Origin of the sequence: Belnapia sp. F-4-1, assembly GCF_000802185.1 — a bacterium.
GTDB lineage: Bacteria > Pseudomonadota > Alphaproteobacteria > Acetobacterales > Acetobacteraceae > Belnapia.
The window spans coordinates 1,625,868-1,679,636 of sequence record NZ_KN676113.1 but is presented as its reverse complement, the minus strand read 5'-3'; the positions used below and the strand labels follow the sequence as shown (position 1 = coordinate 1,679,636).

The window sequence follows — 53,769 nt, the reverse complement described above, 5'->3', positions numbered from 1 at the left end:
CTGGTGGCGCTGTCGCTCGGCAAAGCGGACCACCTTGTCCTCGATGGAAGGACAGTAGCGCGGGCCGGTGCCGGCAATGCGGCCGCCATAGACGGCGCTGCGGTGCAGGTTGGCGCGGATCAGCGCATGAGTTTCGGGCGTCGTCGCGGTGATGGCGCAGGCGAGCTGGCGGTTGGTGATGCGCTTGGTCAGCCAGGAGAGGGGTTCGGGCGGGTCGTCGCCAGGCTGAGCTTCCAGCGCTGCCCAATCGATGGTCCGGCCGTCAAGCCGCGGTGGCGTGCCGGTCTTCAGTCGGGCTAGGGGCAGGCCGAGGCGGTGGAGGCTGTTCGCCAGGCCGATCGAGGGAGCTTCGCCGGTGCGGCCCGCGGGGATGCGGCGCTCACCAATATGAATCTCGCCGCGGAGGAAGGTGCCGGTGGTGATGACCACGGCCGCGGCGCCGATGCGGCGGCTGGCGGCCGTCAGCACGCCCATGACGCGGCCAGTGGGATCGAGGACGAGATCCTCAGCCGCTTCGGCCAGGAAGTCGAGGTTGGGGGTGGCGCGCAGCAGGGCCTGCATCGCCTGGCGGTATAAGCGGCGGTCGGCCTGGGCGCGGGGGCCACGGACGGCGGGGCCCTTGCTGCGGTTGAGTAGCTTGAAATGGATGCCAGCGGCGTCGGCGGCACGGGCCATGAGGCCGTCGAGGGCGTCGATCTCGCGAACCAGGTGCCCCTTTCCAATGCCCCCGATGGCCGGGTTGCAGGACATCTCGCCGATGGTCTCGAGCTTGTGGGTCAGCAGCAGGGTACGGGCGCCGCAGCGGGCGGCTGCCGCCGCGGCCTCGCAGCCGGCATGGCCGCCTCCGATCACCACCACATCGCATGTCATGTCGAACATGCGGGGCGTATAGCCCAGAATTCAGCTGGGGCCGAAGCCCAAGGCGCGGCGCCAGAGGTTCTCGGTGAATCGGGCGTCTTCCAACAGGTCGGCAGGGGCGAGGCCGCTGCGGTTCAGTACCTCGCGGATGCTGGCGAGGGTGGGATCGTCAAGCACCAAGTGAACGCCGGTGGTGATGGTGTAGCCCTGGACGCGGCCGAGCCGGGTGGCGACGAGGCTGCCGGGCTCGGCTGCTTCGGCAAGGCCTTCGTCGAGGGCCCAGACCTGGCCGCCGAGCAGCATGTCCTCCAGCAGTAGGCCGCCATCGGGGTGGGTGTCCTCGACGCGGAAGACCGAAAGCCAGGCATGGCTGAGGGCGTTGAGGACCAGCGCGGCCTCTGTGTTCAGGCGGGCATGCTGGCGGGCGATGCGGTCAATGGCGCGGCTTCGGCCGGGCGGGGCCGCATAGATGGCGAGGTCGATGGCATAGGCCAATTCTTCCTCGCCGATCTGCGCCAGTTCCCGGTCGAGTTGCAGGCCGAGGCGGCGGGCCTGTTCGGCCAACTTGGCGGGGGGGAGGGCGCGTGCGGCCAGTTCCAGGAAGCGCTGACGGGCAGCGGCGTGGCGGGTCCAAGCAGCGCGGAGATCGTCGTCCATCTTACTTTCCGATGCAGAACTCACTGAAGACAACGTCAAGCACGGCCTCGACGCCCACCCGGCCGGTGATGCGGCCGACGGCGCGGAGGGCGGCACGCAGGGCTTCGGCGCGGAGTTCGGGAAGAGGGGCCGAGGGCAGGGTGTCGAGCCAGGCAAGGGCGTCCTGCAAGGCGGCACGATGGCGAGGGCGGGTCAGCAGGGTCTCGCCAGTGGTGCCGGCTCGGGCCAGGGCTTCGGCCTCGAGGCGGGCGCGGAGGGTATCAAGGCCCGCACCGGTATGAGCGGAGACGGGAAGGCCGTCGAGACCGGAGGACGTGGAGGCGAGGTCCGATTTGCTGAGAACGAGGAGCGCATCGGGGCGCCGCCAGGCGAGGGTTTCAGCATCCGGCGCCTGGTCGGCAGCGAAAAGGAGAAGGAGGAGGTCCGCCTCCTCGGCGCAGCGGCGGGCGCGCCGGATACCCTCGGCCTCGATCTCGTCGGCGGCGTCGCGGAGGCCTGCCGTGTCAGCCAGGGTGACGGGGATGCCGGCGAGGTCGAGCCGGGCTTCCACCACGTCACGCGTCGTGCCGGCACGGGCGGAGACGATGGCCGCCTCCCGGCCGACCAGGGCATTCAGCAGGGAGGATTTGCCGGCATTGGGGGCGCCGAGGATGGCGATGTGCAGCCCCTCACGCAGCCGCTCGCCGCGGCCGCCATCAGCGAGATGGGCGGCGATCTCGCTCCGCAGCGCCATCGCGGCGGTGGCGACGGCATCGTCGAGATCAGGCGGAAGATCCTCCTCCTCGAATTCGATGAAGGCTTCCTGGCGCGCGAGCAGAGCGGTCAGGCGCGCCGTCCAGCCCGCATAAAGCGTGGCGAGGGCGCCGCCGGCCTGCCGCAAGGCCTGGCGGCGCTGGCCGGCGGTCTCGGCGGTGATGAGGTCGGCGATGCCTTCGGCGGCGGTCAGGTCGAGCCTGCCGTTGAGGAAGGCGCGGCGGGTGAACTCGCCAGGCTCGGCGGGGCGGGCGCCCAGCGCGACCAAGGCCTCGGCGACGCCGGCGAGGACGGCGGGGCCGCCATGGAGGTGCAGCTCGGCGCTGTCCTCGCCAGTGTAGCTGCCGGGGCCGGGGAACCAGAGGACCAGCGCCTCGTCCAGCAACTCGCCGCCATGGCGCAAGCGCCGGAGGGAAGCATGGCGGGGTGGCGGCAGGCGGCCGGCCAGCGCCCCCACCGTGGCGCCGGTGCCGCGCCCAGAAAGGCGTAGCACCGCCACGGCAGCCCGGCCGGCGCCGGAGGCCAGGGCGAAGATCACATCCTCATGCATAGGTCATGCTTTGGGCGGCGGGATGTCCCTGTCCGTGAGCATCAGGCGCGGAACTCGGCCGCCGGCCTGGAGATGGGCCGTGAGGATCTCGTCGATGTCCTCCCGGGTCTGCGGCTGGTACCAGATGCCTTCGGGATAAATGACCATAGCGGGGCCGAATTCGCAGCGGTCGAGGCAGCCGGCCTGATTGACGCGAACGCCCTCCAGGCCGAGTTCCTTGGTGCGGGCCTTCATGTAGTCGCGCAGCGCCTCGCTGCCGCGGGCGGCACAGGAGCCACGGCGATGCCCCTCCGGCCGGCGGTTGCAGCAGACGAAGACATGGGCGCGGAAATAGGGAGGCGGATCGGTAAGTTCAGCCATGGGCGGGAGGCTTCCTGACAGTCTTCCCCCATGTAGCGATGGCACCCCCCTGCGGCCAGGGCCGCGCTTGACGACGTCCCGGCCGCGGTGTGGCATGCTCTCCATCATGCCGCACCTGACCCTGCATACGCCCCTCGGCGAGATCACCGTCTTCGAGGAGGGCGGCGCCATCCTGGCCCTCGACTGGGGCCGGGCCTATGGCATCGACAACCCGGCCCCGACGCCGGTGCTGCGCGAGGCGGCGGCGCAGCTGCACGACTACTTCGACGGCAAGCGGGTTCGGTTCGACCTGCCGCTGGCGCCACAGGGCAGCACCTTCCGCCAGAGCGTCTGGGCGGCGCTTTGCCGCATCCCACCGGGCCAGACGCGGAGTTACATCGACATCGCGCGGGAGATCGGTTGCGGCTCGCCACGGGCCATCGGCCAGGCGAATGGCGCGAACCCCATCCCGATCATCATCCCCTGCCATCGCGTCGTCGCGGCCGGCGGCGGAATTGGCGGCTATTCGGGGGAAGGTGGGATCGCGACCAAGCGCTTCCTCCTGGCCCTTGAAGCGCGCGGGGTTTCGCGCGAGGAAGCGGCAACACTTCCGCTGTTCCGCACTTCCCCCCAAAGGCCGACGGCGCCGCAAGGAACCCAGCCATGAACCATGCCATCCGCGTCCATGACCACGGCGGTCCCGAAAAGCTGATCTGGGAAGAGGTGCCCCTGCCCGACCCGAAACCGGGCGAGGTGCTGGTGCGCCACCGTGCGGTGGGGCTGAACTATATCGACGTCTATTTCCGTACGGGCCTCTACAAGGCGCCTTCCATGCCGGTGACAGTCGGCATGGAGGGTGCTGGCGTGGTCGAGGCGGTGGGCGATGGCGTGACCGAGCTGAAGATCGGCGACCGCGTGGCCTATGCCGGTGCGCTCGGCGCCTATGCGGAGGCGCGCTGCGCCCCGGCCGACCGCTTGGTGAAGATCCCCGATGGGATCGACTTCACCCAGGCCGCGGCGATGATGCTGCAGGGCATGACCGCGCAGTTCCTCATCAAGCGTACCTATGCGGTGAAGGCGGGTGACACCATCCTGGTGCATGCCGCAGCCGGCGGCGTCGGCAGCATTCTCGTGCAGTGGGCAAAGCATCTCGGCGCCACGGTGATCGGCGTGGTTTCGACGCCGGAGAAGGCGCAGCTCATCACCTCGCTCGGCGCCGACCATGCGCTGCTGACCAGCGAAAACATCCCTGCGCGGGTCCGGGAGATCACCGGCGGTGCGATGCTGCCCGTGGTCTACGACAGCGTCGGCAAGGATACCTTTACCACCTCGCTCGACTGCCTTCGCCCCTTCGGGCTGATGATCAGCTATGGCAATGCCTCGGGCCCGGTCACGACCGACCTTGGCGTGCTGGCGGCCAAGGGCTCGCTCTACGTCACGCGGCCGACGCTCAACACCTACACCGCCAAGCGCGATGACCTGGTGGCGACGGCGAACGACCTGTTCGAGGTGGTGAAGTCGGGCGGCGTGAAGATCGCCATCAACCAGACCTTCGCCCTGAAGGATGCGGCCGAGGCGCACCGTGCCCTTGAGAGCCGGAAGACGACCGGCAGCACGGTCTTCACGGTCTAGCCTTTCCCAGCGGAGCACGTTTCTGCCGAAATGATTTCGGCAGGAATTTTTCCGGCCCATGGACAAGCTTCAGCAGCTCTCGGTCTTCCGGCGCGTGGTGGAAACCGGGAACATCACCCGCGCCGCCCGCGACCTGGCGATGAGCCAGCCGAGCGTCTCCCGCATCATCGGCGAACTGGAAGGGCGGCTTGGCGTGCCTCTGCTGCTGCGCTCGCCGCGCGGCCTCTCGGCGACCGAGGCGGGGCAGGCCTTCCATGCCGAGGCCGTTCGCATCCTCGAGCAGCTCGACGAGGCGGAGGCGACGGTGCGCGGCGCCCAGGCCTCGCTTGCCGGGCTGGTGCGCATCGCTTGCGTGGCGACCTTCTTCAACCAGGTCGTGCTGCCCTGGCTGCAGGACTTCCTGCTCGCCCATCCCGGCATCCAGATCGATGCGCGACTGGATCCGCGACCGGTTGACCTGATCGGCGAGGGCATCGACCTCGCCGTCCGCTTCGGTCCGATCCGCGAGCAGTCGTTGATCGTGCGCCGGCTCGGGCGGATCGACTTCTCGCTCTTCGCCTCGCCGGCCTACCTGCAGCGGGCCGGAATGCCGGAGACGCCGGAGGCGCTGGCGGAGCATGAGTTCTGCCGCCTGACCATAGGGCGGGCCAACAGCCTGCTGACCCTCGACGGGCCGGACGGGCGGACGGTGACGCTCGAGACCCATGGGCATTTCAGCGCGGATAGCGTCGACAGCACCCATGCGGCGGCCCGTGCCGGGCTCGGCATCGCCCTGTTGGCCCCCTGGGGAGTGATGGAAGAAGTGGAAGCGGGGATGCTCGTTCCCGTGCTGCCGGGCTGGCGAGCGGAGCCGCGCGATGTCCATGCCGTCTGGCCAGGCAGCCGCGGCCTGCCCCGGCGGGTACGGGCGGTGGTCGACATCCTGGTGGAGAAGGCAAGGGCCGAGCCGCGGCTCAGGGCACGGTGACGGGTTTGGTCCGGTAGCGGTAGCGATAGGCCTCCGTCAGCCCGACGCGGCGTTGCAGGGCGAGGGAAGCGGCGTTGGTGCTCGCCACCTGCGCCCAAAGGCGGGTGGCACCAAGGCCGGCCGCCCAATGGGCGGCGGCGCGGACCAACCGGTCGCCCAGGCCGCGGCGGCGGAACTCAGGGCGCGTCGCCAGGTCGAAGATGCCGCAATACGGTCCATCCGCCACGGCAAAGAGGCAGGCGGCCTCCACCCCCCCCTCCCGCAGCACGAACCAGCCACCGGGGGCGGCCAGCAACTCCGGTAACTGCAGCTTCTCGGCGCGACGTGCTTCGGTCTGGTATTCGGCCGTCGCCACCACCGCCATCCAGCCCGGCTCGGGGCCGTCGAAGCGACGGACGGCGGCGTCGGCTCCGTGGGGAGGAAGGGGGCCGGCATGGACGATGGTTTCGTCGCCCTCGGCATAGCCGCACGCCGCGAGCAGCGGCTCGAGCCCGGGCGGGTCGAGCGGCGTCAGGCGGAAGCGGCAGGCCAGGCCGTGGCGGGCATAGAGCGCCTCGATCCGGGCGATGCGGCTGGCGAGCGCCGGATCGGGCGCCGGGTCGAGCGAGCTCGCCGCATTGGCGCGGCCGGTACCGCCGAGAAAAAGCTTCGCCACGAAATTCCCGTCGAAGGCTTGGCGCGGCGCCGGCAGGGCCGTGAGGCAGGCGCGTTCCAGCGCTGTGGTCTCGTCCCCCATCAGCCGGCGGTCAGGTTGAGCCGCCGGATCAGCGCCTCTTCCCGCGCGACGGTCTCGCGCAGGCTGACGGCGTAGCCGGCGCTGTCGCGGTACTCGTCCGGCATGTCGTAGCGGGCGAGGATGGCGCGGAACTCCTCCGATTTCTGCGCGGCAGCAAAGGCATCGTGCAGGATGCGCGTCACCGCCGGGTCCAGGCCGGCCGGGGCCACGATGCCGAAGGGCGTGGTCACCGCCATGTCGTAGCCGAGTTCCTTCAGCGTCGGCGCCGTGGGCCAGCGGGTAAGGCGTTCCGCCGTCCAGACATTGAGGATCGTCGCCTGCCCGCCATCGGCGAGCGCGCCGAGGCCGGAGCCGCCGGCCATGACGTCGATATGCCCGCCGAGCAGCGCCTGGGAGCCATCGGCATCGCCGCGGAAGGGAGCGTGGATCACCTCCACCCCCTCCTTCGCCGCCAGCTCCGCCATGGTGACATGCGGAGAGCCGTTGGCGCCGGTGGAACCGAAGGCAAGCTGGCCGGGGCGGCGGCGGGCCTCGGCGATGAAGTCGGCCCAGCCATTGGGGAAGCGGCCGGCCTTGGCGACGACCACATAGGAATAGCCGGTGACGCTGAGGATGGGTGTGAAGTCGCGCAGCGTGTCATAGGGCAGCTTCTGCAGGAGCTGCACGCGGATGGCGGAAGCGGGAAGCTGGGTGAGGAGGTAGCCATCCGGCCTGGCGCGGGCAACGGCGGCGGCGCCAAGGGTATTCGCCGCGCCCGGCTTGTTGTCGATGACGATCGGCTGCGGCAGATGGCGGGAGGCGCCTTCCGCCAGGGCACGCAGCACGACATCGGTGGTGCCGCCGGGCGGGAAAGGAATGATCAGCGAGACCGGGCGGTTGGGGAAGGCCGGCTGGGCCCTCGCCAGTACGGGGGTGGCGAGCAGGCCACCGAGCAGGGTGCGACGGGGCAGGGCCAAGAGAGCCTGGTGGGACATTCGGAACTCCCGGGACAAAAGGGGGCGCACCATGACGCCTCACGCATTCCTGCGCCAGACCACGATCCAGGGCCAGCCGATCGCGCTGTCGCCTAAAACATTGTTCTTCCGTGGGATTTCGCGCCTTCGGCCCTTTCGGTGCTCAACGATCATGCTTCGGACGCCGGGCAGCTATCGGCACTGTCATCGACTGGAGACTCACAATCGGCCGCCGGACGTGCCATGTTCTGACCACGGGACGCCGGTTGAGCAGTCCCGGGCCGCTCCCCCCCTCCATGCGGCCCGGGATCAGACCCCCCCAAGCCGGCCGGCGTCCCGAATACTTCCCCCTCAGGCTTCCTCCGCTAGGCGCGTCACCGCGTGGCGATAGGTCTCGTCAAAGAGTACGTCGAGGGCCGGGTTGACGCCCTTGGCGCCGGCGGCGACGCGGCCGGCCCAGCCCACATATTCGAGGCGACGGGCATGATCCCAGCCGATGGGCGGGCTGCTCCGCATGGTGCGAAGATTGGCGATCTTGTCGGCCAGCTTCACCTGCTTCGCCGCCTCCGAGGCGCCGGCGGCGTGACGGATCTGCAGACCCTTGCGAACCTCCTTCGGCAGCGACTTGTCGTCCGAGACCTCAGCGACGATACCGGCGACCTCGGCGCCGAAGGCAGCGTCGAGATCGGCAAGCGTGGTCGGGACGGGGTCGGCATCGCTGTCCTCGACGGTGTCGTGCAGCAGGCCGGCGACGATGGCGGCGGGCGGGGCGCCGGCGGCGGCAAGGATCTCCGCCACCTCCAGCACATGGTTCACATAGGGCTCGGCGGCGGCGCCCTTTCGGCGGTGCGTGGCATGGACGCGGGCGGCGAAGCTGGCGGCGCGGAGAATGGTGGCGAGGGCGGGCTCCGCTGGGGCCTGCCCGGCGAGGGACACTATCGGGGCGACGGTCATGGCATCCGGGTTCGGCACAGTTTAGGTTCCATCAGGCGGCTCACTCATTTCATGCCGCCCCGGGAAGGGCTGAAGTATGTCAGGAAGTATTGCCGCATTGCGCGCCTCGTTGTTCGGCGTCGTTGATTATGTCTGCGGCGGGCATGGCGCACGCTGGCCAACGGACGGGACCTTTACCGTGCCGGCTGGGGTGACCATCCTGTTCTACGTGCCCGACGGCGTTTCACTGCCCAATACCATTGGCCAGAAGGTGGACCAGGTGCTGGCCGGCGGCACCGCGCCGACGCCGACCGAGACCGTCACCGCGGGCTCGCCGTGCCGGAACTATCGGCTGTTCAGCAGCAAGGCCGGCGGCTACCTCAACCTGGCGATGTCCTCGACGGCGAACGACCGCTACATCACCACGACGGACAAGGATGTGGGCATCCATCTGGAGGACATCGTGAAGATGGTGATCGCGAAGTCCCCAAATGCCCGCATCCATTGGAGCGCCTGCCGCTCGCTCGAAAGCGGCACCGACGTCTTCTCCTGGAGCAAGCCGACCTATAGCGGCGCCTTGGGGGTCCTGGCCACGAAGAGGCCCTGACCGATCCGGCTCGGAAGCCGGATCGAGGCGTTCAACGCGTCGCGCCGGACAGGCGCGCAGGGAAATGACTCGATGCTATGAACACCGGTCAGGTGTTCATAGCATCGAAGAAGTCCTGGTTGGTCTTGCTGTACTTCAGCTTGTCCAACAGGAACTCCATCGAGTCCTGGGTGCCCATCGGGTTCAGGATGCGGCGCAGGACCCACATCTTGGCGAGCGTGGCGCGATCCACCAGCAACTCCTCCTTGCGGGTGCCGGACTTGGTGATGTCGATCGCCGGGAAGGTGCGCTTGTCGGAGAGCTTGCGGTCGAGGACGAGCTCGGAGTTGCCCGTGCCCTTGAACTCCTCGAAGATCACCTCGTCCATGCGCGAGCCGGTGTCGATCAGCGCCGTGGCGATGATTGTCAGCGATCCGCCTTCCTCGATGTTGCGCGCCGCGCCGAAGAAGCGCTTCGGCCGCTGCAGGGCGTTGGCGTCCACGCCGCCGGTCAGCACCTTGCCGCTCGACGGCACGACGCTGTTGTAGGCGCGGCCGAGGCGGGTGATGCTATCCAGCAGGATCACCACGTCGCGCTTGTGCTCGACCAGGCGCTTGGCCTTCTCGAGCACCATCTCCGTCACCTGGACGTGGCGCGTCGCCGGCTCGTCGAAGGTGGAGGCGACGACCTCGCCGCGCACGGTGCGGGCCATGTCGGTGACTTCCTCCGGCCGCTCGTCAATGAGCAGAACCATGAGGAAGACCTCGGGGTGGTTGGCAGTGATCGACTTGGCGATGTTCTGCAGCATCACCGTCTTGCCGGTGCGCGGCGGCGCAACGACGAGCGCGCGCTGGCCCATGCCGATCGGCGCGATCAGGTCGATGACGCGGTGGGTGTAGTCCTTGGACGGGCCCTTGGCGACCGCCTCCGCGTCCGGGTTCTCCATCTTGAGGCGGCGGTTGGGGTAGAGCGGCGTCAGGTTGTCGAAATTGATCCGGTGGCGGAGCGCCTCCGGCGGCTCGAAATTGATGGCGTTGACCTTGAGGAGGGCGAAGTAGCGCTCGCCGTCCTTCGGCGCGCGGATCTGGCCCTCGACCGTGTCGCCCGTGCGGAGGCCGAAGCGGCGCACCTGGGCGGGCGAGATGTAGATGTCGTCCGGCCCGGGGAGGAAGTTCGCCTGCGGGCTGCGGAGGAAGCCGAAGCCGTCGGGCAGGATCTCGAGCGTGCCTTCGCCGAAGATTGCCTGGTCGTTCTCGGCGAGCTGCTTGAGGATGGCGAACATCATGTCCTGCTTGCGCAGGGACGAGGCGTTCTCGACCTGAAGCTCCTCGGCGAAGGAGAGGAGTTCGGCGGGGCTCTTGGCCTTGAGTTCGGAAAGATGCATGGCGCGGTGCGTCCGGATGCGAGGGGACAGGACGGTCCCAATGAGGCCGGGGATCGCGGCGCGTGGCGCGCCATAAGTCCGGCCCTTCCGCCTGTGCCATGAACACGGACCCTGGATAGGGGCCGGGGCCAGTGGCCGGCGATGTCCCAAGGAAGGAAGGAGGGAGAGAGGCAGCGGGCGCGTGAACGAGCCTTATGCCCCGAGGAAGCGGAGCGGACCCTAAAGGACCGAATCGCTGGCCGTCAACGATTGAGATGGGGTATTTCCCCCTCAAGGTCAAGTCTCGCAGGGGGCGGGCGGGCTGGTAAGCTTCCGCCATGGCCGTCCTCAAGATCGCCCGCATGGGCCACCCCGTCCTGCTCGAGCCTTGCCGGCCGGTCGCCGACCCCGGCGCGCCCGAGATCCGTCGCTTGGTGCGGGACATGTTCGACACCATGGAAGATGCGCCGGGGGCCGGGCTCGCGGCGCCGCAGGTGCATGTGCCGCTTCGGCTTTTCGTCTTCCGGGTGCAGCCGCATCGCTCGACTGGGGCGGAGGGGGATGCGGTGGCCGGCAACACCGTCGTCATCAACCCGGTGATCGAGCCGGTGGGCGAGGAGCGGCAGATGCGGTGGGAGGGGTGCCTCTCCATCCCCGGCCTGCGGGCCGCGGTGCCGCGCTTCGCCCGCATCCGCTATTCGGGCGTCGATTGCGACGGCCGGCCGGTCTCGGCCGAGGTGACGGGCTTCCATGCCGGCGTCGTCCAGCACGAGTACGACCACCTGGACGGCATCCTCTACCCGATGCGCATGGCGGATTTCCGGCCGATGGGCTTCACCGAGGAGATCGGCCGGACAGAGGAGCTGGCGGCGCGGATGGCGGAGATCCGCGCGGAGTGGGCGGGGTTCGCCGGCTAGAACGGCTTCACGATGACCATGATGATGATGATCGCCATCAGCACCGCCGGCACCTCGTTCACCACGCGCCAGTAGCGTTCGGTCTTCGGCCGCTCGTCGGCGGCGAAGCGGCGGCGGGCGGCGGAGAGGTGGCCGTGGACGCCGCTCATCAGCAGCACCGAGAGCAGCTTGGTGTGCCACCAGCCGGCCCGCCAGTCGATGACGCCGGGCGTCAGCACCAGGGTGATCCCCAGCAGCCAGACGGCGATCATCGCCGGGTTCATGATGCCGCGCATCAGGCGGCGCTCCATGGTCTGGAACAAGTCGCTCTGCGCGCCGCCGACCGGCACTTGGCTGTGGTAGACGAAGAGCCGCGGCAGGTAGAGCAGCCCGGCCATCCAGGCGATGACCGCGATCAGGTGCAGCGCCTTGGTCCAGGGATAAAGCGGCGCAAGGGCGTCGATGGTCACGAGATCAGGTATCCTGCCCGGCGCAGCTCTCGACCGGACGGGTGAAGGCGACCCAGTTGTCGCCTTGCTGCAGGCAGCCATTCACCCAGTCGCCCTGGAAGACGCGGCCCTGCACGCTGAGCCGCCCTGGGCCCTGCGGGTGGCCGGCACGAAGCGTCCCCTCGAATTCGATGCCAAGGCGGGGCAGGGCAAGGCGGCCCTCCACCAGCCGGTCGTCGCGGAAGACGCCCTCCTCCTCGCTCACCACCCGGCCGCCCTCGGTGATGGTGAGCTTGCCGCGGCCCTCGTTCTTCCCGCGGAGGATGTCGCCCTGGTAGTCCATGCGGCGGGTCTCGCCGCGGCTCTGCCAAGTGACGATGGCGCGGCCAGGGCCCTCGGCGGGGCCTTCGGGGCAGGCGCCGTTCCAGTCGGCGACGATGTCGCTCGCGCCGGGCTCGATGCCGCCGGCCCAGAGCCAGCAGCCGCTCCTTGGGTCGGCCACCCAGCCGGCGCGGCCGCCGGGGATCATCCGCTCCGCCTCGGGCGGCTCGCCGGCGGCCATCAGCAGCAGCGCCGCCGCGGCGGCCAGTATTCCGCGTCCGATCATGGGCTACTCCTCGATTCCCAGCAGGGCCGGCAGCTCCGCCATGCTGGCGAAGGGCCGGGCGCCGACCGCGGCCAGCACGGCCGCTTCCGTGTCCCGCGTGAAGCCCAACACGCGGCAGCCCGCGGCGATCCCGGCGCGGGCGCCGAGCAGGCTGTCTTCCACCACGATGCAGTCGGCCGGGGCGGCACCGCAGGCGGCGGCGGCGGCGCGGTAGATGTCGGGCGCGGGCTTCGGCCGGGGCACGTCCTCGAAGGTGAAGACGCGCGCGCCGAAATACCGGGCGAGGTCGAGCCGGGCGAGCTTCGCCCGCAGCTCGCCGCGGGTGGAGTTGGAGGCGACGGCGAGCGGCAGCCCGGCGGCCGCAGCGGCGGCGACGGCAGCCGGGGCGCCGGGGATGGCCTCCACCTCTTCGGTCAGGGCGGCCATGATGCGGCGGGTCAGCGCCTCGCCCCAATCCCCCGGCAGCGCGCCGCAGCGGGCCTCGATGACGGGCAGCATCTCCGGCAGGGCCATGCCGAGAAAGGTCTCGCGCGCCTGCTCGGCGGAAAGGCGCCAGCCCTGGGCGCTGATCGCCTCGGCGACCAGGCGGTTCACCAGCCCCTCGCTGTCCGCCAGCACGCCGTCGCAGTCGAAGAGGACGGCGGCGGGGCGCATCAGGCGAGCTCCGGGGCGCGGGTGCGGGCCCTGGCATGCGGGCAGTCGCCGAAGGGCTTCGGGCATTGCCGGCCGCCGGCGAAGCTGCACAGCGGGCGCTCATCGGCCTCGGCACGGCGGACCAGGTCGCGCAGCGCCCGGATGAAGGCTGGGTCGCTGTTCTGGGCCGGGACGCGGTAATAGCCGGGAACGCCGAGGCGCTCCGCTTCCTCACGGTACTCCACGTCGAGCTCCACCAGCGTCTCCGAATGCTCGGAAACGAAGGCGATGGGGCAGATCAGCACCGCCACCTTGTCATGCGCCGCGCGCTCCAGCTCCAGCTCGGTGCTTGGGCCGATCCATTTCTGCGGGGTGACGCGGGACTGGTAGCAGATGGAGTGGTCCAGCCCCTCGATCCCCAGGCGCTCGACCACGGCGGCGACGCTCCGCTCCACCTGCCACTGATAGGGGTCGCCGCGCTTGACGATGCTTTCCGGCAATCCGTGGGCGGAGAACAGGATGCGCAGCGGAACCCCCGGCGCCAGGGCGGCGCGGGCGGAGTCGTAAGCCGTGCGGACGGCGGCCGCCGTCGCCGCGGCGAAGGCCGGGTCGGAATGGTAGCAGCAGAGTGTCTTGGTCGGCACGGCGAGCCCGGCGCGGGCAGCAGCCTCGTCCCAGGCGGTGACGCTGCTGCCGGTCGTCGTCGTCGAGTATTGCGGGTAGAGGGGCAGCAGCAGCACCCGGTCCGGGCCCCAGCCGCGCACGGCGCGGGCGGTGGCGTCGCTCATCGGGTGCCAATAGCGCATGGCGATGAAGCAGCGATACTCCGCCCCGCCGGCCGCATTCAGCTCCGCCTGGAGGTCGTGGGCCTGCGCCTCGGTCAGCTCCAGCAGGGGCGACCGGCCGCCGAGGATGGCGTAGTTCTCGGACGCCGCCGGGGTGCGCCGCTTGGCGATGAAGCGGCCGAGCCAGGGGCGAATGAAGCCGGGCACCCGCAGGATGGCCGGGTCGGTGAAGAGGTTCTCGAGGAACGGGCGTACGCTGTCCGGCGCGTCCGGCCCCCCGAGATTGAACAGCACCACCGCCACCCGCTGCATCGGAACTCCCCGAGCCATGATCCAGGCCCGCAGATTTGGCCGCTTCGCCAGCGGGTCAAGCTGCGGGTTAGAGCAAAGCGGGGGCGGGGGGAATTACCCCGGCGGGCAATTCGAGGCATTGAGGAGGGCGCTGCCCTCCTCAAGCTCCTCCTGCCAAGGGCCGGAGGGCCCTTGGAACCCCTGAGTCAGCCGGTGCGGACCAGGCGGACCAAGGCCGAGACGTTATCGGGAGACGTCACCTTCTCGATGCCGTGGCCGAGGTTGAAGATGAAGGGGCGGCCGCGCATGGCACCCAGGATGGAACGGGCCTCCGTCTCCAGGGCCATGCCGCCGGTGACGAGGGAAAGCGGGTCGAGGTTGCCCTGGAGGCACATCGAGGGCGGCACCGCCGAGGCGGCCCAGCGCAGGTCCATCGAGGTGTCGATGCCGAGGCACTGAACCCCGGTGCGCTGCGCGTATTCCGCCAGCATCGGCCCGGCAAGGCGGGGGAAGCCGATCAGCGGGATGGTCGGGTGGCGCTTGCGGATGGCACGGACCAGGCTCGCCGTCGGCTCGATCACCCAGCGGCGGAACTGGCTCGGCGCCAGCAGCCCGGCCCAGCTGTCGAACAGCATCAGCACCTCCGCCCCGGCATCGGCCTGGGCGCACAGATAGTCGGCGCTGGCATCGATCAGGATGCGGATGAGCCGGCCGAACAGCGCCGGGTCGCCATAGGCCATGCCGCGGGCGGCGGCGAAGTCGCGGCTGCCATGGCCCTCCACCATGTAGCAGGCGACGGTGAAGGGGCTGCCGGCGAAGCCGATCAGCGTCGTCCGCGGCGCCTCCTCGGCCAGCCCGGCGCGGACCAGGCGCACCGTCTCGATGATCGGCGCGGCATTGGCGGCGCAGACGGTCGGATCGAGTCGGTTGATCGCCGCGGCGTCGCGCACCGGCTCCAGCACCGGCCCCTCGCCCTCGGCGAAGCGGAGCGACTGGCCCATCGCCCAGGGCACCATGAGGATGTCGGAGAAGAGGATGGCCCCGTCCATGCCGTAGCGGCGGATCGGCTGGAGCGTGACCTCGGCCGCCATCGCCGGCGCGGTGCAGAGGGCGATGAAGTCGCCGGCCTGGGCGCGGATCTCCCGGTACTCGGGCAGGTAGCGGCCGGCCTGGCGCATCAGCCACATCGGCGGCGGCCAGACCGCCTCGCCGGCCAGGGCGCGGAGCAGGGGCTTCTGACTCGGACTTTCGCTCACACCTGGCATCTCTTCCTCCCTGGAGCCCTACCCTTCGCAAGAAAACAAGAGTCTTGAAAGGATGAGGTAGTGATAGGGCCTGTGGATGCTGTGGAGGCAATTACTCCGGATTCCATCCACAGGCCTGTCCACGATCGACTGAGTCGGCGACTCGCTGACTCCGTTGGGTGAATCCTCCGCCGTCCCGGAGTCGGCCGACTCAGGCGGGATTCCCCTCCCGCCTGTGCGGGACATACTGAGTCGTCCCCTCCATCCACCGCGGGCGGCGTTTGCCTCGGAGTTTTCCACTTCGTCCCCAGCGGCCTGCGCTATTCTCCCGGGATGCCCCACAGAACAGTCAACCTGCACCTGGTCTCCGACAGCACGGGCGAAACGCTCAATTCGATCGCCCGGGCGACCCTGGCGCGGTTCGAGGACCACCACGTGGTGCATCATCGCTGGAGCCTCATCCGCTCCCGCCTGCAGCTCGACCGGGTGCTGGAGGGGCTCGACCACGAGCCGGGGCCGGTGCTCTTCACCCTGGTGGACAAGAGCCTGCGGCTGGCGCTGGAGGAGGCCTGCATGCGCCTCGGCGTGCCCTGCCTCTCGGTGCTCGACCAAGTGGTGGACCTGCTGCAGGGGCAGCTCGGGGCGCGGGCCAGGGAGAAGCGGGCGGCGCAGCATGTGATGGATGCCGACTACTTCCGCCGGATCGACGCCATGCATTACGTGCTGGCGCATGACGACGGGCAGGGGGCAGCAGGCATCCACGAGGCGGATGTCTGCCTCGTCGGCGTCTCGCGCAGCAGCAAGACGCCGACCTGCTTCTACCTGGCGAACCGTGGGATCAAGGCGGCCAACGTCCCGATCGTGCCCAATTCGGAACTGCCGCCGGAGCTGGCGGATTCGCCCTGCCCGGTGGTGGGGCTGACCATCGAGACAAAGGCGCTGATCGAGATCCGCCGGCACCGGCTGCGGCTCATCGGCGCCGACGGCGTGCGGCAGGACACCAACGACTATATCGATCATGACAGCGTGAAGGCCGAGATCCTCGCTGCCAGGCGGCTCTGCAACCAGCATGGCTGGCCGGTGATCGACGTGACGCGGCGGAGCATCGAGGAAACGGCGGCGACCGTTCTTCAGCTCATGGACGCCTGGCATGCCCGCCGAGGGGCAGCGGGGGGCCATGCGCCGGCCGATCCGGCGGCGGTGGTGCTCGGCGGAGGCGCGGCATGATCCAGCGGGAGGCACCGGCCCTCATCCTCGCCACCGCCTCGGCGGCCCGGCGGGCGGTGCTGGCGGCGGCGGGGCTGCGCTTCACGGCCGAGGCGGCGGCGGTGGACGAGGCGGCGATCAAGGAAAGCGCCCGCGCCGAGGGCATCCCACCCGGCGAGGCGGCGATGCTGCTGGCCGAGGCCAAGGCGCAGCGCATCGCCCGGCGGCATCCGGAGGCGCTGGTGATCGGCGCCGACCAGCTGCTGGTCTGCGACGGGCGCTGGTTCGACAAGCCGCCGGACATGGCGGCGGCGCGGGCGCAGCTGCTGGCGCTGCGCGGCCGGCCGCATGAGCTGATGACGGCGATGGTCTGCTGGCGCGGCGGCCAGCGGGTCTGGCAACACCTTGCGAGGCCCCGGCTGACGATGCGCGACTTTTCCGAGGAATTCCTCGGTGCCTATCTCGCGGCGGAAGGGGAGGCGGTGCTTGGCTCGGTCGGGGCCTATCGGCTGGAGGGGATCGGGGTGCAGCTGTTCGATGCGGTGGAGGGGGAGCACAGCGCCATCCTCGGCCTGCCGCTGCTGCCGCTGCTCGGCTTCCTCCGGCAGCATGGCGTGCTGATCAGGTAAGGGTTCCCAGCAATCGTATATTGACGACAAGGTGAATAAACACGATCTTGTGAGCATCCTGGGCGCCATCCCGCGTCCGGCTGCTTGCGGGATCGCGCGATGGCAGATCGTCAGGATGGGCGTCTTACGGAGGCCGGGCCGGTGGCCGACTCCGCCCTCGCCGAGCGCCCGACTGGGCTGCGCAGCCATGACGAGCTGATGGAGGAGAATGGCGGGCTGGTGCCATGGTGCGGGCCGGCGACGCTGGCCCTGGCGAGTGGGCTGCCCTACCGGGCGGCGGGCACGCTGCTGCGGGGGGTCGCGCCGGACTGGTACCCTGGCACCGGGCCGGTGGTGACGGCCTATTGGCGGGACATCCTCGGGGCGCTGGAGCAGCTGGGCGTGGCGCATGCGCCGGTGGAGCTGCCGGAGCGGCGGCCGAGCCTGCTCGGGCTGGTGCGCGGGGGGCTGGCGCCGGGGTGGTATCTGCTGCGGGTGACGGACCACTTCCTGCTGCTGAACAACCAGGGCTTCGGCCTGGCCGCGGTGCATGACAACCGGCTGACCGCGGCCGTGCTGACCGCCAAGACGCATGGCCGCCGCCGCGTCACGCATGCCGCGCAGCTGGTCTCTGGCCCCCGCCTGCGCTTCTGACGCCTACTTGTGGCGGGGTCCGGGGCCAAGCTTTGGCCCCGGCGGGGGCATGGGGGGGGGGGGGGGGCGCCCCCCCCATCCAGCGTTTGAAGCAAGGCCCTGATGGTGTCCGGCGACAGCTTGCGGATATCCCGCGCCAGCCGGTTGGCCAGCGCCGTCGCCTCCGGGCTCAGCCCCGCCGTATCCAGCACCACCCGCGGATGGGAAAGGCGAGCGAGACGCGCCATCTCCTCCGCATCGTCCCAGATCAGCCCGAAGAACTCGTTCACCTGATGGATGAGTCCCGGCGAGGGCCGGCCGCGATGGCCATGCTCCAGCGCCGAAAGGTAGGCGGGGGAGACGTGCAGCGCCTGGGCGAGAGCGGCCTGGCTGACGCCATGGGCCTCGCGGAGGGCGCGGAGGCGCTGGCCGAAGGGGGTCACCGGCGCCTGCGAAGCAGCAGGTGGACGGCGCCGGGATTGCTGGCATGCGGGTGGGCGGCGCCGAGGAGGAGGGGCCGCATCTCGGCCGCGTTCAGCCAGAAGGGCAGCTCGCGGCGGAGCACGCCGCCTTCGGCGCTCGATCCTTTGCCGGTGACGATGGCGACGCAGCGGAGGCCGTCGGCCTGAGCCTCCTGGAGAAAGCGGCGGACGGCGGCATGCGCGTCCTGGGCGCGGCGGCCATGCAGGTCGAGGGTGCGCTCCGGCTTGGTGCGTCCGCGGCGGAGCTCGCGCCATCGCTTGCCGTCGAGGCCAGGGGGCGGAGTGCCGACCTGAAGCTCCGGGGCAGGGCGCAAGACGGCGGGCCGCGGCGGCGGAACGGCAAGGGGAGCGGCAGGCGCGGGGCCCGGCAGCGTCGGCTCCGGCGGCGGCGGTGGCAGGGCCTTGCCGGGCATGGGCGCCACATGGGCATGGGCCGTATAGGCCTGCCAGAGACGGCGATCGAGCTCGGTCAGGCCCCGGCGCCGCCGGGCGGGCGGGCTCAATCCCCCGGGGCGGCGGGACCGCCCGGGACGGCGACCGGCGGCGGGGCCGTGGCCTCGCCCATCGGCAGGGCGGCGGGGTCGTCGTCGATCAGGATAACGTGGAGGCGCCGCGGGCCATGGGCGCCGAGCTCCAGCGTCTGCTCGATATCGGCACTGCGCGAGGGGCCGGTAACGAACATGATGTTGCGCGGCATGAATCCCCCGCTTCGCTCGTCATGGCTCTCGGCGCGGAGGCGGTCCCAGGCCTCCTCATAGGCGCCGACGATGCGGCTGGCGCGGAGCACCACCATCTCGGTCTCGGCGAGGAGGTTGAGGGTTGTCGGGCGCTCCGGCGCGGAGGGGAGCATCAGCGTCCCCGTCTCGGCGATGCCGGCATAGCCGTGCTGCAGGCTGACCTGATCGGTGGCCTCCGCGCGGCGCTGCTCCACCTCCAGCAGCGGGCGGCTGGACCAGGGGATCGCCTGCAGCTCCGGGTGCGGCGCCATGGGAAAGCGGGGCGACAGGTTCTGCGCCGCCAGGTAGTCGGCGATGGCGGCAGGCACGGCCTCGGCGTTCGGGACGCGCTCGACGGTGCCGAATTCCTTCTCCACGTTGCGGATGAAGAGGGCGACCTGGTCCGGCCGCGGCAGGCGCGAGCGGGCGGGGATGAGGTGGCGGGGATGCGTCGCCAGCCGCCCGCCCAGCATGGCCTGCTGGTCGGCCGGCAGCGGCCCGCGCTTCAGGCCGCGGCGGATGGCGCCGAGGATGGCCTCCTTGGTCATCGGCGGCGCTGCTCCTTCGCATAGCGGGCCATGAAGGTGCCGCCCTCGGGCACGGGGAGGTCCCGCCCGGCCGTCCAGCCGCCCGCCAGCGGCAAGGAGCGGAAGGCGCCCTTGCCGCGGCCGAGCAGGCTGAGGGCGGCGTTCGCCGCGCGGGTGGCGGCCCGGTAAAGCGTTGGGCGGCGGGCGAACCAGGCCCAGAGGGCAAGGTTGCTGCGCTGGGTGGCGGGCGTCAGGTGGCGCTCGAATTCCCGCTCGCGCCAGTGGCGCATCATCTTCGGCAGCGGGATCTTCACCGGGCAAACGCTCTCGCACTTGCCGCAGAATGTGGAGGCGTTGGGCAGCATCCCGGTCTTCTCGATGCCGACGAGCGAGGGGGTGAGGACGGAGCCCATCGGCCCGGGATAGACCCAGCCATAGGCATGGCCGCCGATCGCGCCATAGACCGGGCAGTGGTTCATGCAGGCGGCGCAGCGGATGCAGCGCAGCATCTCCTGGAACTCGGTGCCGAGCATGTTGGAGCGGCCGTTGTCGATCAGGACGACGTGGTACTCCTCCGGCCCGTCCAGGTCGGCCGGGCGGCGGGCGCCGGTGGAAAAGGTGGTGTAGACCGAGAAGTCCTGGCCGGTGGCGGAGCGGGCGAGCAGGCGGAGCAGGCTGGTGGCGTCCTCCAGCGTCGGGACGACCTTCTCGATGCTGGCGAGCGCGATATGGACCCGCGGCAGGGTCTGGGTCAGGTCGCCATTGCCCTCGTTGGTGACGATGACGCTGCTGCCGGTCTCGGCGACGAGGAAATTGGCCCCCGTGATGCCGACATCGGCCTGGAGGAATTTCTCCCGCAGCTTGGTGCGGGCCTCGGCCAGGATGTCGCGCCGCTCGGCGAAGACGCGGTCGCGCGGCAGGTCGGTGTGCAGGCGGCGGAAATCGGCCTCCCAGTCCTCGCGGTTCAGGTGGAAGGCGGGGGCGATGATGTGGCTCGGATGCTCCTGGCGGAGCTGGAGGATGTACTCGCCGAGATCGGTCTCGACCGGGCGGATGCCGTGCGCTTCCAGGTGGGCGTTGATCCCGAGCTCCTCGGAGATCATCGACTTGCCCTTGGTGACGGTGCGGGCATTGGCGCGGCGGCAGATCTCCAGCACGGTGGCGCGGGCGTCGTCGGCGGTCGAGCACCAGTGGACCTGGCCGCCGGCGGCCTTCACCTTGGCCTCATAGGCCTCGAGGTAGAAGTCGAGGTTCGCCAGCGTATGGTTCTTGATGTTCCGGCCGATGTCCCGGAGCTGCTCGAATTCCGGCAGGTTGGCGACGGCCTGGGCGCGGCGCTGGAGGAAGGCGCCCTTCGCCGTGCCGAGCGCCTTCTGCAAACCGGGGTCTGCGAGCGCGGTCCGGGCATTCTCCTTGAAGGCGGGCGAGGTGATGGCGACCACGGGCAAGCTCCTGCTGGTCGCCAGATATAGAGCCTGACGCGGCGGAGGTCAGGGGGGGTCGCCGTCCAGTACGTCGGCGAGCCAGCCGGCCAGCAGCTCCGGCCGGTCGAAATCGCCGATGAACCAGCGGCGGCGGCCATTGGCGGCGGTGAGGGCGAGGCTCGGCGTCGCCAGCAGCCCGGCCTCCAGCGCCCGGGCCGGGTCGCGCAGCACGTCGATCAGCTCGATGCGGAAGGTGCCCTCGGGCCGGCCGGTGGCGGCGATGGCGGCGGTGAGGTTGCGCAAAGCTGCCGCAGAGCGCGGGGCGCCGCCGGCGACGAAGAGGGCGACGGCGGCCGAGCTCATGCTGCCGACCCTCCCTCCGATCCCCCCTCCGCCGGCGCATCGGCGGAACGGCTGGTGGCGATGCGGAGGAGGCGGTCGGCCCGGGCCGCGCGGCGCGCGGCCTCGGCCGTCTCCAGCAGGGCGAGCTCGGCCCGCGCCGCCTCGGATTGCAGGCCGGACTGGCGCTGGCGTATCTCGGCCTCGGTGAGCTGGGCCTGGAGCTCGCGCAGGTGGCGCTGGTGGTCGAGGCTGGCGAGGGCCTCGAGGCGGCGCTCCTCCGCCTCCCGCTCCATCCGGGCGGTGCCGAGCAGCACCGTGCCGCCGGCGGTGTAGACATCCGCCAGGGTGCAGCCCTCGGCGGTCATGATGAGTTCGCGCGTCTGGTTGGAATGAGCGCTGCCGCGCGCCTTGACGATGGAGAGGGTGCGGTTGCGCTCGCCACCCCGCTCGGCATAGCCGAGGGCGATCCAGGCATCGGCGATGGTGGAGACGGCGCTGAGCGTGCTGGTGGACGGATCGTCCCCCACCTCGACCAGGGAGGTGAGCAGGGCGGTCATGCCGCGGGCGCGGGCTTCCTCCACCAGGCGGCGGATGGCGGACTGGCCGAGATCGGCGACGCCGCCGCGCATCAGCGAGGAGACGGGGTCGACCACCAGGGCGGTGGCGTCCTGCGTCTCGACCGCGGCGAGGATCTCGGAAAGCAGCTGCTCCGGCCCGTCGCGGCCGGGCTGGAGGCCGATCAGGTGGAGGGCACCGCTGGCGCGGTGGGCGGCGAGGTCGATGCCGACCGAGCGCATGTTGCGGATGGCCTGCTCCGGCCCCTCGTCGAAGAAGATGTGCACGGCGCGGCCGCCGGCGGCGCAGACGGAGGCGGTGAAGAGCGCCGCGAGGGTTGACTTGCCGGTGCCGGGCGGGCCGGAGAGCAGCGCCGTGCTGCCCCGCAGGTAGCCGCCGCCGAGCAGCACGTCGAACCGCGCCATGCCGGAGCCGACCCGCTCCCGCGAGGCAGGCGATGGGTCGCCGCCCGGCCACATTAGTGGCTCTAGCCCGTGGCGGGAGACGAACAGCGGATGGGCGCTGCTGCTGTGGCCGCTGCCGCGGGACTTGGTGATGCGGAGCGCGCGGAGGGTGCCGCCGCTCTCCTCCCGCTGCTCCAGCGCCACCACGAGGGAGACGGCGAATTCCAGCGGGCCGAGCGCATCGACCGGGCCACCATGGCGCTCCGCCTTGGCGGTGATGATGGCGCTGAGACCCTCCTCCTCCAGCCAGCGGCCGATGCGGGTGAGTTCCGCGCTGCGCCGGGCTGGGCTGGCGAGCCAGCCGAGCACGGTGTCCAGCCCGTCGAACACCACCAGCTCCGCCCCGGTCTGCCGTGCCTTGGCGGAAAGGGTGGCGAGCATGCCGCGCAGGTCGAAATCCCCGGCGAAGACCATGTCCGGGTCCGGCCGCAGGTCGAGCGCGTGGAACTGCCGTCCGGCCAACGCCGCAAGGTCCCAGGTGAAGCCGGAGGCGTTGCGGATGATGTCGGACGGCGGCTCCTCCAGCGCGGCGAAGACGACGCCGGCGCCGGAGAGCCGCGCCCGGGTGGCGGCGATCTGGCAGGAGAGCAGCGTCTTGCCGGCGCCGGCCTGGCCGAGCAGCACGGTCAGCCGCCGGGTCGGAATGCCGCCCTGGGTCAGCCGGTCGAACCAGGCGATGCCGGTCGGGAGGCGGGGCATCGGGCCGCCGCTCATGCCGCCGCCACCGGCAGGACCGCGTGCTTCTCCAGCAGCCAGATGAGATCCTCCTTGGCGAGCGGCAGGCTGAACAGGTAGCCCTGCGCCACCGGGCAGCCGAGCACCATCAGACGCTGCCGCTCCGCCTCCGTCTCCACGCCTTCACAGGTGGCGGTGATGCCGAGGGCGCGGGCGACGCCGAGCACGCCGGTGACGATGGCGGACTGCACCGGGTCCGCATGCAGGTTGCGGACGAAGCTGCGGTCGAGCTTCACCTCGGTGAAGGGCAGGCTGCGGAGCTGGTCGAGCGAGGCGAAGCCGGTGCCGAAATCATCCATGGCGAGGCCGATGCCCATCTCGCGCAGCGCCTGGGAGCAGGCGAGGGTGCGCGCGCTGCCATCGGCGAGCACCGTCTCGGTCAGCTCGATCGAGATCCATCCCGGCTCCGCCCCGGTCTCGGCCAGGATGCGGCGGAACAGGCCAGGGACGTCGTCGCGGTGGAACTGCACCGGCGAGACGTTGACGGCGACCTGCACGGCATGGCCGCCGCGATGTAGCGCCGCGGCGGTGCGGGCGGCCTCGGCCAGGGCCCAGGCGCCGATCTCGACGATGAGCCCGCTCTGCTCGGCGACGGGAAGGAAGCGGTCGGGCGATTGCAGGCCGAAGATCGGATTGTTCCAGCGCAGCAGCGCTTCGACGGCGAGGATGCGGCCGGTGGCGAGCTCCACCTTCGGCTGGTAGTGCAGCACGAATTCCCGGTTGGCGAGGGCGCTGCGAAGGTCGGCGGTCATGCGCAGGCGTCGGCGGGCCTCGCGCTCCACCGCAGGGTCGAAGGCGCGGCGCTCGCCACGGCCGGCGGCCTTGGCGGCATAGAGCGCGGCCTCCGCCTCGATCAGCAGCGGCTCGCCCTGGGAAGCGGTCCAGACACCCTTGGCCCAGCCGAGGGTGATGGTGAGCGCGACGGTGGCGCCGGGCAGGATGAAGGGCTGGCGCAGCATGCCGTGCAGCGCAGCGACCATCGCCTCGGCCGCCTCGGGGCGTCGCAGCGCGGCGGCGAATTGCCCGGCGCCGAGCCGGCTGCCGGCGATCAGGCCGGGCACCGCCTCCAGCCGTCGCCCCAGCTCGAGCAGCAGCAGGTCGCCGGCGGAGCGGCCATAGGTCGCGTTGACGTCGCGCAGCTGATCGACGTCGCAGCAGAGCATCAGCAACGGCTCGTCCGCCCCCAGCAGGGCCAGCCGGTCGAGCAGGCCGCGGCGGGTCAGCAGGCCGGTGACCTCGTCAAAGGTGGCGGCGCGGGCGAGCCGCTCGTTGACGTCACGGAATTCGGTCACGTCCCGCGTGGTACCGAGATAGTGGGTGACGCGGCCCTCGGCGTCGCGCAGCGGGCGCAGGCGCACCTCGCTCCAGAAGGGGGTGCCGTCGCGGCGGAAATTGCGCAGGACGACGGTGCTGTCGCGCCCCTCGGCGATGGCGCTGGCCATTTCCCGGACCGCGGGCTGGGTGCGCTCGGTGCCTTGCAGGAAGCGGCAGTTGCGGCCGAGCAGCTCTTCCCGCCGGTAACCGCTGATGCGCTCGAAGGCGCTGTTGACGTAGACTAGCGGGTGGTCCTGCAAGGCGAGGTCGGCGATGGCGATGCCGTCCGAGAAGCCTTCCAGCGTCCGCTCGTTCAGGGCGAGCCTGAGGCCGGTGGCGTCGGTGCGGCCGATGGTTCGTTCGAAGAAGCGATTCCGAGGTGACCGCCGCTGGCGACCTGTCGGAACATCGCGCCGGGGTGATACGAAAGGTGGCCGTGGCCCGGCGAATCATGCGCGATAGCCGGCGCCGGGAAGAAGCATGATGTCTGGTCCGAACTTTATTGCAGCGGATCACCGGAAGCTGCTCGCGCAGAACATGCACGGATAAGACAGTATGCAACCTCTCGTTTGTGGCGTCAACGAGTGCCTACCCGGCCCGTGGCCGGCCACCCCCCGGCGGCACCTCGCCGCTTGACCCCCGGCCGCTTCTTCGCCATGCGGTGAACAGGCCTTTACCTCCAACCGGACCGGTGAACCGTGCTCGCTCTCCGCGTCATCCCCTGCCTCGACGTGAAGGACGGCCGCGTCGTCAAGGGCGTCAATTTCGTCGCACTCCGCGATGCCGGCGACCCGGTGGAGCAGGCGCGCACCTATGACCGCGAGGGCGCCGACGAGGTCACCTTCCTCGACATCGCGGCGAGCCACGAGAACCGCGACACCATCCTCGACGTCGTCTCGCGCACCGCGGCGCAGGTCTTCATCCCGCTGACCGTGGGCGGCGGCGTGCGCTCGGTCGAGGACATCCGCCGGCTGCTGCTGGCCGGCGCCGACAAGGCGAGCATCAACAGCGCCGCCGTCGCCGAGCCCGAGCTCGTCTCGCGCGCGGCGGAGGCCTTCGGCAGCCAGGCGATCGTCGTCGCCGTCGATGCGCGCAAGGTGGGCGAGGGCCGGTGGGAGGTCTTCACCCATGGCGGGCGCAAGCCGACCGGCATCGAGGTCGTCGGCTGGGCACGGCGCATGGCGGAGGCCGGCGCGGGCGAGATCCTGCTGACCAGCATGGACCGCGACGGCACCAAGTCCGGCTTCGACCTCGAGCTGCTGCGGGCGGTGCGCGCCGCGGTGCCGGTGCCGATCGTCGCCTCGGGCGGCGTGGGCACGATGGAGCATTTCGTCGAGGGGGCGCGGGTCGGGGCGACCGGCCTGCTCGCCGCCAGCGTCTTCCATTACGGCGAATTCCGTATCGCCGATGCCAAGGCGGCGCTGGCCCGGGCCGGCCTGCCGGTCCGCCCCCTGCCCGAGACGGAGGCCGCCTGACGCATGGCGAAGGACACCAAGAGGAAGCCGGCCGCGAAGGCCGGGAAGAAGCGTGCGGCGGCGGTGCCGGTGCCGGAGGGCGTGCCGGCCGTGCCGGCGAAGCCGAAGAAGGCGGTGCGCCGGGTGGAGGCCCGTCACCTCACCCCGCTGGAAGGGCCACGGGACGGCGATGCCGCGGTGCTCGACCGGCTCTGGGACACGGTGGAGAGCCGGCGCTTGGCGGGCGATGCCGCGACCTCGCATTCCGCCCGGCTGATGGCCCGCGGCACGGCGAAGGTGGCGCAGAAGCTCGGCGAGGAGGCGGTGGAATGCGTCATCGAGGCGACGCTCGGCCACCGCACCGAGACGGTGCTGGAATCCGCCGACCTGCTCTACCATCTCGTCGTCGTCTGGGTGGATGCCGGCATCCGCCCGGAGGAGGTCTGGGCGGAGCTCCGGCGGCGCGAAGGCATCAGCGGCATCGCCGAGAAGGCAGCGCGGCCCAAGAGCATCGTCCGCGCCGCGCGCACCACCAAGCTCGCCTGACAGGTTGGAGGATCGCCATGTCCGTCTCCGGCAAGCCGCCCTATGACCCTGGCAACATCTTCGCCCGCATCCTGCGCGGGGAGATTCCCTGCAAGAAGGTCAGCGAGGACGAGCATGCGCTCGCCTTCCACGACATCGCCCCGCAGGCGCCGGTGCATGTGCTGGTGATCCCGAAGGGCCCTTACGTCAGCGCCGCCGACTTCCATGCCGAGGCTCCGGCCGAGGCCATCACCGGCTTCTGGCGCGCGGTCGGGCGGATAGCGCGGGAACTCGGGCTGGAGGAGCATGGTTATCGGCTTCTCTCCAACATGGGCGAGTATGCCGGCCAGGAGGTCGGGCATTTCCACGTCCATCTCTTCGGCGGCCGCCGCCTCGGCCGGATGGTGCCGCAGCCGCGGGAGTAGTGCATGGCCTTGAGCCCTGAGGATGAGGCACGCGCCGCCCTCGCCGCCGCCGGGCAGTTGCCGGATGCCGAGATCGAGCTGGCCGCCGTCGCGCTGCAATTCGCGCGGATCGATGCGCCGGAGGCGGATTGGCGCGCGGCCTCCGCCCTGCTGTCGGAGCTGGCGCAGGCGGCCGTCGCCGCCGCCGCGGCCGACCCCGCGGCCGATGCGGGCGATGCGGAGCGGCGCCGCGCCGTGCTGGCCGAAGTGATCCATGGCCGCTTCGGCTTCGGGGGCGATACCGAGGATTACGAGAACCTCGACAACGCCAACCTCATCCGCGTCGCCGAGCGGCGGCGGGGGCTGCCGGTCGCCCTCGGCATCCTCTGGCTGCATGCGGCGGAGGCGGCGGGCTGGGCGGCGCATGGCGTCGATTTCCCCGGCCATTTCCTGCTGGCCGTCGAGGGTGGGCGAGGCCAGGCGCTGGTCGATGTCTTCGCGGGCGGCGCGGGGCTGCAGGCGCCGGACCTGCGCGCGCTCATCAAGCGGATCGAGGGCGAGCGGGCGGAGCTGCGGCCGGGCCTCGTCCGACTGATGGACAAGCGGGCGGTGCTGCTGCGCCTGCAGAACAATATCAAGCTGCGGCGCCTCCGCGCACAGGACCTGGCCGGGGCGCTCGCCTGCTCCGAGGACATGCTGCGCCTCGCCCCGGACCAGGCGCTGCTCTGGCGCGAGGCCGGGCTGATGAACCAGCGGCTGGACCGCATCGCCGCCGCGCTCGGCTGCCTCGAGCGCTCGCTGGAGCTGGAGCCGGAGGGGCCGGCGGCCAGCCGGACGCGGCTGGTGGTCGAGGAGCTGCGGCACCGCCTCAACTGAGGCCCGGCCCGATGGCCAGGACGGCGCGGGGCGCGGGGGCTGAATCCGGCCGGCTTTAGCGCTGGCCTTTTCCCGCGGTTCGGGGCACGGAATCGCTCCGAACCAAGTGGAGACGACCATGGCGCGCGCCCTCCGGGTGGCGGTCCAGATGGACCCGATCGCCGGCATCAACATCGACGCCGACAGCACCTTCGCCCTGATGCTGGAGGCGCAGGCCCGCGGCCACCGGCTCTGGCACTACCATGTGCGGGACCTGGCCCTCGTCGGCGGGCGGCTGCTGGCCCAGGGCGAGCCCGTCACCGTCGAGCGCAAGCAGGGTGCGCACTACGCCTTCGGCCCGCGGGAGGAGATCGACCTCGCCACCATGGACGTCGTGCTGATGCGGCAGGACCCGCCCTTCGACATGGCCTACATCACCGCGACGCATCTGCTGGAGCACATCCACCCGAAGACGCTGGTGGTGAACGACCCGGCGAGCGTACGCAACGCGCCCGAGAAGCTCTTCGTCCTGCAGTTCCAGGACCTGATGCCGGAGACGCTGGTGACGGCGAGCCGGGCGCAGATCCAGGCCTTCCGCGAGAAGCACCAGGACATCATCGTCAAGCCGCTCTTCGGCAATGGCGGGGCGGGCGTGTTCCACATCAAGCCGGGCGATTCCAACCTCAACAGCCTGGTCGAGATGTTCACCGAGCGCTCGCGCGAGCCGCTGATGGTGCAGCGCTACGTCCCCGAGGTGCGGCAGGGCGACAAGCGCATCATCCTTGTCGACGGCGTGCCGATGGGCGCCATCAACCGCGTGCCGGCCGCGGGCGAGGCGCGCAGCAACATGCATGTCGGCGGGCGGCCGGAGAAGACGACGCTGACCGCGCGCGAGCAGGAGATCTGCGCCCGCATCGGGCCGGCGCTGCGCGAGCGCGGGATGATCTTCGTCGGCATCGACGTCATCGGCGACTACCTCACCGAGATCAACGTCACCTCGCCGACCGGCCTGCAGGAGATCGCGCGCTTCGACGGCGTGCATCTGGAGCGGGCGATCTGGGACGCCATCGAGGCGAAACGTTGACCTCACGCTGGCGTTCGGGTTGACGGTGCCGTCTCCGGCGTCCGCTTCCCCAGGAGGTTCCATGGAACGGCTCTTCCTGCTCGCGGCGCGGTCGCGCGGCCTGCCCGTCTGGATGCGCTACGGCGCGACGACGCTGCTGGTGGTGATCTGTCTCGGCCTGCGGCTCTGGATCTTCGGCAACAAGCCGGGGCTGCCCTTCCTGCTGTTCTTCCCGGCGGTGATCGTCGCCGGGCTGGCCTTCGACCGCGGCACCGGCATCTACGCCGCCTTGCTGAGCGGGGCGTTCGCGGTCTGGTTCCTGCTCGAGCCGGGTGGCCTGCTGCGCATCACCGATGCCTCGGACCTGCTGGCGTTGATGATCTTCCTCGCCATCGCGCTCTTCACCGCCTTCCTGATGGAGGCGCTGCACGTCGCGCTGCGCCGGCTGGCGCAGGAGCGGGCGGGCCTCGCCCTCGCCAATGCCGAGCTGGCGCGGATGGCCGAGTCGCGCGGCACGCTGCTGAGCGAGGCGGTGCACCGCGCCCGGAACGACCTGCAGCGGCTGGCGGCGACGCTGCACCTGCAGGCCGGGGCGGCGGCGGAGCCGGAGGCACGCCGAGCCTTGCAGGATGCCTCCGGCCGGATCATGGCGTTGGCGCGGATCAATGCCCGGCTCGACCGGCACCGGGATGACGGCCAGGCGGTGGTCAGCAGCCGCGGCTTCATCGAGGGGCTGGTGCAGGACCTGCGGGAGGTTGCCGTCGACATGCGCCCGATCGCCATGATGGTGCAGGCGGAGGACCACCCGCTGCCGATGGCGCGCGCCGTGCCGGTCGGGCTGACGGTGAACGAGCTGGTGGGCAATGCGCTGAAATACGCCTTCCCCGGAGAGATGGAGGGGCGGATACGGGTAAGCTTCCGGCAGGATGAGGCGGAGTTCGTGCTTGCCGTCGAGGATAACGGCATTGGCTTCGACCCCGGCGCGCCGCCGCAGGGGAGCGGCCTCGGCACCCGGATCGGCCGGGCGCTGGCGGGGCAGCTCGGCGGCAGCCTGGATGCCTCGGCGTTGAGCCCTGGGAGCAACCGGCCGGGGCTGCGCTGGGTCATGCGGTTTTCCGCACCCTGATCCTGCGCCGCGCCATCTGCATGAGTTTTCCTTGGACCTTCCGCCGTTGCTGTGGCTTGTTCGGTGGAGGCGCGTCCGCCTACTGCAACGAGGGGATACCGACAGGATGAGAGGCCCCGCCTATCGCAGGCTTCGCATCCTGGTGGCCGAGGACGAGGCCCTGATCGGCCTGGCGGTGGAGCAGGAGCTGGAAGAGCGTGGCCACGCCGTCACCATGGCGAGCGACGGCCAGGCGGCGCTGGAGCTGGAGGCGCGGCTCGGCCCCTTCGACGTGGTGGTGACCGACATGCAGATGCCCCGTATGCGGGGCGACGAGCTGGTGCAGGCCTTGCGCCGCCGCTGGCCGGGCCTGCCGGTGGTGGTGATGTCGGCCAATCACGTGCCGGAGGCGTCGGCGGCGCTGCGGGCGCTCGGCGGGCCGATCACCATCCTGACCAAACCGACCCCGTTCGGCCACCTGGCCGATGAGGTGGAGCGGCTGGAGCGCGAGGCGTAGGGCGGTTCACCGCTTGGCGGCGGCCAGCCCCTCCTCCACCCGGGCCAGGGCCTCGCCGAGCGCAGCGGAGAGCGCCGCCGCCGCCTCCGGCCCCGGGGCACGCGGGTCGAGGCCCGGCGGAAGGGACGCGCTGCCCCCGGCCGTGAACTGGGCGAGGATACGGGCCTCGCCGGGGCCGGACGGCGGCTCCGCCAGCAGCAGGATGGACAGCGCGGCCACCGCGCGGCCGGCGGCCGGTTCGGCCTGGAGGCGAATCAGCTCGCCCTCCAGCACCAGGCTGGCGCGCAGGCGGGAGCCGGGCTGGGTGACGGCGGCAAAGCGCCCGCTCGCCAGCAGCCAGCGGCGCAGCGCCTCCTCCGCCGCATCGGCGGGGGGTGCCACCCATTCCTGCCAGTAGGCGGTGGCGACCTGGCCATCGGCGGTGAGGCTGCGCAGCCCGCGTCCCTCCAGCCCCGGCGCGGCGCGCAGGCTGCGGACCAGCAGCACCGGCGCGTTGCGCGGCGGCGTGGCGCGCGCGGGGCGCTCGGGCGAAAGGCTGAAGCGCTGCGTCTCCTGGTAGGGCCGGTTGGGCAGCACGCTGCACCCGGCCAGCAGCGGCAGCAGCAGGACGGTGCGGCGGGTGGTCATCGGCGGGGCTCCGGCGCCGGCGGCGGCGCGCCGAGGATGGCCTGGGAGGGGTAGCGGCGCAGCTGCTCCGTCGTCTCGCGGAGATTGGCGATGGCGACGCGCAGGTCGCGCAGGATCGGGCCCAGCTCCGCCTGGAGGTCGGTGGTGGCGCCGCGGACATTGCGCAGGCTGCCGTCGAGCGTGGCGACGGTGTTCGGCAGGCGGGCGACGACCGTCCGCAGCTCCGCCATGGCGGCGGCGGCATTGGCCAGTGTCTGCTGCGCCTCGCGCCCGTTGACCAGGGCGCGGGCATCGGCGGCGGCGCCGCGCAGCTCCGTGGCCAGCCCCGGCAGGTCGGCGCCCTCGGCCTGGGCGCGGAGGCTGCGGAGCAGGCTGGCCGCCTCGCGCAGCGCCACGGCCGCATCGCCGTCGCGCAGCTGGGCGCGCAGCTCGGCGACCAGTCCGATGCCATTGTCGAGCAGCCCGGCGAGATCGACGGTCTGCAGCTTCTGCAACAGGTCCTCCGCCGCGTTCCGCACCTGGGCGACGGTGGAGGGCACCGCCGGCACATAGGGGTAGTGCGGCTCCCAGGGCACCTCGCGGGGCGGGAAGCGGCCGGGGTCGAGGAAGTCCATCTCCAGGTAGTTCACGCCGGTGATGCCCTGCGCGGCGATGCGGACGCGGAGCCCGAGGCGCACCGCCTCGTCGACCGCGGGCACCTCGCCCGCCCTGGAGATGTCCACGGCGAAGCGCACATAGACGAGCTGGAAGACGGCGCCGAAGGCGGTGCGGTCCGGCACCCGGTACTCGGCGGTGACGAGGCCGATCTCGGTGACGCGGCCGATGGCGACGCCGCGGTAGCGCACCGCCGAGCCGACATCGAGCCCCTGCACGGATTCCCGAAGGTAGGTTTCATAGATGGCGGCGCCGCGGCCGAAGCGGCTGGCGGTGAAGAACAGGACGAAGCCGATCGTCAGCGCAAGCCCGGCCAGCACCAGCGCGCCGACACGGAAATAGAGGCCACGGCTCTGCGGCATCAGTCCAGCACCTCGCGGCGGAAGAAGGCCCGGACCACCGGGTTGTCGCTCTCCTCGCGCAGGCGGCGCGGGTCGCCCTCGGCGATCATCCCGCGCGCCGCCTTGTCGAGCATGATGCAGCGGTCGCCGATGGCGAGGATCGATTGCAGCTCGTGCGTCACCACGACGAAGGTGGTGCCGAGGTCGCGGGCCAACTGCTTGATCAGCGCATCGAGCCCGGCGGAGGTGATCGGGTCGAGCCCGGCCGAGGGCTCGTCGAGGAAGAGGATGGGCGGGTCGAGCGCCATGGCGCGCGCGATGCCCGCCCGCTTCGCCATGCCGCCGGAGATCTCGGCCGGCAGCCGCCCGGCGGCGTCCGCCAGGCCAACGAGGCCGAGCTTCGCCCGCGCCACCAGCGCCCGCGCCTCGGGCGGCAGGTCCGTGTGCCGCTCGAGCGGCACCTCGACATTCTCGGCCAGGGTGAGCGAGCCGAACAGCGCGCCCGACTGCCACATCACCCCGATCCGCCGCAGCAGGGCGTTGCGCGCCTCGCCGGAGAGCCCCTCCATCGCCTCGCCAAGGATTTCGACGCGCCCCTCGGCCGGCGGGTAGAGGCCGATGATGTGCTTCAGCAGCGTCGACTTGCCGGAGCCGGAGCCGCCGAGGATGACGAAGACCTCGCCGCGGCGGACCTCGAAGGAGACGTGCTCGAAGATGGTCCGCCCGTCGAAGCGCGCGGCCAGGTCTTCGACGCGAAGGACGGCCTCGGCCATCACCAGCCGAGCCGGAAGAACAGGATGGAGAAGACGCCGTCCAGCATCACGATGGAGACGATGCCGCCGACCACGGCCATGGTCGCCGCATCGCCCACCGCCCGCGGCCCGCGCCCGGCCGAAAGCCCCGCGCGGCAGCCGACGAGGCCGATGGAGAGGCCGAAGACGGCGGCCTTGAACAGCCCGCCGAGCAGGTCGTGCAGGCCGATGGCCCGACGCAGCTGGTTGACGACGCTGACGGGCGGGAAGCCGAGCGAGGCCATCACCCCGGCCATGCCGACGAGCCCGGCGAGGTCCATCAGCAGGGCGAGCACGGGCATGACGAGGATCGCCGCCAGCAGCCGCGGCAGCACCAGCCAGGCCACCGGGTCGATGCCCATGATGCGCAGCGCGTCGATCTCCTCGTTCACCACCATGGTGCCGAGCTCCGCGGCGAAGGCGGAGCCGGTGCGGCCGGCGAGGATGACGGCGGCCATCAGCGGGCCGAGCTCCCGCAGCAGGGAGATGCCGACGAGGTTGGGGATGAAGATCTCCGCCCCGAAGCGCCGCATCGGGATGGAGGACTGGAAGGCGAGGATCACCCCGATCAGCACGCCGAGCAGCAGCGTCAGGCCGAAGGCGCGCAGCCCCGCCTCGTCCAGGTGGCGCAGCACCTCGCCGAGGCGGAGGCGCCAGGGCCGGCGCAGCGTGCCCATCCCGGCGACCACCGCCTCGCCGAGGAAGGCGACCTGGCCGAGCATGTCCTGCCCGCGCCGGACCGTCGTCTGGCCGAGGAGGGCAAGCGGCGGCAGGCGTGGCGCCTCGGCAGGCGCGGGGGCGGCCAGCGCCTGGCGGGTGCGGTCCAGCACCGCCTGGAGCGGGCCGGTGGGCAGGCCGCGCCAGGCCGTCTCGCCCGCCATGCGCTCCAGCCGCAGCAGCAGCACGGCGCCGGCGGTATCCAGACCAGTGAGGCCGGCGAGGTCGAGGGTGAGGGCGCGCACGCCCTGCATCCGCCGCATCGCCTCCGGCCAGAGCCGGGCGGTGGCGGCGGCATCGAGGCTGCCGGCGAAGGCGAGGGGGGCGGCCGAGCCGTCCGCCGTGGCGGCGAGCGTCGCCGGCATGCTCAGCGGCGGGGCCGGGGGCGTTGCGGCGCGGGGGCCGGTGACGGTCCGCCGAGCGCATGGAACAGCACGGCGGCGGCGGCCGAGACGTTGAGGCTCTCGACCGGCCCGGCGGCGGCCAGCGTCACCCGCGCCGGGCAGGCCTCCAGCACGGGCGTGGAGGGCCCCTGCTCCTCATTGCCGAGGACGAGGGCAACGGGCCGGTCGCGCGGCAGCGCTTCGGGAGCGTGGCCGCCGGTGGCGGTGGCGGCGACGACGAGGAAGTCGCGCTGCATCGCCCGCAGCAGCGCAGGCAGGTCGCGCGCGCGCAGCACCCGCAGCAACTCCAGCCCGCCCTCGGCGGTGCGGAAGGCGGCGTCGGAGAGATCGGCTTGACGCCCATCCTCCGACAGCAGCAGGGCGCGGCAGCCGAAGAAGGCGGCGGAGCGGGCGATGGCGCCCAGGTTGTGCGGGTTGCCGATGCCGTCCAGCACCGGCAGCAGCGGCGCACGGGGCAGGTCGGCGGGGAGGACGGGACCCTGCAGCCGCTCGGCGTAGCGCACCTGGGCGATGGCGCAGATGCCGCCATGGTGTGGCGTGCCGGCGATGCGCGCCAGCTCCTCCGGCGGGACCTCGCGGTAGGGCCGCCGGGTGCGGGCGAGATGGGCACAGAGCGGCCCGGCCATCCGCCGCATCGCCTCGGTATAGAAGAGGCGCAGCACCGCCTCGGGGCGGCGGATGAAGAGGGCTCGCACCGGGGCGGCGCCGCAGATGCGGTGCGGCTCCGGCGGGCGGGGAATGGGAGCAGGTTCGGGCAGCACGCGGTTCAGTCCATCGCCAGGGCGACCAGCACCCGGGCGGCGATGAGGGAGGAAACGCGGAGGTTGCTCTCCCGCGTCGCGCCGGCGATGTGCGGCGTCAGAATCAGGTTCGGCACCCCGGCGAGCGGGTTGCCCGGGGCCAGCGGCTCCTCCTCGAAGACGTCGAGCACGGCACCGCCGAGATGGCCGGAGCGCAGCGCGGCGGCCAGCGCCGCCTCGTCCACCACCCCGCCGCGCGAGGCGTTGACCAGCATGGCGCCGGGCTTCATCGCCGCCAGGAACTCGGCGGAGACGAGGCCGCGCGTCGCCGCTTCCAGCGGGACATGCAGGGTGACGGCATCCGCCTCGGCGACCAGCCGGTCGAGGGGGACGGGCTCCGTCCCGGTCTCGGCCCAGCCGGAATGGTCGAGCGGCAGGATCGGGTCATGCGCCACGATGCGCATGCCGAAGGCGCGGCCCAGTCGGGCGACGCGGCGGCCGATATCGCCGAAGCCGAGGATGCCGAGCGTCTTGCCCGACATCTCCCGACCCGTGCTGAGGCGCTCGCGCGGCCACTCCCCGGCGGCCACGGCGGCGCTCGCCTGGAAGGCGCCGCGCAGCAGCATGCCCACCGAGAGGATGGCGTATTCGGCGACGGAATCCGCATTGGCCCCGGCGGCGGGGATCACCTCCAACCGGCGCTGGCGGCAGGCGTCGAGGTCGATGTTGTAGAGGCCGACGCCAAGCCGGCCGAGCACGCGGAGCTTGGGGGCTGCCTCCAGCAGGGTGGCATCGACGCGGGTTCGGTTGCGGACGATCAGCGCCCTCGCCTCGGCGAGCAGGCCGCGCAGGCGGTCAGGAGCGGTGCCGAGATCGGGGTCGTAGAGCGTCGGATGCGCCTCGCTCAGCTGGGCGATGGCCGTCTCCGCCATGTATTCGGTGATGATGATATGACCCATGGCGGGAGAGGATAGCCCGGTTCCGCCCGGAAGTCGCGTGAGCGGATGTTGCGGGACTTATCCGACCGGCAACTGGATGATGAACCGCGCGCCGGTCACCTTCCCCTCGGCGTCGCGCCGGTTCTCGGCGGCGATGCGGCCGCGGAGCCCCTCCACGATCTGCCGGCTTATCGAGAGGCCGAGGCCGGAATGCTTGCCGAAATGCTCGCCGCTCGGCCGCTCGGAGTAGAAGCGCTCGAAGATGCCCTCGAGCTTCGCCTCCGGGATGCCGGGGCCCTCGTCCTCCACCACCACCTCGACCATGGCGCCGGTCGGCCGGGCGCGGACCCAGACGCGGCCATCCTTCGGGCTGAAGGAGAGGGCGTTGCCGAGCAGGTTGCGCATCACCTGCACCAGCCGCCCCTCGACGCCGCGCACCACCAGCGGGCCGGCCGGCGCTTCCAGCACCACCTCCGGGTCGTCCTCTCCGCGCGTGGCGTTGTGCAGCTCGGCCAGCGTCGAGAGGATGGGCGAGATGTCCACCGGCACGGCCACGGTGCGCGACAGCTCGGCATCGACGCGGGAGCTGTCGGAGATGTCGGCGATCAGCCGGTCCATCCGCACCGCGTCCTCGGCGATGATGGCGAGCAGCCGCCGCTGCTGGTCGGGGTTCTCGATGCGCCGCAGCGTCTCGATGGCGGAGCGCACGCTGGTCAGTGGGTTGCGCAACTCGTGCGCCACGTCGGCGGCGAAGCGCTCGTTGGTGTCGATCCGGGCCCAGAGGGCGCGTGCGGCGGATTGCAGGTCCCGCGCCAGGATGCCGATCTCGTCCTCCCGCGCCAGCACGGCGGGGGGCACGCTGCCGCCGCGGCCCTCGCCCTGGCGCATGGCCGCCGCCGCGCCGGCCAGCTGCATGATCGGGTTCGCCAGCGTCTGCGCCAGGTAGAGCGAGAGCAGCACCGTCAGGATCAGCGCGATGACGAAGATACCGAGCACGCTCGCCCTGATCTCGAACAGGCGCTGGTCCACCTCGCGCGCCTCCCGCGTCAGCAGGACGATGCCGACCGACTGGTTGCCGCGCCGCGCCGGCTCCGCCACCGAGACCAGCAGCCGGCCATCCGCGGTGCGACGGATATAGGGCGTCACGCCGCCCTCGAGCGCCAGGCGCAGTTCCTCCCGCCGATCGGGGCCGAGATTGGGCTGCCAGTCGAAGGAGGGGGCGTCGGGTGCGATATCCACCGCCACATCCGATTGGCTGTCGCGCGGCACCAGGCGCAGCAGCTTGTCGTAGAGCCCGGCGATGGTGATGGAGAAGGCGCCGCGCGGCTCGGGCGGCGGCAGCGGCTCCGTCACCACGGCGCCGCCGGAGCCCTCGCGCACCCGGCTGTCGGCGACGACGAGGCCGGTATTGTCGAACAGCCGCGCCTGGGTATTGGGCGAAGGGTCGACCAGGCGCCGCAGCAGCGGGCGGACGGCCTCCGGCACCAGCACGGCGCGGTCGTCCTGCATCCGGGTGCCGGCCTCGGCGATGGCGCCGGCATAGATGCGCGCCTGGGTGCGCAGCGCCTCCACCTCGGCAGCGAGCAGGCCGTTCTGGTACTGGTCGAGATACAGCATGGCGGCGGCCAACAAGGCCGGCGGCAGCACGTTCAGCAGCAGGATCCGCCGCAGCAGGGGCGAAACCCAGCGCTTCCGCCGGGGCGGGCCGGGAGCGATCTGCTGGTCCTGGAGGACGCCGACATCGGGCATGGGGCCATTCTACAGCGGTTTGAGGCGGGAGAGGGGCATGGAACAGCGCATCCACACCATGGAGGTTGCGACACGGGGCCGGGGCCTCGCCGAGGTCACCGGGCCGGTGCGGCGCTGGGTGGCGGAGCAGGGCTTCGTAACGGGGCTGCTGACGGTCTGGTGCCGGCACACCTCCGCCTCGCTGGTCGTGCAGGAGAATGCCTCGCCGGAGGTGCGGACGGACCTCGAGGCGTTCCTCGCCCGGCTGGTGCCGGAGGGCGGCGACGGGCGCTACCGGCACGAGGAGGAAGGGCCGGACGACATGCCGGCGCATATCCGCGCGATGCTGACGCAGACGCAGCTCAGCATCCCGGTGGCGGAGGGGGCGCCGGTGCTCGGCACTTGGCAGGGCATCTTCCTCTACGAGCACCGAACACGGCCGCACCGGCGGGAATTGGTGCTGCACCTGCTGGGAGAGCCGGGCCGGCCAGGACGAGCTGGACCCTGAGACAGGGCCCGGCGCGGGCTGCCATGGAACCGGGCATGTGGCTGTGGCGCTCCCCTCCGGTCACAAGCCGGCCCGTAGGCCGGCGGCGTCAAAGGAAACGAGCGATGCAGGGAATGCCTCACCACAGGTCCAAGGTGGCTACGGCCCAGGAGGACCTTCGGCGGGTCCTGCTGCTGGCGGGAGCGGCGGCGATGCTGGCCCTCGGCATGATGGCCGCGGCCCAGGCCCAGACCAGCCAAACGCCGCCCACCCTCGCGCCAGCCCAGCAGCCTGGCAGCGCGGAGCCCGAGGTGGTCGGCCGGCTGCGGACGGTGGAGCAGGCGCTGCAGCAGACGCGGAGCGAGGTGTCGGGCGGCCAGCAGCCGAATTTCCCGCAGGCGCGCAGCACGGTGGAGGCCGGGCTGCGGACGATCCGGGAGTTGCCGCAGCAGGTCCAGGGGCAGCAGGACTGGCGCGAGGCGCGGCAGAAGCTGGAGCAGGTGCAGCAATCCCTGCAGGGCGAACGCCCTGACCAGCAGCAGGTGGCGAACGCGCTGGGCGACGCGGCCACGGCGATCGGCGCATTGGCGACCCGCATGGGCAGCGGCTCCGGCGCAAGCCGGTAGGGTCTCAGCCCAGGCGGATGGCCGGCGGTCCGGGCATCGCCATGCCGATGAGCGTGGCACCAACGCCCGGCCGGCGGGCATGGCCGTCAGCCATGGAAACCCTCCGGCCCCGGGCGCTCAGGCTCGACCAGGCCTTCGCCGGCTGGATCCGGTGAAGGCTGCTCCCCGCCGGAGGCCATTGGCACCCGACGCGGTCGCACTCCAACTTGCTGGGGTAAAGCACCGGCCCTGGCGTGGTGCGAACCAGGCCGGGATGATGCTCGACCTGCCGGCACGGGGCCAATGCGAAGACACCCCGTGTCATGGTCCTGGACAAGCCTCCGAGCTGCGGGCGGCCAATGAGGCGCCTCAAGCCGTCTCGGCAGGCACAGCGCTTTCTTGTCCCCCGACGACCAGATCGCCAACCTCTTCCGTCTCCACCGTCAAGTATCGGGCGGCGGGAGCGCGGGCGTGTGAGGTTTGGCCCAGTACCAGCGGCGTTGTCGCCGCTGCCTGGACTCTGCTGCGCGTCGCCTGCCACAGGCCAGCGCGGGGGCCAGGGGCCGGCAAGCTGCCGGTGTCGTCAGACGAGCGCCAGCACTACGCCGCCCAGCACCGCCGCACCGCCCGCCGCCTGTGCGGCCCGGCGGGCCCAGGGGGCGACGGAACTCGCCAGCGCCAGCCCTGCCCCATGCAGCAGCGCCGTGCCCGCCAACATGCCGAGGAAGGCCGGCCCGGCCAGCATCTCCGTCCCATGCGCATGGCCGTGCAGCAGGCCGAAGCCCGCCGCCAACACCATGCCGAGCGCCATCGGCAGCCGCAGCGCCAGCCCCGCCAGCGCGCCGAGCACGATGACGGAAGCGAGGATGCCCGCCTCCACCCCCGGCAGCGCCACGCCCGCGAAGCCCATCAGCGCCCCGCCCGCCATGCCGGCGAGGAAGCCGCCCGGCAGCGCCCAGCGCGCCCGCCCGCCGAGCAGCCCGGCCCAGAGCCCGACCATCACCATGGCCAGAAGATGGTCCGCCCCGGAGAGGGGATGGAGGAAGCCGGCGGCCAGCCCATGGTCCAGCGCCGTGCCCGGATGGGCGAAGGCGGTGGCCGGCAGCAGCAGCGCGGCGGCGAGGAAGGGGATCGGGTTCATCAGGCAGCCTTTCGCGGGGCAATCCCGCCCTGGGTGAGGATGAAGTCGGCGATCTCGGCCACGCCGAGATCCTCCTTGAGGTTGGTGAAGATGAAGGGCCGCTGCCCGCGCATCCGCCGCGCGTCGCGGTCCATGACGGAGAGATCGGCCCCGACCAGCGGCGCGAGGTCGATCTTGTTGATCACCAGCATGTCGGAGCGGGTGATGCCGGGCCCGCCCTTGCGCGGGATCTTGTCCCCGGCCGAGACGTCGATGACGTAGATCGTCAGGTCCGCCAGCTCCGGGCTGAAGGTCGCGGCCAGGTTGTCGCCGCCGCTCTCGATGAACAGCACCTCGAGCTTGGGGAAGCGCTCCACCATGTCGTGCACCGCGGCGAGGTTGATGCTGGCATCCTCGCGGATCGCGGTATGCGGGCAGCCGCCCGTCTCGACGCCGGCGATGCGGGAGGGATCGAGCGCCCCGGCGCGCGTCAGGAATTCCGCGTCCTCCTTGGTGTAGATGTCGTTGGTGATGACGGCGATGTCGTGCGTCTCGCGCAGGTGGCGGCAGAGCCGCTCCGTCAGCGCCGTCTTGCCCGAGCCCACGGGGCCGCCGATGCCGACGCGGAAGGGTCCGTTGCTCATGAGCGGAAGAGCCTCGTGTACTGCGTCTCGTGACGCATGGAGAAAAGGTCGAGCACCGGCGCCGCCGTGCCCAGCGTATCGAGGTCGGCGGCCAGCGCCGCATCCGCCGCCTGCTCGACGACGGGATGCAGGGCGGCGGTCGCAACCTGCCCGTCCGTCTGCCCGAGCGGCACCAGCCGCACCCCGGCCGAGACGAGGTTCGCCGCGAACGCCGCCAGCCATCCGGCGAGCGAAGGCCGCAGCGGCAGCCCATGGAACGCCGCCGCCGCCCCGAAGGCGACGGGGTGCGCCAGCCGCCGCGGATGCCGTGCCGCGAATGCCGCAAAGCGCGCCTCCGGCCAGGCCGATTGCGTCACGCCGGTGAAGGCCGTGCCCTGCGCCATGCTCTCCAAGGCGAGTTCCGCCGAGCCGCGCCAGGCCTCCGCCAACGCGGCGACCTCGTCCAGCGCCGCCTCATCCTCCACCGCGCGCCAGGCCGCGACCAGCAGCGCCCCATCGACGCGCCCGGCGCCGGCCAGCAACACGCTGCGGACATACTCGACCAGCGCCGCGCGGTCCCGCACCGTGCCATCCTCCACCGCCGTCTCCAGCCCGTGGCTATAGGTGTAGGCCCCCACCGGATAGGCCGGCGACAGCCAAGCCAGCAGCCGGTAGAGCGCCGCGCCCTCAGTGGTGATGGTCATGGCCGTCATGGTGATGGTGGTGATGCCCCGGCTGCCTATTGTGCTCGCCATAGGCGCCGCCTTCGGGGTTGAACGGCTCCTCCACCTTACGCAGCTCCGCGCCCAACCCGCGCAGCATGGCGACGATCACATGGTCATCACGGATCAGCAGCCGCTCCGGCTGGATCTCCGTCGGCAGGTGCCGGTTGCCGAGATGCCAGGCCAGCCGCATCAGCCGCCCCGCATTCTCCGCCCGCACCTCCACCAGCGGCTCCGGCGCGGCACGGATGAGGATGACGCCGCCCCCATCCAGCAGCAGCCCATCGCCCTGGCGCAGCGCCACCGCCTCCTCCAGATCGAGCAGGAAGGCGAAGCCATCCTCCGCCACGTAGCGCTTGCGGCGCCGGAAGCGGTCGTCGAAGTCGAGCGTCACCACATGGCGCGCCGTGCGCTCCACCCATCCGCCGGCCGGCAGCACCTGGGTGGCGCGGGGAAGATCGCCGCTCATCAGAACAGGAAGTACCGCTGCGCCATCGGCAACACCTTCGCCGGCTCGCAGCTGAGCAATTCGCCATCCGCCCGGACCTCGTAGGTCTCGGGATCGACCTCGATCCTCGGCAGCGCGTCGTTCAGCACCATGTCGCGCTTGCCGATGCCTCCCCGCGTGTTCCGCACCGCAATCAGCTCCCGCTGCAAGCCCAGCCGCGCCCCGATCCCATCCTCCAGCGCCGCGGCGGAGGTGAAGGTGACGGCGCTCGCCACCATGGCCTTGCCGAAGCCCGCGAACATCGGCCGGTAATGCACCGGCTGCGGCGTCGGGATGGAGGCGTTGGGGTCGCCCATCGGCGCCATGGCGATGGAGCCGCATTTCAGCACCATGTCCGGCTTCACCCCGAAGAAGGCCGGCGACCACAGCACGAGGTCGGCGAGCTTCCCCACCTCCACGCTCCCGACATGTGCCGAGATGCCCTGCGCGATGGCCGGGTTGATCGTGTATTTGGCGATGTAGCGCCGGATGCGCAGGTTGTCGTTCTCGCCCTGCTCGCCCGCCAGCCGCCCGCGCTGCTGCTTCATCTTGTGCGCCGTCTGCCAGGTGCGGATGATGACCTCGCCCACCCGCCCCATCGCCTGGCTGTCGGACGACATCATCGAGATGGCGCCGAGATCGTGCAGGATGTCCTCCGCCGCGATGGTCTCCCGCCGGATGCGGCTCTCGGCGAAGGCCACATCCTCCGGGATGCGCGGATCGAGGTGATGGCAGACCATCAGCATGTCGAGATGCTCGTCCACGGTGTTCACCGTGTAGGGCATCGTCGGATTGGTGGAGGACGGCAGGAAGTTCGGCTCCCCCACCACCCGCAGGATATCCGGCGCATGGCCGCCCCCCGCGCCCTCGGTATGGAAGGCCTGGATGGTGCGCCCCTTGATGGCGCCGATGGTGCTCTCGACGAAGCCGCTCTCGTTCAGCGTGTCGGTATGGATCGCGACCTGGATGTCGAAGGCATCCGCGATGGCGAGGCAGGTGTCGATCGCCTTCGGCGTCGTCCCCCAATCCTCATGCAGCTTGAGCCCGCAGGCCCCGCCGCGCACCTGCTCCTCCAGCCCGGCCGGCAGCGCCGCATTGCCCTTGCCGAGGAAGCCAAGGTTGACGGGGAAGCTCTCCGCCGCCTGCAGTATCCGCGCCATGTGCCACGGCCCCGGCGTCGCGGTGGTCGCCAGCGTCCCATGCGCCGGCCCCGTCCCCCCGCCGAACATGGTGGTGATGCCGGAGGCCAGCGCCTCCTCGATCTGCTGCGGGCAGATGAAGTGGATATGCACATCCAACCCGCCCGCGGTGAGGATGCGCCCCTCGCCGGCGATGATCTCCGTCCCCGGCCCGATGACGATGGTGACGCCCGCCTGCGTATCCGGGTTGCCTGCCTTGCCGATGGCCGCGATCCGCCCGTCCCTCAGCCCCACATCGGCCTTCACGATACCCCAATGGTCGACGATCAGCGCATTGGTGATGACGGTGTCCATCGCGCCGCCCGCGCGCGTCACCTGGCTCTGCCCCATGCCGTCGCGGATCACCTTGCCGCCGCCGAATTTCACCTCCTCGCCATAGGTGGTGAAGTCGCGCTCCACCTCGAGGATGAGGTCGGTATCGGCGAGCCTGAGCCGGTCGCCGACCGTCGGGCCGTACATGCCGGCATAGGCGCTGCGCGAAAGCCGTGCCGGCATCAGACCTGCCCTTCCGTCTCGCCGCGGAACCCATGCACCAGCCGCTTGCCGCCGAAGGGGATCAGCCGGACGCTGCGGCTCTGCCCCGGCTCGAACCGCACCGCCGTCCCCGCCGGGATGTCGAGCCGCCGCCCGCGCGCTTGTGCGCGGTCGAAGGTCAGCGCCGGATTGGTTTCGGCGAAATGGTAGTGGCTGCCGACCTGGATCGGCCGGTCACCCGCATTGCCGACCTCGATCTCGACGCTGTCGGCGCCGACATTCAGTTCGATCTCGCCTGCGGCGGGGAGCAGCTCGCCGGGGATCATCGAATGGGCTCATGCACGGTGACGAGCTTGGTCCCATCCGGAAAGGTCGCCTCCACCTGGATCTCATGGATCATCTCGGCGATCCCTTCCATCACCTGCTCCCGCGTCAGCACCGTGGCGCCGTCGCGCATCAGCTCGGCGACGCTGCGCCCGTCCCGTGCGCCCTCCACCACATAGTCGGTGATGAGGGCTACCGCCTCCGGGTGGTTGAGCTTCACGCCCCGCTCCAACCGGCGCCGGGCCACCTGCGCGGCCATGGCGATCAGCAGCTTGTCCTTCTCGCGTGGCGTCAGGTTCATGCGGGCCTCATCGGTGGCAGGGCGATCATGGCCCCGCTTGCCCTATGTCGTCCACAGCCGAGGCAGCCGCGCCGGCCGCCCGAGCGCCGCACCGCGCACGGCCGCAATCGCCGCCCCCACCGCGCGCCGCACCGTGCTCGCGCCACCAAGCCAGCGCGCCAGCAGCAGGCCGGGCCGCGGCAGGGTGGCGGCCGCGTCCGCCTCGCGCAGCCGGTCGCGCATCGCCTCCGCCTCGGGCGCCGCCAGCAACAGCATCGCCGTCGCCCCCGCCCCGCCGAAGCCGAAGGGCGCATCAAGGGCCGATGCCGGGTCGTCGAAGGCGAGCGCATCGGCCCAGAGCAGCCCCCCTGGCCCGCGCAGCCGCCAGGAATCGAGGACGGAGCCGGTCCGCATCCGCTCTCCCGCCGCCGCGCGGCCGAAAACCAGCATCTCCACCGCCAGCAGCCGCGCGCCCTCGGCCAGCTCCACCTCCATCCGCCGCGCCATCCTCGCCCCGTCGAAGAGGATGGTCTCCTGCGGCAGCCATTCCAGCACTGCCTCCGCGCCGAGCGAGAGATGCGTCCCGATCCGCGCCTCCGGCCCGAGGCTGCGGTAGATCTTCTCCGCCGCCGCGGTGCAGAGCGTCGCCCGCGCCCCCGGCTCCAGCCGCACCGACTGCCGCAGCGCGTCGCCCCCCGCCAGCCCGCCGGCGCAGTTCAGCAGCGCGGCCGTCGGCGGCTCGCCCGGCTCCGGGTCGGGGAAGAGTACCCGCAGCGGCGCCTGCTGGAAGAGGTGCCGCAGCACCGTCCCCCGCGGCGAGGGCGCGAAGCCCAGCTCGAAGGCGCCATCGGCCCGCTGGTGGCGGAAGGGCGGGGCAGGGGCGTCGCGCGGCATTGCGGCGGAGCATGGCATGCCGGCGCCCGGGCGCAAGCGCTGGAACCCCCTTCCGTTCCACGCTCCGTGCGGACATGCTGAGCGCGACCAAGCACAGGTGCCGATTGATGATCCTGCGGGCCGAACCCCTGACCTCCGCCGCCTTCCTGGCCTTCGGCGAGGTGATCGAATGCCCGAGCATCGCGGGCCGCACCTATTTCGAGGATGCGCTGGCCAATCTCCGCCCGCATGCCCGGCCGAGCCTGTCGCTGACGGTGAAGGACAAGCCCGCCACGATGCCGCTGCGCTCCACGAAGATGGAGCGGCACGAGTACTCCTCGCAGAGCTTCATCCCGCAGCAGGCCGGGCGCTGGCTCGTCATCGTCGCCCCGCACGACAAGTCCGGCGGCCCCGACATGGCCCGCGCCCGCGCCTTTCTCGCCGGGCCGATGCAGGGCGTTACCTTCGGCGCCAATGTCTGGCACCACCCCTTCACCGTGCTCGACGCGCCGGCCCGCTTCGTCATCACCATGTGGCGCGACGGCTCCAAGGGCGACGAGGAATTCGTCGAGGTTCCCGAATTCACCGTGGAGCTGCCCTGATGGCCTACGAGGTCCGGCGCGACTTCACCGGCTACGGTGCCAACCCGCCCGACCCGCAATGGCCGGGCGGCACCAAGCTCGCCGTCAACTTCGTCATCAATTACGAGGAAGGCTCCGAGCCCTCCATCGCCCTGGGGGACGGCTACACCGAGACGGGCCTGACCGAGGCCGGCGCCGCGCGCCAGGTGACCAAGGGCCGCGACCTCGCCGCCGAGGGCATGTTCGAATATGGCAGCCGCGTCGGCTTCTGGCGGCTGACGCGGCTGTTCCAGGAGCGCGGCCTGCCGCTGACCATCTTCGGCTGCGGCCTGGCGCTCGAGCAGAATCCCGAGGCCTGCGCCGCCATCCGCGCCGCCGGCTACGACGTCTGCAGCCATGGCTGGCGCTGGGTGAAGCATTTCGAGCTGTCGGAAGCGGAGGAGCGCGACCACATCGCCCGCGCCGTCGCCAGCATCGAGCGCACCACGGGCGAGAAGCCCGCCGGCTGGTACTGCCGCTACGGACCGAGCGAGAACACCCGCCGCCTCGTCGTCGAGCATGGCGGCTTCCTCTACGACAGCGACTACTATGGCGAGGAGCTGCCCTTCTGGCTGACCGTCGAGGGCAAGCCGCAGCTCGTCGTGCCCTATTCGCTGACCAACAACGACGGCAAGTATTCCGGCTGGATGGGCACCAGCGACCAGTGGTTCTCCTATATCCGCGACGCCTTCGACATGCTGCTCGCCGAAGGCCGCGCCGGCCGGCCGAAGATGATGTCCGTCGGCCTGCACCAGCGCCTGATCGGCCACCCCGCCCGCGCCATGGGCCTGCAGCGCGTGCTCGACCACATGCTGCAGCAGAAGGATGTCTGGATCACCCGCCGCCTCGACATCGCCCGCCACTGGGCCGCCACCCACCCCTATCCCGGCCGGGGCCTGAACGAATGACGCCGCTCATCGTCGCCCTTGGCGAGCGGCGCTACCGCATCGAGCGCCCCTGGGGCGACCTGCCGGAGGGCCCCGGCCGCATCAGCGACGTCGCCTGCGACGCCGCCGGCAACGTCCTCGTCCAATACCGCACGGACCCCTATGTGGACCCGGCGGCGCCGGCGATCATCGTCCTCTCACCGGAGGGCCGGCGCATCGGCGCCTGGGGCGCCGGCGAGGTGGCGGACGGGCACATGGTTTCCGTCCACCCCGATGGCCGCGTCTTCGTCGTCGACCGCGACGCGCATGAGGTCATCATCTTCTCGGCCGAGGGCCGTCGGCTCGGTGCCCTCGGCAAGCGCCACGCACCGGGCGAGCCTTTCAACGCCCCCTGCGACATCGCCTTCGCCCGCGACGGCAGCAGCTATGTCGCCGATGGCTACGGGAATTCGCTCGTCCATCGCTTTGCCGCGGACGGCACCCCGCTCGGCGCCTGGGGCCGGCCCGGCCAGCGCGGTGGCGAGTTCACCACGCCACATTCCGTCTGGGTACTGGGGGATGGCCGGGTGCTGGTGGCGGACCGGGAGAACAACCGCGTCCAGGTCTTCACCCCCGAGGGCGTGCATCTGCTCGACGTGCGCGACCTGCACAAGCCGATGGACGTGCATGGCGGCCCGGATGGCAGCTTCTACGTGACGGACCAGACCCCCCGCCTCAGCCAGTTCAACCGCGAGGGAAGGTTGATCGGCCGTTGCCGCCCCGTGCTGAACGGGGCGCATGGCATGTGGTGGGAACCCCGCAGCGGCGTGATCTACCAGAGCGAGCAGAACCCCAACCGCTTGACCCGCTTGGTCCCGATCTAACTCGAAGGGTCCAGAGACCCTTCGGCCCATGGCGGGAGGAGCTCGGGGAGGGCAGCGCCCTCCTCAACCCTACCTTGCCGCCGCCGACGCCTCCGACCGTGTCGCGCCCACGCGCGCCGCCAGCGCCGCCGCCATGAACTCGTCGAGGTCGCCGTCCAGCACGGCGGCCGGGTTGCCCTTCTCGACGTTGGTGCGCAGGTCCTTCACCAGCTGATAGGGCTGCAGCACGTAGTTGCGGATCTGGTGGCCCCAGCCGATGTCGGTCTTCCCCGCCTCGATGCCCGCCGCCACCGCCTCGCGCTTCGACAGCTCCAGCTCGTACAGCCGCGCCTTCAGCATGTTCATGGCGATGGCGCGGTTCTTGTGCTGGCTGCGGTCCTGGGTCGAGGCCGCGACGATGCCCGTCGGGATATGGGTGAAGCGCACCCCGGATTCGGTCTTGTTGACGTGCTGCCCGCCGGCGCCCGAGGCGCGGAAGGTGTCGGTCTTGATGTCGGCCGGATTGATCTCGATCTCGATCTTGTCGTCCACCACCGGGTAGACATAGACGCTGGCGAAGCTCGTCTGCCGCTTGTCGTTGCCGCCGAAGGGGCTGATGCGGACGAGGCGATGCACCCCCGTCTCCGTCTTCAGCCAGCCATAGGCCGACGGCCCGGTCACCTGCAGCGTCGCGGACTTGATGCCCGCCTCCTCGCCGTCCGACTGTTCGGTCAGCGCCACCTTGTAGCCATGCTGCTCGGCCCAGCGCTGGTACATGCGCAGCAGCATCTCGGCCCAGTCCTGCGCCTCGGTGCCGCCGACGCCGGCATTCACCTCGAGATAGGCGTCGTTCTGGTCGGCCTCGCCGGAGAGCAGGCCTTCGATCTCGCGCCGCTTGGCCTCGGCGGCCAGCGCCTGGAGATCGGCGACCGCGGCATCGGCCGTCGCGGCATCGCCCTCCGCCTCGGCCAGCTCGATCAATTCCAAAGCATCGGCGACGGCCTGCTCCATCCGCCGCACGCCCTCGGTCTGGTCGGCGAGGCGCGAGCGTTCCCGCATCAGCTTGTTGGCGGCCTCGGCATCGTTCCAGAGGCTCGGATCTTCCGCCCGGGCGTTCAGCTCATCGAGGCGGCGAAGGGCGGCATCCCAGTCAAAGATGCCTCCTCAGCAGGGACACCGAAGCGGTGATCTGCTCGTTCAGGGATTCTGCATCAGCGCGCATGGCCGGGCGATAGGCCAAGCCGCGCCCCCTGTCCAGGGGATGCAGATGAATGCCGCATGGAAGGGAAGTTCATTCGACCTTGGACCTACCCTGGGTGTAGCATCCATGGGATGGACACGGCCCCCCTCGCGGGCCGCGCAGGGAGGGCCCGCCCGGCCATGACCGCCGCGCCGATCGACCTCGCCACCGCCCACCGCATCCTGGCACGCGCCGCCTATGGCGCCCGGCCAGGCGAGGCGGAGGCGCTGGCCCGCACCGGCCTCGCCGCCTGGCTCGACCGCCAGCTCGCCCTGCCGGCCGAGGAGCCGGCGGTGGAGGCGCGGATCGACGGGTTGCTGATCCCCATCCGCTACGCCGCCGGCCCCGGCGAGCAGATCCTCGATGAGCGCCGCCCGCCGGTGACCCTGCGCCAGTCCCAGGCGGAGCGCTGGCGCCTCGGCGAGTTCCGCCGCGAGGTCCGCATCCCCGGCGCCGAGCGCGACCGCCCGCGCCTCGAGCTCACCCTCGTCACCCTGCTCCGCAGGACCGCCGCGGAGGCCCAGCTCCGCGAGCGCCTTGCCGAGTTCTGGCACGACCATTTCAACGTCGCCTTCCAGGCCGATGGCCGCGTCGCCGCCTCGCTGCCCGACCACGACCGGCGCATCCGCGAGCACGCCCTCGGCTCCTTCCGCGCCCTGCTGGAGGCGATGGCCACCAGCCCGGCGATGCTCGTCTACCTCAACAACCAGAGCTCCCGCGCCGGCGCCCCCAACGAGAACTACGCGCGCGAGCTGCTGGAGCTGCACACGCTCGGCCGCGCCGCCTACCGCGGCAGCGCCCGCAGCGGGCGGGACGTGCCGCGCCTCCCCGATGGCCGCCCCGCCTTCTATGTCGATGCCGATGTCTGGGAGGCCGCCCGGGCGCTGACCGGCTGGAGCGTCGCCTCGGGCCAGGCCTTCGACGGCGCCCGCGCCCTGCCGCGCACCGGCGAATTCGCCTATGTCGCCCAGTGGCACGACCCCTACCAGAAGCATTTCCTCGGCCAGGATCTCGACCCCTTCGCCCCCGCCATGGCGCATGGCCGGGCGGTGTTGGACGCGCTCGCCGCCCATCCGGCGACGGCGCGCTTCCTCTGCACCAAGCTCAGCCGCTTCCTGCTCGGCGACCCGCCCCCCGCCGCCGCCATCGCCCGTGCCGAAGCCGCCTGGACGCGCAGCCTCGGCCGCGACGACCAGATCGCCCGGACGGTGCGGGCTCTGCTGACCGGCCCCGAGGTCCTGGACCCGGCGCTCGACCGCACCCGCCGCCCGGTCGATGTCATGGCCGCGGCGGTTCGTGCGCTCGACATCCCGTTCACGCCCAATATCGCGCTGATCGGCCAGCTCGCCATGGCCGGGCAGCTTCCTTTCGGCTGGCCGCCGCCAGATGGGCAGCCGCTGGATGCGGCACCCTATCTGGGCGCGACTGCGTTCCGGGCGCGCTGGGGCATGCTGCTCAACCTCGCCCGCAACGGCAGCGGCACCGGCCTCTCGCCGCATTACGCAGACCTCGCCAGGGCTCCGGTCGATACCGTCTCCCATCGCCTCGCCACGCTGTCGCTCGGCCCTGCCGGCGCGCCAGTGGCCGAGACCGTCGCCGGCGTCTGGGCCGCCGCCGGCCGCAGCCCCCGCCCGGCGCCGAACGAGGTCGCCGAGCTGGCCGGCTGGGTGCTCAGCGCCCCCGCCTTCCAGACCGCCTGAAGGAGAAGGCCATGCCCATCCTGCTCGGCCGCCGCCACCTGCTCCGCGCCGGCCTCGGCGCTGCCGCACTGCCCGGCCTCCGCAGCCTCGCCTTCGCCGAGCAGCAGGGCGCCCCGCTGCTCGTCCTCGTCAACCTGCGCGGTGGGATGGACGGGCTGCACGCCCTTTCGCCCGCGGACGACGCCGATTTCGTGGACCAGCGCGCGGAGAGCCTGCGCAACCCGACCGCCGGCCCGCAGGCCGGCCTCCGCCTCGACGCGTCCCCCAGCGTGGATTTCCGCCTGCACCGCGAGGCCGCGCCCCTGGCCGAGATCTGGCAGGACCGCCGCATGGCGATCTGGCCCGCCGCCGGCGTGCCGCAGGCGACCCGCAGCCATTTCGAGGCCCAGGCGATGATGGGCCTCGGCCAGGGCCTCCGCGCCGAGCGGGGCGGCGGCACCGGCTGGCTCGCCGCCTGGGCCGCCGGCGCCGCCCCTGCCGGTGCGGCGGTCACCGCCCTCTCCGCCCAGGGCGGGCTGGCGCCGGAACTGATGGGCGGGCAGCACAGCCTCGCCATCGCCGGGCTCGGCGATGGCCTGTCATCGCCTGGCGGGGCCTTCGGCGACGCCATGCTGGAGGCGCTCTACCGCCACGGCCACGGCGCCGCCGCGGCGGCCGGGCAGGACGCGCTGGCCGGCCTCCGCAGCATCGACCAACTGCTGCCGCGCGATGCCGAGGGCAAGCTGCTCGCCTACGCCCCCGTCGCCGGCGTGGATTACGGGCCGGGCCGTGAATTCGGCCGGGCGCTGGCCGTCGTTGCCCAGACCGCGAAGCTGAACCCCGCCCTCATCGCCGCGACGGTCGATCTTGGCGGCTGGGACACGCATGAGGCCCAGCCGGGCCGCTTCGCCGACCGCATGCGCGTGCTCGCCCGGGGCTTGGGCGCCTTCGATGCCGACATGGCCGGCCTGCCGCGGCGCTGGACCGTGCTGGTGGCGAGCGAATTCGGCCGCCGCCTCCGCTCCAACCGCAGCAGCGGCACGGATCACGGCCGGGCGGGAGTGATCCTTGCCTTCGGCCGGGGCTTCGGCCTCGGCCACCGCTTCGGCGACTGGCCCGGCCTCGCCCCGGAGGCGCTGGACGAGGGCGTCGACCTGCGCGTCGCCACCGACTACCGCGCCGTCTTCCGCACCGTCATCGCCGACCTGGCGCCGGGCGCCCCACCGCCACCCTTTGCCCGGGGCTGAGGCGAGGGTGGACGGCTCCCGGCGCTCCTGAGGTGTTGCCAGGGCGAGGATGGAATGCTATAGGTATTTGATCCTAGATAGCGCATGATCGGTCCATCGCCGCAGCCGCTTCCGGGAACTCTTCGCATCACCAAGGCAAGCATTGCCGAAGCAATACCAGCCTTCCGCACGGCCCACGGCCTGGTCGAGGCCAGAAACTCCGCTGCGCCTCATTCGATAAGAGGGGGCCAGGGAGAAAATCATGCCGAATGGAATACCGGATTCTGCCTTTTACTGGACCTTTGCATCGCCGGCCGGAGACCAGTGGACCGGGGTGACGGTTGCCGACGAGCCCTATGCCGAACTGGGCCAGATATTCTCCTCGCCCTATGGGCCGGAATACGGGACCTACACCATCACCGACGTCTTCGACTACGGCGCGGAAACCGGCCAGCCGGAGGGAGTGACCTGGGTGTCCAGCTACTTCGACCCGATCACCGGCGGGGTGTACCAACCCTACTATTACAGCCAGGGCCTGCCCGGCACGCTGTCCGGCCTGGGGACGGAGGTGGACTACGTCCTCGTTGACGGCGGCTGGAACGATTTCGGCCAGGGCGGCTATCTTCTGGCCTGAGGCCCGGCGCGTGGCAGCCGCCTAAATCCTTCAAACCTTCAGGACGCGCCGCAATCCTCAAGCGGATCAACCACTTGCCTGCGCCGCGCTTGAGCAATTGAGGCGGGCTAGTAGAGCCCGCCCAACCCCCGGTCCAGCCCCACGGCCGTTCCCCGTGCCGGATCCTCCTCCGGCGGCCGGGCCGCATTCTCCGTGCCCGGCCGGAAGGCTTCCATGATGGTCTGGCCGTTGTTGGCCTGCATCCGCACCAGCGCCACGCCCGGCGGCGCGCGGAAGGGCACGGCCGGGCTGCCGCGCAACGCCGCCTCCAGCACGTCATGGAAGACCGGCGCCGCATTGCCGCCGCCCGTCTCGCCGTTGCCGAGGCTGCGCGGCTCGTCGAAGCCAAGCCACACGGCGACGACGATGTCCGGCGTGAAGCCGACGAACCAGTTGTCGACATAGTCGTTGGTCGTGCCGGTCTTGCCTGCGATCGGCCGGTTGAGGCCCTTGCCCGCAGCGGTGCCGGTGCCCCGCTGCACCACGCCGGTCAGCAGGTTGACCATCTGGTAGGCTGCGATCGGGTCGGTGATCTGCCGGCGGTTGTCCACCAGCTCCGGCGGCCCGGCCTGCGGGCCCGTTGCCGCGCAGGACTCGCAGGCGCGCGTGTCGCTGCGCCAGATCACCCGGCCGCGCTGGTCCTGCACGCTGTCGATCAGCGTCGGCGTCACCTCGCGCCCGCCATTGGCGAAGGCGGCATAGCCCGCCGCCATCCGCAGCACCGTCGATTCGCCCGAGCCGAGCGACATGGCGAGGTAGCGCGGCATGTTGGGGATGACACCGAAGCGCGCCGCCGTTTCCGCCACCTTGTCCATGCCGACCTCCTGCGCCACGCGGATGGTGACGAGGTTCAGCGACTTCTCGAGCGCGGTGCGGATGGAGACATAGCTGTTGGTGACGCCGTCGCCGTAATTGCCCGGCCGCCAGATGCCCTGTGGCGTGTTGATCTCGATCGGCGCGTCGAGGAAGCGCTGCGTCGGCGGAATCCCCGCTTCCAGCGCCGGCAGGTAGACGAAGGGCTTGAAGGAGGAGCCGGGCTGCCGCTGCGCCTGGGTCGCGCGGTTGAACTGGCTCTTCTCGAAGGACCAGCCGCCGGCCATGGCGAGCACGCGCCCGGTGCTGGGGTCGAGTGCGACGATGGCGCCTTCCACCTGCGGGATCTGCCGCAGCGCCAGCCGCTCCGGCCGCGCCGGCGCGCGGCCCTGCGCCGGCTGTCCCGGCTGCCCCGGCTGCACCTCGACGAGGACGACATCGCCCGGCGCCAGCACATCCTGCATCCGTCGCGGCACGGGGCCGAGCCGCCCCTCGCCGAGTGCCCGCCGCGCCCAGCTCGCCTCCTCGATCGGCATAGCGCCGGTGCGTGGCTGCGCCGGCCCGCGCGGGTCCGGCCGCTCGATCCAGCCGAGCCGCGCCTCGCGGTCGCGCACCTCGAGCGCCACGGCGAGCTTCCACTCGGGCGGCGTGCCGCCCGGCCGCTGGGCAGCTTCCAGTGCCGGCAGCCACTCCGTCGCGCTGGCGGAGATCTTCGCCACCGGCCCGCGGAAGCCGCCGCGCCGCCGGTCATAGCCGAGCAGCCCGGTGCGCAACGCGCCCTCGGTTGCCGCCTGCAGGGCCGGGTCGAGGCTGGTGCGGACGACGAGGCCGCCCGCCGTCGTCTGCTCCGGCCCGAAGCGCGTCGAGAGCTCCCGCCGCACATCCTCGGTGAAGTACTGGCCGACCGGCAGCACCTCCGGCCGCCGCACCGGACGGGGGACGATGGGCTCGGCCTTCGCCGCCGCCGCCTCGGCCGGGGTGACGGCGCGGTCTTCCACCATGCGGTCGAGCACCCAGTCACGCCGTGCGCGGGCCGCCTCGGGGAAGCGCATGGGGTTGTAGTTGTTCGGCCCCTTCGGCAGCACGGCGAGGAAGGCGCTCTCGCCCAAGGTCAGCTCGTCGAGCCCCTTGTTGAAATAGGCCTGCGCCGCGGCTGCCACGCCGTAGGCCTGGTAGCCGAGGAAGATCTCGTTGAGGTACAGCTCGAGGATGCGGTCCTTCGGCAGCGTCTCCTCGATGCGGATGGCGAGGATCGCCTCGCGCAGCTTGCGGGTCAGCGTCCGGTCGGCGCCGACCAGCATGTTCTTCGCCACCTGCTGGGTGATGGTCGAGGCGCCGCCGAGCCGCCGCCCGCTGCCGTAATTCTCGACGGCCGTCAGCACCGAGCGCAGGATGCCGATCGGGTCGACGCCGTGGTGCTCCCAGAAGCGCTGGTCCTCGGCGCTGACGAAGGCCGCCTGCAAGTGCTTTGGAATCGCCTCGATCGGCACGAAG

At 71.5% G+C, this 53,769-nt stretch carries 58 protein-coding genes and 2 pseudogenes (2 of these 60 running past the window's edge); 23 read left to right on the top strand and 37 right to left on the bottom strand.

Annotated elements, in window-relative coordinates:
- The 4 genes and pseudogenes from mnmG to LH62_RS08155 all read right to left on the bottom strand — a co-directional run.
- A pseudogene (mnmG, locus tag LH62_RS08170) lies at positions 1 to 879 on the bottom strand (tRNA uridine-5-carboxymethylaminomethyl(34) synthesis enzyme MnmG); its annotated part reaches 972 nt to the left of the window's first position; the annotation flags it as partial.
- Between the two features lie 21 nt (positions 880 to 900).
- Entirely contained in the window at positions 901 to 1,515 is a 615-nt protein-coding gene (locus LH62_RS08165; RefSeq protein ID WP_043360523.1) for a hypothetical protein, read from the bottom strand.
- A 1-nt stretch (position 1,516) separates the two neighbouring features.
- On the bottom strand, positions 1,517 to 2,818 hold the full coding sequence (gene mnmE, locus LH62_RS08160) for a tRNA uridine-5-carboxymethylaminomethyl(34) synthesis GTPase MnmE (protein WP_043360521.1): 1,302 nt from the start codon (positions 2,816 to 2,818) through the stop codon (positions 1,517 to 1,519).
- A gap of 3 nt (positions 2,819 to 2,821) precedes the next feature.
- A complete protein-coding gene (locus LH62_RS08155) occupies positions 2,822 to 3,178 on the bottom strand; it encodes a ferredoxin (protein ID WP_043360519.1) in 357 nt (118 codons plus the stop codon).
- A 106-nt stretch (positions 3,179 to 3,284) separates the two neighbouring features.
- On the opposite strand from LH62_RS08155, the gene LH62_RS08150 reads away from it, so the two are divergent.
- The 3 genes from LH62_RS08150 to LH62_RS08140 are packed head-to-tail and all read left to right on the top strand — an operon-like array spanning position 3,285 to position 5,756.
- Positions 3,285 to 3,824 (top strand): methylated-DNA--[protein]-cysteine S-methyltransferase, encoded by a 540-nt coding sequence (locus tag LH62_RS08150; RefSeq protein WP_052214952.1) that lies wholly within the window; start codon positions 3,285 to 3,287, stop codon positions 3,822 to 3,824.
- A complete protein-coding gene (locus LH62_RS08145) occupies positions 3,821 to 4,789 on the top strand; it encodes a quinone oxidoreductase (RefSeq protein ID WP_043360518.1) in 969 nt (322 codons plus the stop codon). The genes LH62_RS08150 and LH62_RS08145 overlap by 4 nt, the downstream gene beginning before the upstream one ends.
- Positions 4,790 to 4,847: 58 nt before the next feature.
- Entirely contained in the window at positions 4,848 to 5,756 is a 909-nt protein-coding gene (locus LH62_RS08140; RefSeq protein ID WP_052213951.1) for a LysR family transcriptional regulator, read from the top strand.
- Here the strand turns inward: LH62_RS08140 and LH62_RS08135 are convergent.
- From LH62_RS08135 to LH62_RS08125, 3 genes are all read right to left on the bottom strand, one after another.
- Entirely contained in the window at positions 5,743 to 6,492 is a 750-nt protein-coding gene (locus LH62_RS08135; RefSeq protein ID WP_043360517.1) for an N-acetyltransferase, read from the bottom strand. The two genes, LH62_RS08140 and LH62_RS08135, sit on opposite strands and share 14 nt — an antisense overlap.
- Entirely contained in the window at positions 6,492 to 7,466 is a 975-nt protein-coding gene (locus tag LH62_RS08130; protein ID WP_043360516.1) for a tripartite tricarboxylate transporter substrate binding protein, read from the bottom strand. Before LH62_RS08130 ends, LH62_RS08135 begins: the two co-directional genes overlap by 1 nt.
- A gap of 330 nt (positions 7,467 to 7,796) precedes the next feature.
- Entirely contained in the window at positions 7,797 to 8,399 is a 603-nt protein-coding gene (locus tag LH62_RS08125; protein ID WP_082012821.1) for an HD domain-containing protein, read from the bottom strand.
- A gap of 76 nt (positions 8,400 to 8,475) precedes the next feature.
- Here LH62_RS08125 and LH62_RS08120 point away from each other — a divergent pair, with 76 nt between their 5' ends.
- Positions 8,476 to 8,985, top strand: coding sequence for a putative adhesin (locus LH62_RS08120; protein ID WP_144404421.1), 510 nt, complete (start codon positions 8,476 to 8,478; stop codon positions 8,983 to 8,985).
- A gap of 88 nt (positions 8,986 to 9,073) precedes the next feature.
- Here LH62_RS08120 and rho read toward each other — a convergent pair whose 3' ends face one another.
- The gene (gene rho, locus LH62_RS08115) at positions 9,074 to 10,348 is read right to left on the bottom strand and encodes a transcription termination factor Rho (RefSeq protein ID WP_043336915.1); all 1,275 of its coding nucleotides are present in this window, start codon (positions 10,346 to 10,348) and stop codon (positions 9,074 to 9,076) included.
- Between the two features lie 317 nt (positions 10,349 to 10,665).
- Between rho and def the strand changes: the two genes are divergently transcribed.
- The gene (gene def, locus LH62_RS08110; protein ID WP_052213948.1) at positions 10,666 to 11,244 is read left to right on the top strand and encodes a peptide deformylase; all 579 of its coding nucleotides are present in this window, start codon (positions 10,666 to 10,668) and stop codon (positions 11,242 to 11,244) included.
- Here the strand turns inward: def and hemJ are convergent.
- The 5 genes from hemJ to hemE form a co-directional block, all read right to left on the bottom strand.
- Positions 11,241 to 11,693 (bottom strand): protoporphyrinogen oxidase HemJ, encoded by a 453-nt coding sequence (hemJ, locus tag LH62_RS08105; RefSeq protein ID WP_043360513.1) that lies wholly within the window; start codon positions 11,691 to 11,693, stop codon positions 11,241 to 11,243. The two genes, def and hemJ, sit on opposite strands and share 4 nt — an antisense overlap.
- Positions 11,694 to 11,697: 4 nt before the next feature.
- On the bottom strand, positions 11,698 to 12,279 hold the full coding sequence (locus LH62_RS08100) for a hypothetical protein (RefSeq protein ID WP_043360512.1): 582 nt from the start codon (positions 12,277 to 12,279) through the stop codon (positions 11,698 to 11,700).
- 3 nt (positions 12,280 to 12,282) lie between these two features.
- Positions 12,283 to 12,933, bottom strand: a complete 651-nt coding sequence (locus LH62_RS08095) for an HAD family phosphatase (protein WP_043360511.1) — start codon at positions 12,931 to 12,933, stop codon at positions 12,283 to 12,285.
- Positions 12,933 to 14,009 (bottom strand): ferrochelatase, encoded by a 1,077-nt coding sequence (gene hemH / locus LH62_RS08090; protein WP_236552506.1) that lies wholly within the window; start codon positions 14,007 to 14,009, stop codon positions 12,933 to 12,935. Before hemH ends, LH62_RS08095 begins: the two co-directional genes overlap by 1 nt.
- A 185-nt stretch (positions 14,010 to 14,194) precedes the next feature.
- On the bottom strand, positions 14,195 to 15,253 hold the full coding sequence (gene hemE, locus LH62_RS08085) for a uroporphyrinogen decarboxylase (protein WP_043360507.1): 1,059 nt from the start codon (positions 15,251 to 15,253) through the stop codon (positions 14,195 to 14,197).
- A 312-nt stretch (positions 15,254 to 15,565) separates the two neighbouring features.
- Between hemE and LH62_RS08080 the strand changes: the two genes are divergently transcribed.
- The 3 genes from LH62_RS08080 to LH62_RS31905 all read left to right on the top strand — a co-directional run bounded on the left by LH62_RS08080 (position 15,566) and on the right by LH62_RS31905 (position 17,700).
- Positions 15,566 to 16,459, top strand: coding sequence for a pyruvate, water dikinase regulatory protein (locus tag LH62_RS08080; protein WP_043360506.1), 894 nt, complete (start codon positions 15,566 to 15,568; stop codon positions 16,457 to 16,459).
- A complete protein-coding gene (locus LH62_RS08075; RefSeq protein ID WP_043360505.1) occupies positions 16,456 to 17,067 on the top strand; it encodes a nucleoside triphosphate pyrophosphatase in 612 nt (203 codons plus the stop codon). The genes LH62_RS08080 and LH62_RS08075 overlap by 4 nt, the downstream gene beginning before the upstream one ends.
- Before the next feature lie 99 nt (positions 17,068 to 17,166).
- Positions 17,167 to 17,700: a hypothetical protein gene (locus LH62_RS31905; RefSeq protein WP_236552695.1), complete on the top strand. Its 534-nt coding sequence runs from the start codon at positions 17,167 to 17,169 to the stop codon at positions 17,698 to 17,700.
- Positions 17,701 to 17,960: 260 nt separating this feature from the next.
- Here LH62_RS31905 and LH62_RS32650 read toward each other — a convergent pair.
- From LH62_RS32650 to LH62_RS08040, 7 genes and pseudogenes are all read right to left on the bottom strand, one after another.
- Positions 17,961 to 18,122 (bottom strand): annotated as a pseudogene (locus tag LH62_RS32650) (helix-turn-helix domain-containing protein); the annotation flags it as partial.
- Complete coding sequence (locus LH62_RS08065) at positions 18,119 to 18,664, bottom strand: Smr/MutS family protein (protein WP_043360504.1); 546 nt, start codon at positions 18,662 to 18,664, stop codon at positions 18,119 to 18,121. The gene LH62_RS08065 and the pseudogene LH62_RS32650, both read right to left, overlap by 4 nt.
- On the bottom strand, positions 18,661 to 19,425 hold the full coding sequence (locus LH62_RS08060) for a lactate utilization protein (protein ID WP_082012419.1): 765 nt from the start codon (positions 19,423 to 19,425) through the stop codon (positions 18,661 to 18,663). The genes LH62_RS08065 and LH62_RS08060 overlap by 4 nt, the downstream gene beginning before the upstream one ends.
- A complete protein-coding gene (locus LH62_RS08055; RefSeq protein ID WP_144404420.1) occupies positions 19,422 to 20,846 on the bottom strand; it encodes a LutB/LldF family L-lactate oxidation iron-sulfur protein in 1,425 nt (474 codons plus the stop codon). The genes LH62_RS08060 and LH62_RS08055 overlap by 4 nt, the downstream gene beginning before the upstream one ends.
- A gap of 48 nt (positions 20,847 to 20,894) precedes the next feature.
- Positions 20,895 to 21,191: a circadian clock KaiB family protein gene (locus tag LH62_RS08050; RefSeq protein ID WP_043360503.1), complete on the bottom strand. Its 297-nt coding sequence runs from the start codon at positions 21,189 to 21,191 to the stop codon at positions 20,895 to 20,897.
- On the bottom strand, positions 21,188 to 22,888 hold the full coding sequence (locus LH62_RS08045) for an ATPase domain-containing protein (protein WP_160299798.1): 1,701 nt from the start codon (positions 22,886 to 22,888) through the stop codon (positions 21,188 to 21,190). The genes LH62_RS08050 and LH62_RS08045 overlap by 4 nt, the downstream gene beginning before the upstream one ends.
- An 11-nt stretch (positions 22,889 to 22,899) precedes the next feature.
- Positions 22,900 to 24,540 (bottom strand): bifunctional diguanylate cyclase/phosphodiesterase, encoded by a 1,641-nt coding sequence (locus tag LH62_RS08040; protein ID WP_255360015.1) that lies wholly within the window; start codon positions 24,538 to 24,540, stop codon positions 22,900 to 22,902.
- A 396-nt stretch (positions 24,541 to 24,936) separates the two neighbouring features.
- Between LH62_RS08040 and hisF the strand changes: the two genes are divergently transcribed.
- The 7 genes from hisF to LH62_RS08005 all read left to right on the top strand — a co-directional run bounded on the left by hisF (position 24,937) and on the right by LH62_RS08005 (position 30,161).
- Complete coding sequence (gene hisF, locus LH62_RS08035; protein ID WP_043360502.1) at positions 24,937 to 25,713, top strand: imidazole glycerol phosphate synthase subunit HisF; 777 nt, start codon at positions 24,937 to 24,939, stop codon at positions 25,711 to 25,713.
- A 3-nt stretch (positions 25,714 to 25,716) separates the two neighbouring features.
- Positions 25,717 to 26,238, top strand: coding sequence for a phosphoribosyl-ATP diphosphatase (locus tag LH62_RS08030; RefSeq protein WP_082012418.1), 522 nt, complete (start codon positions 25,717 to 25,719; stop codon positions 26,236 to 26,238).
- 17 nt (positions 26,239 to 26,255) lie between these two features.
- Positions 26,256 to 26,642: a histidine triad nucleotide-binding protein gene (locus LH62_RS08025; RefSeq protein ID WP_043360500.1), complete on the top strand. Its 387-nt coding sequence runs from the start codon at positions 26,256 to 26,258 to the stop codon at positions 26,640 to 26,642.
- A 3-nt stretch (positions 26,643 to 26,645) separates the two neighbouring features.
- Complete coding sequence (locus tag LH62_RS08020) at positions 26,646 to 27,497, top strand: SirB1 family protein (protein ID WP_052213938.1); 852 nt, start codon at positions 26,646 to 26,648, stop codon at positions 27,495 to 27,497.
- Between the two features lie 118 nt (positions 27,498 to 27,615).
- Positions 27,616 to 28,560: a glutathione synthase gene (gshB, locus tag LH62_RS08015; protein WP_043360498.1), complete on the top strand. Its 945-nt coding sequence runs from the start codon at positions 27,616 to 27,618 to the stop codon at positions 28,558 to 28,560.
- 61 nt (positions 28,561 to 28,621) lie between these two features.
- Positions 28,622 to 29,665, top strand: coding sequence for a sensor histidine kinase (locus tag LH62_RS08010; protein ID WP_043360496.1), 1,044 nt, complete (start codon positions 28,622 to 28,624; stop codon positions 29,663 to 29,665).
- A gap of 106 nt (positions 29,666 to 29,771) precedes the next feature.
- Positions 29,772 to 30,161, top strand: coding sequence for a response regulator (locus LH62_RS08005; protein ID WP_052213936.1), 390 nt, complete (start codon positions 29,772 to 29,774; stop codon positions 30,159 to 30,161).
- A gap of 6 nt (positions 30,162 to 30,167) precedes the next feature.
- Here LH62_RS08005 and LH62_RS08000 read toward each other — a convergent pair whose 3' ends face one another.
- From LH62_RS08000 to LH62_RS07970, 7 genes are read right to left on the bottom strand one after another with little or no spacing between them, the layout of a single operon-like run.
- Positions 30,168 to 30,788: an ABC-type transport auxiliary lipoprotein family protein gene (locus LH62_RS08000; RefSeq protein ID WP_052213933.1), complete on the bottom strand. Its 621-nt coding sequence runs from the start codon at positions 30,786 to 30,788 to the stop codon at positions 30,168 to 30,170.
- Positions 30,785 to 31,804 carry an MlaD family protein gene (locus LH62_RS07995; protein ID WP_043360494.1) on the bottom strand — a complete coding sequence of 340 codons (1,020 nt, stop codon included), beginning with the start codon at positions 31,802 to 31,804 and terminating at the stop codon, positions 30,785 to 30,787. The genes LH62_RS08000 and LH62_RS07995 overlap by 4 nt, the downstream gene beginning before the upstream one ends.
- On the bottom strand, positions 31,804 to 32,556 hold the full coding sequence (locus LH62_RS07990) for an ABC transporter ATP-binding protein (RefSeq protein ID WP_043360492.1): 753 nt from the start codon (positions 32,554 to 32,556) through the stop codon (positions 31,804 to 31,806). Before LH62_RS07990 ends, LH62_RS07995 begins: the two co-directional genes overlap by 1 nt.
- Positions 32,556 to 33,656, bottom strand: coding sequence for an ABC transporter permease (locus LH62_RS07985; RefSeq protein WP_043360491.1), 1,101 nt, complete (start codon positions 33,654 to 33,656; stop codon positions 32,556 to 32,558). Before LH62_RS07985 ends, LH62_RS07990 begins: the two co-directional genes overlap by 1 nt.
- Before the next feature lie 2 nt (positions 33,657 to 33,658).
- Positions 33,659 to 34,456 (bottom strand): RNA methyltransferase, encoded by a 798-nt coding sequence (locus LH62_RS07980; RefSeq protein WP_236552505.1) that lies wholly within the window; start codon positions 34,454 to 34,456, stop codon positions 33,659 to 33,661.
- A 5-nt stretch (positions 34,457 to 34,461) separates the two neighbouring features.
- Positions 34,462 to 35,394, bottom strand: coding sequence for a hydroxyacid dehydrogenase (locus LH62_RS07975; RefSeq protein ID WP_043360490.1), 933 nt, complete (start codon positions 35,392 to 35,394; stop codon positions 34,462 to 34,464).
- Positions 35,395 to 35,451: 57 nt separating this feature from the next.
- Positions 35,452 to 37,122, bottom strand: a complete 1,671-nt coding sequence (locus LH62_RS07970; RefSeq protein ID WP_052213930.1) for a stimulus-sensing domain-containing protein — start codon at positions 37,120 to 37,122, stop codon at positions 35,452 to 35,454.
- Positions 37,123 to 37,159: 37 nt separating this feature from the next.
- Between LH62_RS07970 and LH62_RS07965 the strand changes: the two genes are divergently transcribed.
- Together LH62_RS07965 and LH62_RS07960 are read left to right on the top strand one after the other, a co-directional pair.
- Entirely contained in the window at positions 37,160 to 37,609 is a 450-nt protein-coding gene (locus LH62_RS07965) for a secondary thiamine-phosphate synthase enzyme YjbQ (RefSeq protein WP_043360488.1), read from the top strand.
- A 104-nt stretch (positions 37,610 to 37,713) separates the two neighbouring features.
- The gene (locus LH62_RS07960) at positions 37,714 to 38,214 is read left to right on the top strand and encodes a hypothetical protein (protein WP_043360485.1); all 501 of its coding nucleotides are present in this window, start codon (positions 37,714 to 37,716) and stop codon (positions 38,212 to 38,214) included.
- Between the two features lie 562 nt (positions 38,215 to 38,776).
- Here LH62_RS07960 and LH62_RS07955 read toward each other — a convergent pair.
- The 8 genes from LH62_RS07955 to LH62_RS07920 are packed head-to-tail and all read right to left on the bottom strand — an operon-like array spanning position 38,777 to position 44,316.
- Positions 38,777 to 39,334, bottom strand: coding sequence for a HupE/UreJ family protein (locus LH62_RS07955; protein ID WP_043360482.1), 558 nt, complete (start codon positions 39,332 to 39,334; stop codon positions 38,777 to 38,779).
- Positions 39,334 to 39,957 (bottom strand): urease accessory protein UreG, encoded by a 624-nt coding sequence (gene ureG, locus LH62_RS07950; protein ID WP_043360479.1) that lies wholly within the window; start codon positions 39,955 to 39,957, stop codon positions 39,334 to 39,336. The genes LH62_RS07955 and ureG overlap by 1 nt, the downstream gene beginning before the upstream one ends.
- On the bottom strand, positions 39,954 to 40,691 hold the full coding sequence (locus tag LH62_RS07945) for an urease accessory protein UreF (RefSeq protein WP_082012417.1): 738 nt from the start codon (positions 40,689 to 40,691) through the stop codon (positions 39,954 to 39,956). The genes ureG and LH62_RS07945 overlap by 4 nt, the downstream gene beginning before the upstream one ends.
- Positions 40,624 to 41,127 carry an urease accessory protein UreE gene (locus LH62_RS07940; protein ID WP_043360476.1) on the bottom strand — a complete coding sequence of 168 codons (504 nt, stop codon included), beginning with the start codon at positions 41,125 to 41,127 and terminating at the stop codon, positions 40,624 to 40,626. Before LH62_RS07940 ends, LH62_RS07945 begins: the two co-directional genes overlap by 68 nt.
- Positions 41,127 to 42,839 carry an urease subunit alpha gene (gene ureC, locus LH62_RS07935; RefSeq protein ID WP_043360474.1) on the bottom strand — a complete coding sequence of 571 codons (1,713 nt, stop codon included), beginning with the start codon at positions 42,837 to 42,839 and terminating at the stop codon, positions 41,127 to 41,129. The genes LH62_RS07940 and ureC overlap by 1 nt, the downstream gene beginning before the upstream one ends.
- A complete protein-coding gene (locus tag LH62_RS07930) occupies positions 42,839 to 43,144 on the bottom strand; it encodes an urease subunit beta (RefSeq protein WP_043360472.1) in 306 nt (101 codons plus the stop codon). Before LH62_RS07930 ends, ureC begins: the two co-directional genes overlap by 1 nt.
- Positions 43,141 to 43,443: an urease subunit gamma gene (locus LH62_RS07925; RefSeq protein WP_043360469.1), complete on the bottom strand. Its 303-nt coding sequence runs from the start codon at positions 43,441 to 43,443 to the stop codon at positions 43,141 to 43,143. The genes LH62_RS07930 and LH62_RS07925 overlap by 4 nt, the downstream gene beginning before the upstream one ends.
- A 42-nt stretch (positions 43,444 to 43,485) precedes the next feature.
- On the bottom strand, positions 43,486 to 44,316 hold the full coding sequence (locus tag LH62_RS07920) for an urease accessory protein UreD (RefSeq protein ID WP_043360467.1): 831 nt from the start codon (positions 44,314 to 44,316) through the stop codon (positions 43,486 to 43,488).
- Positions 44,317 to 44,423: 107 nt separating this feature from the next.
- On the opposite strand from LH62_RS07920, the gene LH62_RS07915 reads away from it, so the two are divergent.
- From LH62_RS07915 to LH62_RS07905, 3 genes are read left to right on the top strand one after another with little or no spacing between them, the layout of a single operon-like run.
- Positions 44,424 to 44,897, top strand: a complete 474-nt coding sequence (locus tag LH62_RS07915; RefSeq protein WP_052213927.1) for an ureidoglycolate lyase — start codon at positions 44,424 to 44,426, stop codon at positions 44,895 to 44,897.
- Positions 44,897 to 45,823, top strand: coding sequence for an allantoinase PuuE (locus LH62_RS07910; RefSeq protein WP_043360465.1), 927 nt, complete (start codon positions 44,897 to 44,899; stop codon positions 45,821 to 45,823). The genes LH62_RS07915 and LH62_RS07910 overlap by 1 nt, the downstream gene beginning before the upstream one ends.
- Complete coding sequence (locus LH62_RS07905; RefSeq protein ID WP_043360462.1) at positions 45,820 to 46,665, top strand: peptidase; 846 nt, start codon at positions 45,820 to 45,822, stop codon at positions 46,663 to 46,665. Before LH62_RS07910 ends, LH62_RS07905 begins: the two co-directional genes overlap by 4 nt.
- 69 nt (positions 46,666 to 46,734) lie before the next feature.
- Here the strand turns inward: LH62_RS07905 and prfB are convergent.
- Positions 46,735 to 47,866 (bottom strand): peptide chain release factor 2 gene (gene prfB, locus LH62_RS07900; RefSeq protein WP_144404646.1). Its coding sequence is split into 2 segments (ribosomal slippage): positions 46,735 to 47,796 and positions 47,798 to 47,866, totalling 1,131 coding nucleotides; the frame shifts between segments, so codons are not numbered across the junction.
- A 158-nt stretch (positions 47,867 to 48,024) separates the two neighbouring features.
- On the opposite strand from prfB, the gene LH62_RS28165 reads away from it, so the two are divergent.
- From LH62_RS28165 to LH62_RS07885, 3 genes are all read left to right on the top strand, one after another.
- Entirely contained in the window at positions 48,025 to 49,584 is a 1,560-nt protein-coding gene (locus LH62_RS28165; protein WP_052213925.1) for a DUF1800 domain-containing protein, read from the top strand.
- An 11-nt stretch (positions 49,585 to 49,595) separates the two neighbouring features.
- Positions 49,596 to 50,810: a DUF1501 domain-containing protein gene (locus LH62_RS07890; protein WP_052213924.1), complete on the top strand. Its 1,215-nt coding sequence runs from the start codon at positions 49,596 to 49,598 to the stop codon at positions 50,808 to 50,810.
- A gap of 241 nt (positions 50,811 to 51,051) precedes the next feature.
- Positions 51,052 to 51,423 (top strand): hypothetical protein, encoded by a 372-nt coding sequence (locus tag LH62_RS07885; protein ID WP_144404419.1) that lies wholly within the window; start codon positions 51,052 to 51,054, stop codon positions 51,421 to 51,423.
- Positions 51,424 to 51,530: 107 nt separating this feature from the next.
- On the opposite strand, the gene LH62_RS07880 is transcribed toward LH62_RS07885, so the two are convergent.
- Positions 51,531 to 53,769, bottom strand: partial view of a penicillin-binding protein 1A gene (locus LH62_RS07880; protein ID WP_082012413.1) — the 3' portion only. It continues 311 nt past the right edge of the window; the window shows 2,239 of its 2,550 coding nt (coding positions 312-2,550); the start codon falls outside the window, past its right edge; the stop codon is at positions 51,531 to 51,533.

Coding starts and splice junctions, on each gene's coding strand:
- gshB (WP_043360498.1), top strand. CDS start 27,616: ATGGCGCGCGCCCTCCGGGTGGCGGTCCAGATGGACCCGATCGCCGGC.
- LH62_RS08155 (WP_043360519.1), bottom strand. CDS start 3,178: ATGGCTGAACTTACCGATCCGCCTCCCTATTTCCGCGCCCATGTCTTC.
- LH62_RS07910 (WP_043360465.1), top strand. CDS start 44,897: ATGGCCTACGAGGTCCGGCGCGACTTCACCGGCTACGGTGCCAACCCG.
- LH62_RS08080 (WP_043360506.1), top strand. CDS start 15,566: ATGCCCCACAGAACAGTCAACCTGCACCTGGTCTCCGACAGCACGGGC.
- LH62_RS07930 (WP_043360472.1), bottom strand. CDS start 43,144: ATGATCCCCGGCGAGCTGCTCCCCGCCGCAGGCGAGATCGAACTGAAT.
- LH62_RS07975 (WP_043360490.1), bottom strand. CDS start 35,394: ATGGGTCATATCATCATCACCGAATACATGGCGGAGACGGCCATCGCC.
- LH62_RS08095 (WP_043360511.1), bottom strand. CDS start 12,933: ATGCGCCCCGCCGCCGTCCTCTTCGACTGCGACGGCGTGCTGGCGGAC.
- LH62_RS07925 (WP_043360469.1), bottom strand. CDS start 43,443: ATGAACCTGACGCCACGCGAGAAGGACAAGCTGCTGATCGCCATGGCC.
- LH62_RS07995 (WP_043360494.1), bottom strand. CDS start 31,804: ATGCCGCAGAGCCGTGGCCTCTATTTCCGTGTCGGCGCGCTGGTGCTG.
- LH62_RS08060 (WP_082012419.1), bottom strand. CDS start 19,425: ATGACCAAGGAGGCCATCCTCGGCGCCATCCGCCGCGGCCTGAAGCGC.
- LH62_RS07955 (WP_043360482.1), bottom strand. CDS start 39,334: ATGAACCCGATCCCCTTCCTCGCCGCCGCGCTGCTGCTGCCGGCCACC.
- LH62_RS07945 (WP_082012417.1), bottom strand. CDS start 40,691: ATGGCGAGCACAATAGGCAGCCGGGGCATCACCACCATCACCATGACG.
- LH62_RS31905 (WP_236552695.1), top strand. CDS start 17,167: ATGGCAGATCGTCAGGATGGGCGTCTTACGGAGGCCGGGCCGGTGGCC.
- LH62_RS07940 (WP_043360476.1), bottom strand. CDS start 41,127: ATGAGCGGCGATCTTCCCCGCGCCACCCAGGTGCTGCCGGCCGGCGGA.
- LH62_RS08135 (WP_043360517.1), bottom strand. CDS start 6,492: ATGGGGGACGAGACCACAGCGCTGGAACGCGCCTGCCTCACGGCCCTG.
- hemE (WP_043360507.1), bottom strand. CDS start 15,253: ATGCCAGGTGTGAGCGAAAGTCCGAGTCAGAAGCCCCTGCTCCGCGCC.
- LH62_RS07970 (WP_052213930.1), bottom strand. CDS start 37,122: ATGCCCGATGTCGGCGTCCTCCAGGACCAGCAGATCGCTCCCGGCCCG.
- LH62_RS28165 (WP_052213925.1), top strand. CDS start 48,025: ATGACCGCCGCGCCGATCGACCTCGCCACCGCCCACCGCATCCTGGCA.
- LH62_RS08025 (WP_043360500.1), top strand. CDS start 26,256: ATGTCCGTCTCCGGCAAGCCGCCCTATGACCCTGGCAACATCTTCGCC.
- LH62_RS07905 (WP_043360462.1), top strand. CDS start 45,820: ATGACGCCGCTCATCGTCGCCCTTGGCGAGCGGCGCTACCGCATCGAG.
- hemH (WP_236552506.1), bottom strand. CDS start 14,009: ATGCAGCGGGTGGCGGTGGTGCTGTTCAATCTCGGGGGGCCGGACGCG.
- LH62_RS08125 (WP_082012821.1), bottom strand. CDS start 8,399: ATGACCGTCGCCCCGATAGTGTCCCTCGCCGGGCAGGCCCCAGCGGAG.
- LH62_RS08030 (WP_082012418.1), top strand. CDS start 25,717: ATGGCGAAGGACACCAAGAGGAAGCCGGCCGCGAAGGCCGGGAAGAAG.
- LH62_RS08005 (WP_052213936.1), top strand. CDS start 29,772: ATGAGAGGCCCCGCCTATCGCAGGCTTCGCATCCTGGTGGCCGAGGAC.
- LH62_RS08140 (WP_052213951.1), top strand. CDS start 4,848: ATGGACAAGCTTCAGCAGCTCTCGGTCTTCCGGCGCGTGGTGGAAACC.
- LH62_RS07890 (WP_052213924.1), top strand. CDS start 49,596: ATGCCCATCCTGCTCGGCCGCCGCCACCTGCTCCGCGCCGGCCTCGGC.
- LH62_RS08010 (WP_043360496.1), top strand. CDS start 28,622: ATGGAACGGCTCTTCCTGCTCGCGGCGCGGTCGCGCGGCCTGCCCGTC.
- LH62_RS08020 (WP_052213938.1), top strand. CDS start 26,646: ATGGCCTTGAGCCCTGAGGATGAGGCACGCGCCGCCCTCGCCGCCGCC.
- LH62_RS08100 (WP_043360512.1), bottom strand. CDS start 12,279: ATGATCGGACGCGGAATACTGGCCGCCGCGGCGGCGCTGCTGCTGATG.
- mnmE (WP_043360521.1), bottom strand. CDS start 2,818: ATGCATGAGGATGTGATCTTCGCCCTGGCCTCCGGCGCCGGCCGGGCT.
- LH62_RS07985 (WP_043360491.1), bottom strand. CDS start 33,656: ATGCCGGCGACGCTCGCCGCCACGGCGGACGGCTCGGCCGCCCCCCTC.
- LH62_RS07990 (WP_043360492.1), bottom strand. CDS start 32,556: ATGGCCGAGGCCGTCCTTCGCGTCGAAGACCTGGCCGCGCGCTTCGAC.
- ureC (WP_043360474.1), bottom strand. CDS start 42,839: ATGCCGGCACGGCTTTCGCGCAGCGCCTATGCCGGCATGTACGGCCCG.
- LH62_RS07885 (WP_144404419.1), top strand. CDS start 51,052: ATGCCGAATGGAATACCGGATTCTGCCTTTTACTGGACCTTTGCATCG.
- LH62_RS07915 (WP_052213927.1), top strand. CDS start 44,424: ATGATCCTGCGGGCCGAACCCCTGACCTCCGCCGCCTTCCTGGCCTTC.
- LH62_RS07960 (WP_043360485.1), top strand. CDS start 37,714: ATGCAGGGAATGCCTCACCACAGGTCCAAGGTGGCTACGGCCCAGGAG.
- LH62_RS08150 (WP_052214952.1), top strand. CDS start 3,285: ATGCCGCACCTGACCCTGCATACGCCCCTCGGCGAGATCACCGTCTTC.
- ureG (WP_043360479.1), bottom strand. CDS start 39,957: ATGAGCAACGGACCCTTCCGCGTCGGCATCGGCGGCCCCGTGGGCTCG.
- LH62_RS08075 (WP_043360505.1), top strand. CDS start 16,456: ATGATCCAGCGGGAGGCACCGGCCCTCATCCTCGCCACCGCCTCGGCG.
- LH62_RS08000 (WP_052213933.1), bottom strand. CDS start 30,788: ATGACCACCCGCCGCACCGTCCTGCTGCTGCCGCTGCTGGCCGGGTGC.
- LH62_RS07920 (WP_043360467.1), bottom strand. CDS start 44,316: ATGCCGCGCGACGCCCCTGCCCCGCCCTTCCGCCACCAGCGGGCCGAT.
- LH62_RS08120 (WP_144404421.1), top strand. CDS start 8,476: ATGTCAGGAAGTATTGCCGCATTGCGCGCCTCGTTGTTCGGCGTCGTT.
- LH62_RS08045 (WP_160299798.1), bottom strand. CDS start 22,888: ATGCCCCGCCTCCCGACCGGCATCGCCTGGTTCGACCGGCTGACCCAG.
- LH62_RS08165 (WP_043360523.1), bottom strand. CDS start 1,515: ATGGACGACGATCTCCGCGCTGCTTGGACCCGCCACGCCGCTGCCCGT.
- LH62_RS08050 (WP_043360503.1), bottom strand. CDS start 21,191: ATGAGCTCGGCCGCCGTCGCCCTCTTCGTCGCCGGCGGCGCCCCGCGC.
- rho (WP_043336915.1), bottom strand. CDS start 10,348: ATGCATCTTTCCGAACTCAAGGCCAAGAGCCCCGCCGAACTCCTCTCC.
- LH62_RS08145 (WP_043360518.1), top strand. CDS start 3,821: ATGAACCATGCCATCCGCGTCCATGACCACGGCGGTCCCGAAAAGCTG.
- def (WP_052213948.1), top strand. CDS start 10,666: ATGGCCGTCCTCAAGATCGCCCGCATGGGCCACCCCGTCCTGCTCGAG.
- LH62_RS07965 (WP_043360488.1), top strand. CDS start 37,160: ATGGAACAGCGCATCCACACCATGGAGGTTGCGACACGGGGCCGGGGC.
- LH62_RS08130 (WP_043360516.1), bottom strand. CDS start 7,466: ATGTCCCACCAGGCTCTCTTGGCCCTGCCCCGTCGCACCCTGCTCGGT.